This window comes from Bacillus sp. FJAT-53060, assembly GCF_037104745.1.
In the GTDB taxonomy this organism is placed as follows: Bacteria; Bacillota; Bacilli; order Bacillales; family Bacillaceae; genus Bacillus; species Bacillus stratosphericus_B.
In genome coordinates this window covers 1-57,671 of sequence record NZ_JBAWSW010000005.1, presented here as the reverse complement: position 1 = coordinate 57,671, position 57,671 = coordinate 1, and the positions used below count along the sequence as shown (strand labels likewise).

The window sequence follows — 57,671 nt, the reverse complement described above, 5'->3', positions numbered from 1 at the left end:
AGTAGCGCGTATGCTTCGCGAGGGAAACACGTATCATAAAATTGAAACGGAAACAGGTGCGAGTACGGCAACTATCTCACGTGTCAAACGCTGCTTGAACTATGGAAATGATGCCTATACGATGGCACTTGACCGCGTAGCAGAGCAACAAGCAAATGACGAAACAAATTAAAGGAGTCTTCCTGTAAACAATCCTTTTTGCGAAACGGATTTGTTTACAGCTTTTCTCAGATGAACACTTTGAGCCATTTCAGTTGTAATGGCTCTGTTTTATTTTATTCAGCTCGCCAATAACTCCATCTTTTTCTGTGATGATTTCCTTAACACCTAATGTTCGACCACAACACGAATGTTTCTCCGTCATTTGGCTTTAAATCAATGACATGTTCACCTGAATGCATACTCATTTGATCTTTTTCGGTGTTTTGTTGGAACGAATGAAATTCTAAGCAACTGGAAGAGGCAGAAGCCAGTAGTAAATATGAAAATCTGCCGGAAACTTGCCTCGATTTCTTTTATTATCTATCATCTGATAAGAATTCCGTTTCATTCCCCGAACCTTTTCTCAAGAAATACTTTTCTCCTCATTCCATTCACTTCTCTATGTTCTTTAAACGTGATTGATCAAGAATGTCAGCTAAAAAAAGTGAAACTTTTAGCTGAAGGAGGTTACCCGTTTTTTGCGGTCACTGATTTTGTTATAATATTTAAATGGAATGAAACGAAATGGAGGAACGTTTTTCATGTATGATGTTACCGAGTGGAAGCACGTCTTTAAACTCGATCCAAATAAAGAGATTTCCGATGAACAGCTAGAGGCCATTTGCGAATCTGGTACGGATGCCATATTGATTGGCGGAAGTGACAATGTGACAGAGGACAACGTGCTCCAATTGATGTCAAAGGTCCGCAGATTTCTTGTCCCATGTGTGCTTGAAATTTCGACACATGAGATGATTGTACCGGGCTTCGATCTGTATTTCATCCCCACCGTGTTAAACAGCACCAATCAAGATTGGATTGTTGGGCTTCACAAAGATGCGATGAAGGAGTACGGTGATTTGATGTCAATGGAAGAGATTGTGCCGGAAGGATATGTGATCTTAAACGAAGATTGTAAAGTGGCCAAGCTCACAGAGGCAAATACGGCGTTGGATATAGATGACGTAAGAGCATATGCAAGAGTGGCAGAGCATTTGATGAAACTGCCCATTTTTTATCTAGAATACAGCGGGACGCTTGGAGACATAGATCTTGTCAAAGAAACAAAAGCAGTGCTTCATGAAACGGTTCTTTTTTATGGTGGCGGCATTGAGAACGCAGAGCAGGCAAAGGACTTTGCCCAGCATGCAGACGTGGTTGTTGTAGGAAACGTCATTTATGATCATTTCAAAGAAGCGTTAAAGACAGTCGACGCAGTCAAAAAATCATCATAGTCAAACAAGACGAAATGGATTAAAGGGAACAAAAGTTCGAATTGGCGGTGAATGTAATGAATGAAATATCGAATCATCTATTAGAAGGGCTGAATGATGCGCAGAAAGAAGCGGTCAAAGCAACAGACGGTCCGCTATTACTGATGGCAGGAGCAGGAAGTGGTAAAACACGAGTGCTCACACATCGAATTGCGTACTTAATGGCAGAAAAGCATGTAGCTCCGTGGAACATTTTAGCGATTACGTTTACGAATAAAGCTGCACGTGAAATGCGTGAACGTGTACAAGCTATTTTAGGACCAGGTGCAGATGACATTTGGATCTCTACTTTTCACAGCATGTGTGTCCGAATTTTAAGACGGGATATTGACCGGATTGGTGTGAATCGCAACTTCTCTATATTAGACACATCTGATCAGCTTTCAGTGATTAAGAACATTTTAAAAGAACGAAATATTGATCCTAAAAAGTTCGACCCACGCAGTATTTTAGGATCGATCAGCAGTGCAAAAAACGAACTCATAGACGCAGAAGAATATGCAAAAACAAATGCTGACTTCTACGATCAAGTGGTCAGCGACGTGTATACAGATTATCAAAAACGATTGCTCAAAAACCAATCACTTGATTTTGATGATTTGATTATGATGACGATTCGTCTGTTTGAACGCATCCCTGAAGTATTAGAGCATTACCAGCGGAAATTCCAATACATTCATGTTGATGAGTATCAGGATACAAACAGAGCGCAGTACATGCTTGTGAAACTACTGGCTCAGCGTTTTCAAAACATTTGTGTCGTCGGTGACTCAGATCAGTCCATTTATCGCTGGCGTGGAGCGGATATTACAAACATTCTCTCCTTTGAAAAAGATTACCCGTCCAGTGAAGTGATTCTTCTTGAACAAAATTACAGATCCACTAAACGAATTTTGCATGCCGCGAATATGGTCATACAAAACAATGCAAACCGTAAACCAAAAAAACTTTGGACAGAAAATGATGAAGGTGCGAAGGTTGCCTATTACCGAGCAGATAATGAATTCGATGAAGGTCAATTTGTTGCTGGGAAGATTCGTCAGTTTCATCAAAGCGAAAAGCGCAAATTATCCGATTTCGCAATCCTCTATCGAACCAATGCTCAGTCTCGTGTCATAGAGGAAACATTAATGAAGGCGAACATTCAATACAACATTGTCGGCGGCACGAAGTTCTATGACAGAAAAGAGATCAAAGACATTTTGGCATACTTACGACTTGTGGCAAACCCAGACGACGATATTAGTTTCACGCGAATTGTCAACGTACCAAAGCGTGGTATCGGGGCCACATCTGTTGAGAAAATTGCTGCGTATGCAGAGATGAATGACCTGTCGAGGTCTGAAGCACTTGGTCAGGTGGATTTCATTGGACTAAATGCAAGGGCGGCCAATGCTCTTGATGAATTCAAACAGCTCATTGATCAGATGACGAATATGCAGGATTATTTATCTGTCACCGAATTAACGGAAGAAATACTAGAGAAAACAGGCTATCGTGAAGCGCTTAAGGTCGAAAAGACGATTGAAGCACAAAGTCGTTTAGAAAATATAGACGAGTTTCTATCCGTCACAAAGAACTTTGAAGAACAAAATGAAGATAAATCGCTTGTGACCTTCCTGACTGATCTCGCTTTAGTTGCAGACATTGATAAGCTGGATGAAAATGAGGAGGAAGATCAGGATGCTGTCATCTTGATGACCATTCACGCAGCCAAAGGTCTAGAATTCCCGGTTGTTTTCTTAATGGGGATGGAGGAAGGTGTCTTCCCGCACAGCCGTTCATTAATGGAAGATGCAGAGATGGAAGAAGAACGCCGCCTTGCTTACGTAGGCATCACACGGGCTGAAGAAGAGATTTATTTATCGAGTGCCAAGATGAGAACATTATTTGGCCGAACGAACATGAACCTTGAATCAAGATTCATTAGAGAAATACCAGCCGATTTATTGGACAACCTAATTGAGAAAAATGAATCGAAAAAACCGTTTGGCCAAACAAGAGAGAGACCGCAAAGACGGGGGCCTGTCTCACGTCCGCAAACACAAACCATTCAAAACACAGATGCCGGTAGTATTGGCTGGGCTGTGGGTGATAAAGCTGCCCATAAAAAATGGGGAGTTGGAACGGTTGTAAGTGTGAAAGGCAGCGGAGATAGCACAGAGCTTGATATTGCGTTCCCAATCCCTACAGGCATTAAGCGACTACTCGCAGCATTTGCGCCAATCGAGAAGCAATAAAACGATAGGACTTACAAAACGGAAGAATTGAAAGGAAGAAGCAGATGGATAAAGAAGCAGCGAAACGCCGGATCGGGGAACTGCACGAGATTTTGAATCAATACAACTACGAATATCATACACTTGATCGTCCAAGTGTTCCTGATGCTGAATATGATGCGCGGATGCGTGAGCTGATTTCTCTTGAAGAAGAACACCCTGATTTGAAATCAGCGGATTCTCCCTCACAAAGAGTAGGAGGTGCTGTTTTAGTTGCCTTCCAAAAAGTACGTCACGGCACACCGATGCTCAGCCTCGGGAATGCGTTTAATGAACAGGATCTTCTTGATTTTGACCGCCGGGTTCGTCAAGCAGTGGGTGACGATGTCGCATACAATGTCGAGCTGAAAATCGACGGACTTGCTGTTTCTCTCCGTTATGAAAACGGGGTGTTTGTCGGAGGTGCCACGCGAGGTGACGGGACAACGGGTGAGGATATTACGGAAAACCTAAAAACCATCCGTTCCATCCCTCTTAAAATCAACCGTCCTCTATCGATTGAAGTGAGAGGCGAGGCATTTATGCCAAAGCCTTCTTTTGAAGCATTAAACGAAAAAAGATTACAAAACGAAGAAGACCCGTTTGCAAACCCGCGTAATGCGGCTGCGGGCTCACTTCGTCAGCTCGATACGAAAATTGCAGCGAAACGAAACCTTGATATATTCGTCTACAGTATAGCGGATCTTTATGAAATCGGTGTAGAAACGCAAAGTGAAGGGCTTGATCTTCTAGAAGATCTAGGCTTTAAAACCAACAAAGAAAGACGAATGTGCCAAACGATTGAGGAAGTGATCGACCTCATCGAAACAATGAAAACAAAGCGTTCCGATTATTCATATGAAATCGATGGAATTGTCATCAAAGTGGATTCATTGGCTCAGCAGGAAGAGCTGGGCTTTACAGCAAAAAGTCCCCGCTGGGCTGTTGCGTACAAATTCCCCGCCGAAGAAGTCGTGACGAAGCTGCTCGATATTGAACTAAGTGTGGGGCGTACAGGCGTCATCACACCAACAGCGATACTAGAGCCTGTAAAGGTAGCAGGAACGACGGTACAGCGTGCTTCTCTTCATAATGAAGATTTGATCAAAGAAAAGGATATTCGGCTATACGATCAAGTGATTGTGAAGAAAGCGGGCGATATTATTCCAGAGGTTGCCGGCGTGCTTGTCGATCAGCGAACAGGTGAAGAAAAGCCGTTTCACATGCCGAGTGAATGTCCAGAGTGTCAAAGTGAGCTGGTAAGAATCGAAGGTGAAGTGGCCTTAAGGTGTATCAATCCAGAATGTCCCGCACAAATACGTGAAGGACTCATTCACTTTGTTTCTCGTAATGCGATGAACATTGATGGTCTTGGCGAGCGGGTCATTACACAACTTTTTAAAGAAAAACTTGTGTCTCGTGTGTCTGATCTTTATCGATTAACGAAAGAACAGCTGATTCAGCTTGAACGAATGGGCGAAAAATCTGTCGATAATTTACTGCGTTCCATTGAACAATCGAAGGAAAATTCCCTTGAACGTTTACTATTTGGTCTTGGCATTCGATTTATTGGCTCTAAAGCGGCAGAAACCTTGGCCATGCATTTCGAAGACATCGATCAATTAAAGCAAGCGACGAAAGAACAATTGCTCGAAGTAGATGAAATTGGTGAAAAAATGGCCGATGAGGTTGTCACTTACTTTGAGAAAGAAGAAATACTGGATCTGCTAAATGAACTAAAAGAGCTTGGGGTTAATATGACCTACACAGGGCGAAAGCCGTTAAAAGCAGAAGAAAGTGATTCCTACTTTGCAGGAAAAACCATTGTGCTCACAGGGAAATTAGAAGAAATGTCTCGAAACGATGCAAAGGCAGCGATCGAAGCATTAGGTGGTAAATTAGCAGGTAGTGTGAGTAAAAAAACAAACTTAGTCATTGCCGGAGAAGCAGCTGGAAGTAAACTGACAAAGGCAGAAGAACTCAATATTGACATTTGGGACGAAGCTAAAATGCTCGAGGAGCTAAAGAAATAAGAGGAGTGTTTTCTATTGAAAAAGTTGTTATTGCTGCTGACAATGCTCACACTGGTATTGTCAGCGTGCGCACCTTTTGGGGGAAAGGATGAGAAAGAAGTCACAAAAAAAACGGATGAAACGAAGGAAACAGCGATCATCCCGATGTACAATATCTCTGACTCCTATTACAAAATGGTGCTGCCGTTTAAACAAGGTGCTGCAAGGGGATTAACAGCAGAGCGTCTTAATACACGCTTGGATATTGATGAATTTGAAACAGGTCTCATGCGCCTGGCAACAGAGTCATTTAATACAAACGACTATCTTTTTCAAGAAGGACAGCATTTAGATGAGGATACCGTTCTAAGCTGGCTGGCGCGCAAAAAAACAGGAAGTGATTTGAAAAAAGCAGAAAAAGAAGATGAAAACTTTAAGAACCTAGGCTTAAACCCTCCTCTTCCAAATTCAGGATCAACAAAGTCTAAAAACGAAAATAGTCCAATCTACTTAGCTTCGATGCTAGAGCATAATTACTTAATTCGAAAAGACAAAAACAGCTTACAGCTTGGCGGAGTCGTTATTGGTCTTGCGCTGAATTCCGTTTATTATTATCGAGAAAATATTGGCGATCCTCAGCAAGAGGTGACCATTGATTCATCGAAAAATTCAAAAAAACTCTTAGAAGAGGGCGAAAAAATTGCAGAACAAGTGATTAAACGAATACGCCAAATGGACGGTTTGGAAAAAGTGCCTGTGATGATTGCCCTTTATAAGCAAGCGCCAAAATCGTCCATCGTGCCAGGAAACTTTATCGCCAAAACCGATGTGAAAGCAGGATCATCTGATATCGGCAATTGGGACACGATCAAAGAGGAGAATGTATTCTTCCCTTCAGATAATGCCAAAAGCAACTACAAGAATGATTCAGAAAAATTTGATCGCTTCAAGACAAAGGTAGAAGACTACTTCCCAAATTACACCGGAGTGGTAGGAAAAGGCTTCTATAAAAATGGAAACATGCAAAAAATGAAAGTTGAAATTCCAATGCAATTCTATGGGAAAACAGAAGTAGTGGCTTTCACACAATATTTAACAGGTGAAGTAATGGATTACTATAAGAGCACAAATATAGAAATCTACATTACTTCTTCTGATCAACAAGAAGCCCTTATTACGAAAAATGCTGAAGATAAAGAACCAACAGTCCATATATATGACTAATTTAAAAAACCGCCTTTTGGCGGTTTTTTAAATTAGTAAAAAAGTATCAAATTAAGAAAATGTTGTTATAAAAAGTAGAAGTGTAGAAAATAATGTATTATTATGTATGGTAATGAAGAGAAAATAGAGATTACCATTTTACTTTTTATTAGGGGGGGCAAACCCTTGCTAAATTTTGGGGATTCACTATATGTTCTCGTTCTAACCTTCCTGACGTATCAATTTACAAGTTCTACGCTGATTGCTTCAATGGTGGCCGTCTCGCAGTTTGTCGGACAAGTACTTGGAGCGGTACTCATCCCTTTCTTTATGTATCATTTTAAGCTAAAAAGAAACTCATTTTCTATTTGTAAATATGTCAAATTATTTTCTTCCGTTGCTTGATTATATTCTACAACTAGCATCATTTTCTATTTCTATCTTTTTTATCATAGTATTTCTACTTTCTTTAATAGATGGGGGAACCATTCCAGTTAGAAATTCGATGATCCCGCTTTTAGTAGAAAAGCCCTTTTTATTAAAAAGCCAATAGTTAGATTTTCACTTCTGGTCTATGGTTAGGACTGAATGAATCAGCTAGGTTCAGTTTGTTATTTGTATTTTTATTAGGCCCAGCCTTTCAGCTTCGTAGTATTTCTATTCACACAATACGTAAAAGATACACTGAGTCAAATTTGAATTGCCTAAAATACTATAAGCTCAACATACACTATCCACTTTTATATATGGATTGCCCATCCTCGTTATGAGCACCATGACCGATCTCTTTGGGACAAGAATCGTCTTTTTTTCAACGTTGCCCTCTTTACTGTGTCGTCTTTCCTAGCGTCTACATTAAAAAATGAACATTTTTAGACATTTAAGCTCAATTATTTACAAAAATACCATTATATGATTTAATATGTTCGTAGAAATGTTAACTATACGAAAAGTAGAGGTGGCGTAATTGACTAGTAGTTTAGTATATTGGCCATTAACACATCCACAAAAGCGCGTTATAAACATGGAAACATTTTATCCAGAGACACCGATCAATCATATTGGTGGTATTATTTTCGTCAATGGGCCATTGCAGCTGGACAGACTTAAGCAGGCCATTGTATGTTGTATCAGGACGACAGAATCTCTTCGTCTCAAGCTAGTAGAGAAAGACGGAGTGACTCTTCAATACGTTGATCCAAACGCCGACAACCATATACCTGTATATGAGTTTTCAACCCATGAACTCATGTTAGAATGGGCCGAAAAAGCCTTCAAAACACCGTTTCAATTACTAGAAACCTCTCTTGTCGAATTCGCTGTATTAAAAGTCGGTGAACAACAGTCTGGTTATTTCATCAAATGCCATCATACTGTAGCAGATGGCTGGTCGATGAAAGTAATCATCGATAAGATTAGTCAACTTTACACTGCTCTTACACAAAACTCCTCAATCGAACAAGATACAGACGATCATTCTGTTTTTATTGATAAAGAATCGAAATATATGAACTCCCCAAGATTTAAAAAAGATCAGCAGTTTTGGAAAGAAACCTTATCTGATGTGTCTGATAGTTATTTGGTACAAGGAACTGACCAAATTAAAGGCCATCGACAAAGCCATTACCTTAATCGACAACTTTCAGAACGAATCTATGATTTTATAGATACCCATCATTGTTCAATCAACTCATTATTTACTTTAGGCCTCTTCGTTTACTTGCATAAAAGATACCAGCAAAAAGATTTTATTATTGGGACTCCAGTTCTCAATCGTTCCGGCCAGAAGGAAAAAGCTACATCCGGTATGACTGTCAGCACAATGTCTTATCGAATGAAGATCGATCCTCACCTATCTTTGTTAGAAAGTTTAACAGACGTACAAAAAAGCTATAAGGCTTACTTCCTTCACCAGCGCTATCCATATGACGCACTCGTCAAAGATTTAGAGCTGGCAAAGGCAGGATATGATCAGCTTTTTCAAATCTTTATCAACTCTTACAGCACAAATATGGTGCAGGAGATGGAAGGATACGCAGTTGAATATATAGAGCTTTACAATGGATTCCAGCCATATGGCTTACAAGTTGCTGTGAAAGAATGGGATGAAAAAGGGCAAATTGAGCTGCAATATGACTACAAAATCTCAGATTATGCCAAGGAAGACATCGACTTCCTTCATGAGAGAATGCTTCTATTTGTTGAGAACATACTCACCCATCCCGAACAGTGCTTGAAGGATGTCCTTTTGATGACAGAAGAGGAGAAGCATCGAGAGCTTTACCAATGGAATGACACAACCATTTTGTTTCCTCAGGAGAAAAAAATCCATGAATTGATCACAGACATGTCAAAGGCCTCTCCTAGTCGAATAGCGCTTCAGGATGGATCTCACGTGATGACATACGATGAGCTTGAGAGAAAAACCAATCAAATGGCGCATTTCCTTCAAACTCATGGGTTGCAGCGGCATGATTTTGTTGCTGTATGTATGAATCATTCACCAGAACTCATTGTGTTGCTACTAGGGATTTTAAAGGGGGGCGGTGCATATGTACCGATTGATCCTGAGTATCCGCAGGAGCGCATTCAGTTTATTTTGGATGATAGTCAGGCGAAGCTGTTTTTAACAGATCAAGCATCGTCATTCCCTTTTGAAGGGGATACGTACAATATGTACAACGTGTGGGATGAGTTGGTTCAGTATGATTCCGATCATCCATTCATTGGAGATGCGGAAGACGTTGCATATATGATCTATACTTCTGGCTCTACAGGACAGCCAAAAGGGGTCATGATTGAGCATCGAAGCTTAGTGAATTATATCATGTCTGCCAAATTAAACTATACAGATTCAGCCGATGATCACTTTGCATTGTATTCATCCATTGCATTTGATTTAACAGTGACATCCATCTATACACCATTGGTGATTGGAAGTAAGGTGGTGATCTATCGTCAAGAGGATCAGCCAGGCTTTTTATTAGAACATATCTTGCTTGATCAAAAAGCAAAAGTTATTAAGCTGACACCAGCACATATGGCGCTGCTAACAGATGTTGCGCTCACGCAATCAGTTGTGAAGCGGATGATTGTTGGCGGGGAGCAATTATCGACAGCTCTGGCCAAAAGAATCATCGAGGCAAGTGATGGGCGAATTTCTATCTTTAATGAATACGGACCCACAGAAGCAACGGTTGGCTGCATGATTCATCCATTTCATCAAGACGATGGCGGGACATCGGTGTCAATTGGTGTGCCGATGCCAAATACGGAGATTTACCTTTTAGATGAGAATCAGCAAGTGGTGTTACCAGGAACAGTGGGAGAAATGTATATCTCAGGCGCGGGCGTTGGCAGAGGATATTGGCAGAGACCTGACTTGCAGGAATCACGCTTTCTTCCTAATCCATTTGTGAGTCATCGTCGTATGTACCGAACAGGTGACATTGCTAAACGAGCAACCGATGGAAAGCTTGAGTATATTGGCCGGATTGATCATCAAATCAAGCTGCGAGGTTACCGGATTGAACTGGGGGAAATTGAACTTGCGCTTATGGCACTCGAAGAAGTAGATAAAGCGGTTGTCATTGATCTCACCGATGAAGCTGGAGAAAAACAGCTCGCTGCTTATATTGAATTAAAAGAGAAACAACTAACAACCTTTTTGCTGAGAAAAAAATTATCAGATCAGCTCCCAGCCTATATGATACCAGCGTATTTTGTTGTATTAGATGAGCTCCCGCTAACTCAAAATGGGAAAATTAATCGATCAGCACTGCCTGATCCATTGCTGTCTCAATTGGAAACCCCGGTTGAATGGTCAAGGGAAACAGCGGCCATCGAAGAGATCATGTTAGATACAGCAAAAGATATATTAGGGCATGAGAACATCGAACCGGCTGATCATTTTTATCAGCTTGGCGGTGACTCCATTAAGGCGATCCAGTTTATCGCGAAGTTAAAAGAAAAGGGGCTCTATTTAAAAACAAAAGATATGTTTACTTATCCAATCTTTAGAGAAATGGCACAAATTGTTCAGCAGGAACCTGTATTACATATCTCACAAGAGCAGGTGATGGGCGATGTGAAATCGATTCCAGTTGTCGAATGGTTCTGGTCTAAGCAGTTGGAAAATGAACATTTCTGGCATCAATCTGTCATTGTTCATTCAAAGCAGAAGATGGATGAGAGAATCGTACAGGATGCCTTAAAAGAGCTGATCACTCATCATGACGGATTAAGGTTAAAAGTACATGAGGCGACAAACATACTCTTTTATGATGAAGGCATTCAGCATATTCCTCTGGTGATACGCGATTTCACAGAGCAGGAAGAAGAGAATGTGCAAGAAGCGTTAAAAGAAGTGGGTTTTCAGTTAAAGCAAAGCACCCATCTTTATCAGGGACCGTTAATTCAAGTAGCACTTTGTCAGACATCTTCTCAATCGCATCTCATTTTTGCTGCGCACCATCTTTTAGCTGACGGCATGTCTTGGCAAATTCTTGTGGAGGACTTGATCAAATTATTGCATGCAGAAAAGGTGACAGCAGAGGTACTTCCGCTCAAAACCCATTCATATCAGATTTTTGCAGAGCGGATAAACCAATATGCAGCATCAGATGATGTAAAAGAAGAATTCAGCTATTGGGAGAAAGAGATTCAGGATATTCAGCCTTTGTATCAATTGGCAACAAGTGAGGGATATGTCAAAGATGAAATCAAACTGACCAAGTCATTATCAGTGGAACTGACGAATCAATTGATCAATCAAGCGAATAAAGCGTATCAAACGCAGCCTCATGAACTGTTAATTTCAGCTTTAACTCAAGCCTGTTATCAGCAAACGAATCAAAAACGGATTTCTATAGAATTAGAAGGTCATGGCAGAGATGCTGTGCAGGAAGATATCGATGTTTCTCGAACGTTCGGATGGTTTACAACCATGTATCCAGTGAATGTCAACGTTTATGAGTCTCTATCAGATCATATTCGAGCAGTAAAAGAAACGATACGTGAAGTACCAAATAAAGGTGCAGGCTACGGTTTGTTGTCACTCATCAATAGACAGCTTCCGGACCATTCAGCGCCACAATTACGCTTTAACTATTTAGGTGAGATCGATCAGGTACTTAAACAATCGGCTGATTATGAGATGTCCTATTTCACCTCAGGTACTGATTCGTCATTGGATAATCAGCTAACCACCGTCATCGATATGGTCGCAACGATCAAGGGCGGTCAGCTTATTTTTCATCTTTCTTTTAGCAGAAAACAGCTTTGTGAAATAGACATGACGCAGCTTTTACATGAGATAGAACGGCAAATTGAACGCATGGTTCAGCATTGTCTAGAGAAAGAAGAGGTCGAATTTACACCGTCTGATTTTGAAACAGTGGATATGTCTCTTGAAGAAATGGATTCGTTATTTACATGAGGGAAATTCAGCACGTTGTCTACATTTCATTTGTACTGGCATTGTTATGGATTAATAGTTTTGCCGGTCAAGCAAATGCACAAGCAGCCATTTCACCTAAAGCCATTGATCAAGTCATTGAAGAACAGATGGAGCTGGGACGCATTCCAGGCATGTCCGTTGTGGTTGTGAAAAAGGATCAAGTGGTGTACCAAAAAGGCTTTGGTTATGGAGACCGAAATAAGAAGAAACCTGTTACAGACAGCACTTTTTTTGAAATCGGTTCTACATCAAAGGCATTTACTGCTCTTGCTATTGTTGAACTAGAGAAGCAAGGGAAAATTGATCTGAAGGAGCCGGTGAGCAGCTATATTCCAGGTTTTTTTCCAACGTTTCATGGCAAGCCTCAGCCGATCACGGTGGATCAATTGATGCATCATACAAGCGGAATTCCTTTTCAATCCATTGCGCTTATCCAGCCGGAAGATTCAAAGGATGCGTTGAAAAAAACAGTCCATCAGCTGAAATCAATCGAGCTCAATCGCAAGCCAGGGAACTCCTTTGAATATGCCACCATCAACTATGATGTTCTTGGCCTTATCATTGAAAACGTAACAGGCGAGCCGTATGAGGCATATATGAAAAGACTGTTTAAAAGACATCACCTTGATCAAACGGAGGCAGGCCAAGACCGAATAAAGCACGGTGTTGTCTCGGAAGGGTTTAAACTGCAATTCCTTGCTCCGCAGGTCTATCACGCACCGGAATATCGAGGGAACACCCCTGCAGGCTATATTGTGATGAATAGCCAGGAGGTTGGTACTTGGCTGCAATATCAATTGACCGATTCAACATGGTCTCGCTTTGTAAAAAACCCGGATCACTTGACTGTGAATGTCCCAGACGAAGGGAAGCATGTCTATTACAATGCCGGCTGGTATATAGAAAAAAAGCATGAGCATGTGGAATCGTTATTTCATGCAGGCTCCAACCCAAATTATTCATCGTTTTTTCTTATTCAACCAAAAGAAGGCGTTGCTATCGGAGTTTTAGCGAATATGAATAGCATCTACACCGAGCAAACAGCCCGTCTCGTTGCCAATACGATCGTGGGAACAAAAGAACAAGTAGAAGCACCGGCTGATCCATTTCAGCTCATTGACAAATTAAGCCTTGCAGCTACAGGCCTGTTTATTTTGCTGCAAATTGTGTCTATCCTCCGATTTGTCAAGTGGAGAAGGAGGATCAAAAGGGGCATTGTGGTTCAGCGGAAGATGACACTTGCCGTTTTGCTGAAAAGTTCCTACTGGGTGTTGTTGTTGATTGGTGTGTTGATCCTGCCAATGATCCTTTCACAAGTGGCCTTTAACGGGCTACCTTGGAAGATGATTTTTGTATGGGGACCTTCCTCTCTTATTGAACTTGCTATCTCTTATTATTTGTTTTTCATTTGGTTTTGTACGATTGGTTTCATCAAAGGGTTCACGATGACATCTACTGCTGGAAAGAGAGGACAAGAATATGGCCGTCAAACAGATTTCAGGCATTCAACCTTATAATGAATTGTTTTATCGTAGCTGTTTCTTCAATTGCTTTTTTCCGATTGTGAAGCTGTATGATCAAGAAGTCGTTCCATACCTATTAAATGATCAATTCGCATATGGCCTTACAGACGACGGTTTTTTGCAGATTGACTGCATGTCAACGCATGATCCAGAAAGGATTATGAATTTTCAAGGCATTCAAGTCGAAAAAATCAAATATTGTGCCAATCTTATTGAGAAAGTCAAACAAGATGTGACGCTGGATCGCCCGGTCATTGTGTGGGTAGATCCTTACGTTCAGCGAGGAAGAAAAGAGTATTTGACGACGCATAGCCGCCATTCGATTTTAATCACGGGCTTTTCTGAAAAGCAGCAAACCTTCGATGTGTTAGAAAATCGGCATTTAGATAATTTGTCATATGAGCATCAAGTGTTGTCATATGGAGACGTGCAGAAAGGGTATGACAGCTTTCATGATTATTATCAGCCGAATGATCAATTTCACTCCTATGCGGCTTTCCGCTTTGATCCGGAAAAGGTCTCGACTGAATTATTTGATCAAAAAACGGCATATTTCCTGAGAAATATGCATGGTCAGCTTGAAACAATAGAAAAAGGAATCACAGCTCTTGAAACATATTATGAGCAGTTTCCACAATTGGATGACATCGAGAAGCTCGTGACATCTTTCAATCAGGTGATCAATATCAAGAAAGTGGAGCTGTATCGGCAGAATCTGATGAAAGAGGACATACCTGAAATGGTGCGGTGGACGGAATGTATTTTAGCAGAATGGGAGAAAGCGAGGCATCAGGCAGCAAAACTCCTTTTTTCAGGTGACATGTCCAGTAGGTACCAAGCAAACATCAAAGCTTCCTTAGAAAAAATAATCCATGATGAAAAAAACTGGCTTGAAGTGTTGGAAAACAAATGCAAAAGGGAGTGTGGCGTGTCGTGAAGTTATTTTGCCTACCGTATGCAGGTGGAGCAAGCACCATATTCAGTACGTGGAAACCATATATAGACCAGTCGATAGAAATTCATGCGCTTGAACTCCCTGGACATGGGACAAGAATGACAGAGCCTGTGCTGACTGATTTACATCAGGTCGCAGACGATCTTTACTTACAGGCATCCTCTTCCTTAAAAGAAGAAGAGCCCTACGCCATTTTTGGTCATAGCATGGGAGCCGTCCTTGCATACGAACTACAAAAAAGAATGAAAACAAGATTAAACAAAGAGCCTGTCCATGTCTTTTATTCTGGACGCTTTCCGCCACATATTCCAGAAAAGAAAGTCTATCATCAGCTGTCAGATGTCAAATTAAAAGAGGCGATTATTGAGATGGGAGGCGTTCCAGAGGAACTTGCTGATAACCATGCAGTGCTTGATTTCTTTCTGCCGATTTTAAGAGCAGACTTCCAGATTCTGGAGACCTATCAGTGTGATGAAGTCGTTCCAGCCGCTTGTCCAATTTCTATTTTCTATGGTACGGAAGATTTGCCTTCTGTGCTGTTTGATTTAGAAGATTGGGACCAGTATACAAGAGAAGATTGTGCGTTCTTTGAATTCGATGGAGATCACTTTTTTATTCATCCATTAACAAATGAAGTAGTAGAGAAAATCAATGTCATTTTAAAGCGAATTGGAGTGTTGGAAAAATGAACACGAAGCACGTAGGCATTATTGGAGCAGGTGTGATGGGGGCTGATATGGCATTAGACCTTTCAGCAAATGGCTATCAAGTCACATTAGTCGATCTCACAGAAGAAAAATTAAACGAAGCGTTAGAAAAAATCAAGAAGACATACCAATTGGTTCAATTTGTTAGAAAAAAGAAGATCTCCTTGTCCTTAGAAGAAGTATTGTCCCACATCCAGTTATCGACTTCATTTGAAGGCTTACATGATGCATATATCGTCATTGAAAATGTGACAGAAGATTGGGAGATTAAAAAGCCAATTTATGAAGAAATGCGAGATATTTGTGCTAAAGAAACCATTTATTTTGTAAACACAAGCTGTATTTCCATCACAAAGGTAGGATCCCTTATGCATCACCCTGAAAAGGTCATCGGGGCGCATTTTATGAATCCTGTTCCTCTAAAAGCGTTAGTTGAAGTCATTAGAGGAAAAGCGACTTCTGATGAAACAGTAGAAACGGCAAAAGATTTCTTGAAATCCTTTGATAAAACACCTGTCGTCGTGCATGATCTACCAGGATTTGTTTCCAACCGTGTGCTGATGCTGACAATCAACGAAGCCATCTGGGCTGTGCAAGATCAAGTCGCCACACCAGCTGATGTCGATAAAATTTTCCGCGGGGGCTTTGGTCATAAAATGGGTCCGCTTGCGACAGGGGACTTGATTGGACTCGATACGATTTTGAATTCATTGCTTGTTTTATATGAGAGCTACAAAGATCCTAAGTTCCGTCCGTGTCCTTTACTTGTCAAAATGGTCGACGCAGGCGAGTACGGGAAAAAATCAGGTAAGGGATTTTTCCAATATGACATGTGAGAGGAGAAAAAAGAATGGCTAAGCAAATCAAGTGTGTTGTCTGGGATTTAGATCATACATTATGGGACGGAATTTTACTTGAATCAGATGAAGTGACGTTAAAGCCTTCTATCAAAGAGGTGCTGACTGAATTAGATGAGCGAGGCATCCTTCTTTCGATCGCAAGCCGAAATGATGAAGCAGCCGTAAAGGAAAAGCTCTCTGCCTTCGGGATCGATCATTTTTTCCTCTATCCAGAGATTCATTGGAATGCCAAATCTAGTTCGTTAGAGAGAATCAGCGAGCGCTTGAATATTCATAAAGACACCATCCTTTTTATTGATGATCAGCCATTTGAACGAGAAGAAGTGAAGGCTGTTCATCCAGAGATTACGTGCTGGGATGCGGTGGATTATATGACATTGCTGACAGACGACCGGCTGCGTCCAGTCTTTATCACAGAGGATGCTAAACGCCGCAGAGAAATGTATATGGAAGCCGATAAAAGGCAGCAGGAAGAAGAGAAGTATGAAGGGCCGCCTGAGAAATTTTTGGCGTCTTTAGATATGAAATTCATTATATCTGAAGCAGGAGAACAAGACCTTCAGCGAGCCGAAGAATTAACAGTCCGTACCAATCAATTAAATGCAAGCGGGAAAACCTATGATTATGCAGAGCTTGATTACTTTCGTCAATCAGATGCTCACTTGCTTCTGGTCTGTGAACTTGAAGATAAATTCGGCTCCTACGGGAAAATCGGACTCTCTTTAATAGAAGAAATAGGTGACACCTGGCATGTCAAACTACTGCTCATGTCTTGCCGTGTCATGTCTAGAGGTGTCGGGACTATTTTACTCACAACGATCTTGCAAGAAGCGAAAAAGCGAGGAAAGCGTCTTTTGGCTGACTTTAAACAAACAGACCGTAACCGCATGATGTATATCACTTATAAGTTTGCAAATTTCAAAGAAATTGAGAATGGAGAGAACGGCTATATTTTGTTTGAAAACGATTTAAGTTTGATTCAGCCTTTCCCAGAATACGTAGATGTCAAAATTGAAATTGACCAGAAAGACCCAGCCAAACAATAAAAAAGCGAAAAGCGAGGAGATTGAATCATGAACCTACACGAACAAGTAAGAGCATATATCGAGCAAAACCTAGTGGTATTTGATGAGGAAATAGAATTGGGAAATGATGATCACATTTTTGAGCAAGGCTTTGTCAATTCTCTATTTGCGATGAAACTAGTGAACTACATTGAACATGATTTTCACTTCCAGTTAGATAACGAAGATCTCGACATTGCCAATTTTAGTACGGTCAATCGCATTGTCTCCTTAATTGAGAAAAAACAACAGGGGGCGGCTCTTCATGAAAACAGCTGAACAAACAATCGATGGCATTGAGGAAATACGTCAGTATTGCGATCAACATATTCGCCCGTTTGCCAATGAATTCGATGAGACAGAACATCTGCCAGAGTCGCTGATTCGGGACATGGCGAAAAGAGGCTATTTGGCAGCAGGCATCCCATCTTCCTATCAAGGACTGGGGCTTGATCCGATTGCATATGGGCAGTTCACAGAGCAAGTGGGGAAAGCTTGCTGTAATGTACGGACCTTATTGACAGTGAATTCCCTCGTAGGAGAAGCCATCCTTCGTTATGGCACAAAAGATCAGAAACAAGGCTGGCTCGTTGAATTAGCCAAAGGGGAAAAAATCGGTGCCTTTGCATTGTCAGAGCCAAATATTGGTTCAGATGCCAATCATGTCGAAACAAGCTACCAAAAGAATGGACAGACTTATGTGTTGAACGGGAAGAAAAAGTGGATCTCCTTTGGAGCGATTGCGGACTTCTTTATTGTGATAGCAAGAGACGGCGAACAAGTTACCGCATTCCTTGTCGATCGAGGTCAGCCGGGCGTTGAGATTGAGAGAATTACAGGAATGATGGCAAACCGGGCGTCTTATTTAGCAGAAATCACCCTTGATGATGTACAAGTGCATGAAGATTGTGTCTTAGGACCAGTTGGGGGAGGATTTAACCATGTGGTCTCACTTGCTTTAGATCATGGAAGGTACAGTGTCGCTTGGGCAGGGCTCGCCATTGCACAAGAAGCCGTTGATTCTCTCGTAACGTATTCACGTAAAAGAACGCAATTTAATGAAAAGCTGTACAAGCATCAAATGATCAAAGGCATGATTGGAGATGCAGTTACCCAGCTCCATGCAGCCAGAGCATTATGCCTAAAGGCTGGAGAAATGAGACAGGCGAAGCACCCTGATGCCATCACAGAGACATCAATCGCAAAGTATTTCACATCCAAAATTGCCGTTGACATTACAAATACAAATGTCCAAATTCATGGTGGAAGCGGATTTAGCCGTGAGAATTCAGCTTCAAGACTTTATCGAGAAGCAAAGGTGCTCGAAATTATTGAAGGTACTTCTCAAATTCAGCAGCAAGTCATTGCTAACTACGGTTTACGCCATTATTTCGTGAAGCATTCTTAAGAGAAAGGAGATGATCCCATGGCTTTACAGCCGCAGAAGCTGGATAAAAAGAACATTGAAAATATGTTAGGTATCACTACGATCCAAGAAGGAATGCTGTTCCATCATTTAATGGAACCGCACGGAACGGCTTATTTTGAACAACTGCTGATCCAAATAGATGGACAGCTTGATCGAGAAACTTTTGAACAATCTTGGACGAATGTCACCAATCTGCATGACATGCTCAGAACATTGTTTAGGTGGCAGGAGCTCGCAAGGCCTGTACAAATTGTGCTGAAGCAGCATCAGCCTGATATTCGATATCGTGATTTGACTCAATCTGGGCAGCCTCTTCATCTGTTGAAAGAAGAGGTGGTGACACAGGACCGAGAAGAACGTTTTGATCTACAGCAAGTCCCATTTCGCTTGACTTTATGTGAGGTCAATGATGAAGTCAGTTGGATTCTGATTAGCTTCCACCACATTTTATTGGACGGATGGAGCCTTGGGATTGTATTAAGTGATTGGATGAGTGCATATGAGCGGTTGTCTAATGGGGACACCCCCCTTCTTGAACAAAGACCGTCCTATCAATCATTTGTCAAATGGCAGCAGAAAAACCTTCAACAGACAGAAGCACAAGCCTCCTATTGGAAAAATGTCTTGGATGGCTGGAGTTATTCAGAACTGCTTCCAAAGTCAGGTAGCGCGTATGAAGCCACAGGGGCTTTCTCAAAATATGAGCATCAGGTGGAAGCCTCCATTGCTGAGAGTTTGAACGATTTCACGAATAAACATGACGTGACATTGGCATCTGTGATGTATACGCTGTGGGGTGTTTTGCTATCCAGATATGCCAACCAAGATGATATTGTGTTTGGAACAACAGTATCAGGAAGAAATGCGGATGTGCCTCATATAGAAAGGATGACAGGCCTGTTCATTAACACATTACCGCTGCGGGTCTCATTCGAACAGGAGCAGACTATTCTCGAATATATGCAGCAAGTCAATCGTGACGTAGCCATTAGGAATGAATATGAACATACGCCACTATCTGATTTAAAGAAGTATGCAGGTATGACGGCAGAGCAATCGTTATTTGATTCAATCGTCGTAATTGAAAACTATCCACTTGATCAAATGCTAACGAAGAACGATCATCCTGTTCGTATTCGTGGGTTTGAGATGACAGAGCAGACGGAATTCGATCTGACGCTTAGTGTTCAGGCGTTTGATGATCAACTACATTTCTCATTGGTGTATAACCCAGTCAGTTTTTCAGCTGAACAAATCGAAAAATGGTGTCAGCATTTTCTGCATCTCTTGTCTGATGCCTGTGAACATCCGCACAAATCTGCGGATCAATTACAGCTACTATCAGAAGAAGAGAAAGAAAAGCAGCTAGCGGTCTTTCGTCAATATGACGGAGCATCTTCTTGTAATGAACCGACGGTGATTGATCTATTTGAAGAGCAAGTGGAACGAACGCCAGCTGCAACGGCAGTTGAGTTTGGCGATACGACCGTGACATATGAACAACTCAACAAGAGAGTGAATCAGCTCGCACATTATTTACAAAAGAAAGGGGTTAAACAGGAGCAGCGTGTCGGTATTTTAGCAGAGCATTCCATTGAAATGGTTGTGGCATGCTTGGCGATTTTAAAAGCTGGCGGTGCTTACGTGCCAATTGATCCTGAATACCCGCAGGAACGTATAGAGTATTTATTAGAAGACAGCGGGGTTGAATGGCTCCTGACTCATCCGATTAACGGGCTTACTTACGATTATAACGGAGAAAAAATTGATATCACACAGCCGGATTTATACACTGGATCATCAGATAACCTTACAACAGCCATCACCTCAGACCAAACAGCCTACTGCATTTATACATCAGGAACGACAGGAAGACCTAAAGGTGTACTCATTCACCATCTTGGCCTAGCCAACTATATTGACTGGGCAAAACAAGTCTATGTTCGAGGAGAAACAAGGCATTTTGCTTTGTATACTTCACTGTCATTTGACCTGACGGTTACTTCTATTTTTACACCACTGATTTCAGGAAATACCATCATGATTTATCACCATGAAAACCGGCAGCTGCTTGTCGAAGAAATTATAAAGGATAATCGTGCACATGTAATGAAGCTCACGCCGTCTCATTTGCAGTTTATTAAGCATCTGTCTTTTCCAGACAGCCAAATGAAATGCTTCATCTTAGGCGGAGAACAGTTGGAAACATCTTTAGCAAAATCCATTCAGCAATCATTCCCGCAGTCAATTGATATTGTGAATGAATATGGCCCTACTGAAACAGTTGTTGGCTGCATGATTCATCGATATGATCAAGACCGTGATCAAGACGTGTATGTACCGATCGGAAAGCCCGCACAGCATACGGATATCCTTCTTTTTGACAAACATATGAATCTCATGCCGGAAGGGACCATCGGAGAATTATATATTGGTGGGAAGGGTGTCGCAAAAGGCTATTTGAATCGCCCAGAACTTACCGAAGAGCGGTTTGTAGACCATCCTTTCCAGCCAGGTGAAAAAATTTATAAAACTGGTGATGTAGCGCGTATTCTGCCTAATGGCCTCATTCAGTTTTTAGGACGAAATGATGATCAAGTGAAATTGAGAGGCTATCGTATCGAAACAGGTGAAATTGAATTCTGGCTAAATGAACAGCCAGGGGTCAAAGCAGCGGCTGTCGTTGTAAAACCAGATGCTTCTGGTTCACCCTGTTTGGCAGCTTACCTTATCACGACAGCCATACTAGATGAATCCGCAATGAAACAAGCATTGGCTGATCAGCTGCCAGATTATATGATCCCATCTCACTTTGTTCAATTGGATGATATGCCGCTGACTGCTAATGGCAAGCTAGATAAACGGGCACTGCCTGCATTAAAACAGCCGCAGCAAACGAAAAAGCTGATGGGATCAGACAACCTTTCTGACACAGAGAAGGTCATTCATGACATTTGGAAAAAAGTCCTTGGTTTAGATGAGATAAGTGTTCATGACAAATTCTTTGACATCGGCGGGCATTCTCTCAATCTGATTCATGTCAACCAACAGCTTGCTAAGCGATTAAATCAAAGCATTCCAATGGTAGAAATGTTCCGCCGTCCGACAATCAGAGAGCTTGCATCATATTTAAGCGGAGCATCAGAGCCGGTAACAGTCGACACACAATCCGCGAACCAAAAGAGAAGAAAAGAAAACGAGCCAATTGCGATTATTGGAATAGCTGGAAAATTCCCTGGTGCGAAAAATGTTGAGGCATTTTGGCGAAATCTGAAGAAAGGAGAAGAATCGATTTCGTTCTTTTCCGATGAAGAACTGCTTGAAGCTGGCATTGACCGTCAAACCTTTGAACGTCCAGATTATGTGAGAGCAAAAGGTGTGATCGATGGATTTGATTTGTTTGATGCATCCTTCTTCGGTTATTCACCAGGTCAAGCAGAAATGATGGATCCTCAAATTCGCCTGTTACATGAGTACGCTTATAAGGCCCTGGAAGATGCGGGATATGTACAGGAAGATTATACAGGTAAGGTCGGTTTATTTACTGGATCCACATCGAACTTTCAATGGATTCAACAATTTGCATCGTCCCTTGATAGCAGTATGTCAGAACTATTTGAAGTGGGTTCACTTAATGATACGTATACCGTTAGTACAAGAATTGCCCATAAATTGAATTTGAAAGGGCCGGCATTAACGCTTCAAACTGCTTGTTCGACCTCTTTGGTTGCTCTACATTTGGCCTGTCAATCCATTGCAAATGGTGATTCAGATGTAGCGCTTGCGGGTGGTGTGTCGATTTTACACCCAGTAAAATCAGGCTACATTTATCAGCAGAACATGGTGAAATCAAGCGATGGTCATTGCCGCGCTTTTGACGATCAAGCAGATGGAACAGTTGGCGGAGATGGCGTTGGTCTTGTTGCTTTAAAAGCACTCAGTGAAGCCATAGAGGATGGTGACCATATTTATGCAGTCATTAAGGGCTCTGCCATCAACAACGATGGCGATCAAAAGGTTGGCTTCAATGCACCAAGCGTTGAAGGGCAGACACGTGTCATTCAGGATGCTTTACGTCAGGCAGATGTTTCACCGGAAACGATTGAATATGTAGAAACACACGGAACAGGAACGTCTCTTGGTGATCCAATTGAAATAGAGGCGCTGACAAAAGCCTTCCAAACAGAGAAAAAACAATTTTGCCGCATTGGGTCTGTGAAAACAAATATTGGACATTTGGATGCAGCGGCAGGAGCGGCTGGCTTGATCAAAGCAGTGCTTTCGCTTCAGCATCAAACATTTGTGCCAAGTCTTCACTTCAAAAAAGCCAATGAAAACATTGCATTTGAGCATAGCCCATTCGTTGTGAACACCGAACTGACCGACTGGAAGCAGCCGTCTTCACATTTGCGCCGAGCTGGAGTGAGCTCATTTGGAATGGGTGGAACAAATGCGCATGTCATATTAGAAGAAGCACCGCAAAGAGATCGTAAGCAAATGCCGCGTTCTGCCGAGCTGCTTGTCCTATCAGCGAAGAGCAAAACGAGCATTGAAAGAATAAAAGAAAAACTCATGACCCAAATCGAAAACACGCCTTCTATCAATTTGGCGGACGTAGCGTATACCCTGCAAACAGGCAGACAATTTTTTGGTTTCCGTCAGGCATTTGTTGCGGGAAGCAGAGAAGATGCCTTGCGTGTGTTAAAAGAAAAGCAAGGAAAGGGCATTGGCAAGCTCATGCATTCGCATGTTGAAAAACAAAAGATTGTTTTTATGTTTTCAGGGCAAGGCAATCAATATCTCAATATGGGATTAGATTTGTATCGAGAAGAGCCTTATTTCAAGGAGCAAATGGATGCCTGTTTTCAAGCATATGAAGAAGCAACAGGGACAAGCCTTGCCCGTATTCTGTATCCATTAGCCGTTGAAACAGATAAGGCGCACGAAAAATTGGCAAGCACTCAATATGCACAGCCAGCCATTTTTGCTATTGAATATGCACTCTCAATGCTCTTCATTGATTGGGGCATTCGCCCTGATGTGATGATCGGCTATAGCTTTGGCGAATTAACAGCAGCAGCTATATCTGGAGTATTCAGCTTAAAGGATGCGATGTCTATGGTTGCTTACCGGGCTAATGCCATGCAGGCGTCTCCATCTGGCGTCATGATGAGTGTTCCTTTACCTGAAGAAGAATTAAAACCGATGCTTCCAAAGGATGTTTCTCTTGCGGTCGTCAATGATTCTTCATGTATCGTGTCAGGGCTTGAAGAGGCGATCAATGAATTTGAAAATGAGTTGAAGAACAAAAGATTGATGTGTATGCGATTAGGCGGCACAATTGCGGCCCACTCACATGTCATGGAGGAAGCAGCGGAGCAATTCGGAGAAAAATTGCAACATATCAAAGCCAATAAGCTCCGAATTCCATTCATTTCGAATTTATCAGGAGATTGGATGACAGACAAGAGCGCTGGAGATGTGTCTTATTGGAAACGGCATATGACCGATACGGTTCGCTTTGCTGAAGGCATCAGGAATATCTTACAAGAGGAGAATATTCAATTAATTGAGATTGGACCTGGACAGGATTTAAGTGTCATGGTCAACCGATCTCTCAACGGCCTGAATCAGCAGGTATGCCATGTGCTAAGGCATGCAAAACAAGATGTGACGGATAGTGAGTTTTTACTCGCACAGATTGGTCGTTTATGGTCACACGGGCTGTCGATTGATTGGAATCGATTCCAGATGAACCGTCAAGCATTGAAAACACCATTACCAACGTATGCGTTTGATCGTACCTCCTATTGGTATGATCCATCAGATCTTGTAAAGCACGACAATTCAAAGCGGTTTGGAAAAAAGAGGCCAATGGAAGAATGGTTCTATACCCCTCATTGGGAAGCGGATCTTTTACCTTGCTCGCCATCCGATGATTCCTCTGCTGGAGCCATGCTTTTATTTGCAGAGCCATCTGCTTTCGGAGAGAAGGTAGCAGCTGAGCTTTTGACGAAACGGAAAGAGTACGTTGTGGTTCAAAAAGGAGATCAGTTTACGAAGCATAATCAAAAAAGCTATACCATTCGTTCTCATGTGCCATCTGATTATGAAAAGCTCATCTCGAATCTGGTAGATGATCATATCAACGTGACAAATGTTTGCCATCTATGGGGACTTTCAGATCGACTTTCATCCCAAACGGAGGAAGAGTGGGTCGTGCAAACGCAGCGAGATTCTTATTACTCCTTACTTTATATCGGACAGGCATTGAAGAAATATGTCTTTGACCAAAAGGTATTGATAACAGTTCTTTCTTCGCTGACGTATGCCATTGGCGGAGAGCCTGTGCTTTATCCTGAGAAAGCTGTCCATCTTGGACCTGCCATGGTGATTTCACAAGAAACACCGAACTTACATTATCGTATTCTTGATGTGGATCGTCCAGTAGAAAATGGTGTTCAGGAAAACAGTTTGTTGAAACAAATCAGCGATGAACTAGATCGAACGTATGGACAGCTTCTCACTGTCTATCGACGGAATAAACGATATGTGAAAAAGTATGCGAAAGGTTCAGTTCCTGAAACAGGACACGTTCATTTGGCTAAAAAAGATGGTGTGTACATTTTAATTGGCGGACTTGGTTTTATAGGATTGAACATCGCCCAGACTTTGGCCGAGCAAACGCAGGGAAAATTGGTCCTAACGAGTAGGTCTGGACTGCCTGATAGAAGCGAGTGGCCCGAGTGGCTAGCGACGCATGATGAACATGATCCAACAAAGAAGAAAATTCAAAAGGTCATGGCACTGGAAGAGACTGGCGCAGAAGTGCTGATAAAGAAAGTAGACGTTCGTCACCGAGAGGATATCCAGCAATTAATAAGCGCAGTGGATGCGTCCTATGGACAAATTGACGGTGTAATCTATGCAGCAGGTGTAACTGGTGACCAATCATTCCGGGTGATGGAGCAAACGGATGACACATTCTCAGAGCCGCATTTTGAGGCCAAGATGAACGGTGTACTTCATCTGAATGCTGCCCTCGGTGATCGACCACTTGATTTCTGCTTTGTGCTATCATCCTTGTCACCAATATTGGGTGGACTTGGTTTTACAGCCTATACAGCTGTGAATCATTTCATCGATGCGTACGTATATGAACGCAATCTACGTTCGCAAACGCAGTGGTCTGTGATTAGCTTTGACGGCTGGGAATTTGAGGATGGCAAGCAGTTGGATCTTCCAATCGGGGATGATGTCACCGAAACGTTGATTACAGAAAAAGAAGGAAGAGCGATCTTTGAGCGACTGCTTTCACTTCTTCAAGTTGAACATATTGTCATTTCGACAACAGATTTACACGATCGCATCCACCGATATGTAGATCGTCTATCTCGCGAAGAAGAGAGTGACGGTGAGCATGTACAAGATGGGACGATGTATTCCCGACCAGCGCTGTCGACGAATTATGTCGCACCTGAAACAGAGCTGGAGAAGGAACTAAGTCAACATTGGCAAGCGTTCTTTAAGATTGATGAAATTGGCATAGATGATCATTTCTTTGAAATGGGAGGAGATTCCCTAAAGGCGATCACCTTTATTGGCATCATTCATCGTGCATTTAGTGTAGAACTGACGCTGCCTCAATTTTTCCAAATGCCAACGATTCGTTTAATGGCAGAATATATCGATCAAGCAGATACAGCGACATATCAGGTGATTGAAAAAGCCGAAGTGAAGGAACGTTATCCTCTGTCGTCTGCCCAAAAACGTTTGTACCTTATGCAGCAAATGGATTTGAGCAGTACAGGATACAACGAATTTAAAGCGGGACGGATTAAAGGTAAGCTCGATATCAGCAGATTGGAATGGGCATTTCAACAGCTAATCAAGCGTCACGAAAGTTTGCGGACAGCGTTTGTACTAAAGAATGGCATCCCTTATCAAAAGATCGAAGAAGAGGTGCCGTTTTCTGTCACACTGTTTGATGTCACGAAAGGATCAAGTCAAGCATCTGAGGAAGATCAAAAACAAGTGATTGAACAATTTCTGACTCCCTTTACGTTAAGTGAGGCCCCATTGATGAGGGTAGGTGTGATGAAGGTCGCAGAAGAGGAGTTTGTGCTCATGCTGGACATGCATCACATTATCTCAGATGGTCTTTCTCAAGATATTTTGGTCAACGATTTTATGCAGTTATATGATGGAAGGACGCTTGCACCTTTAGCTCTTCAATATAAAGATTTTTCAGAATGGCAAAATGACATGCTTGCTTCTGATGCACTCAAAGAATCAAGTGATTATTGGAAAAATCGGCTGGAAGGTGCACCTGCACTAGATTTACCAACAGATTTCAACCGGCCAGAGGTGAGACAATTCCGAGGCGGACATTATACGTTCCGTATAGAAGAAGCAGAGCTGAACGCGTTTAAACAGGTCATTTCAAAAGAAGATGCAACTCTGTTTATGGGGCTGTTAAGTCTTTATCAGATTTTACTTCATAAATTAAGCGGGCAATCAGATATCACGGTTGGGGTTCCAGTATCAGGAAGAAAACAAGAGGAGCTGCAGCAAGTCATCGGTATCTTTGTCAATATGCTGCCACTTCGTTTATATCCTAAAGGAGAAATGACGTACCGTGAGTTCCTTAGCGATGTAAAGGCATATGTGATTGATGATTTCGGACATCAAGATTTTCAATATGAACAAATGGTCCAAGACCTGCAGCTGAGCCGAAATGTCAGCCGGAATCTATTGTTTGACGCTGTGTTCGCTTTGCAAAATATGAATCAGCCAGAACTGAAGGTAGGAGGTTTAACCTTTAGTGATTATCAGTATGAGACAGGAACGTCGCGGTTTGATTTATTGTGGATTGCGTATGAGCAGGGAGACGGGCTTTCTTCAACCCTTGAATATAATACAGAACTTTTCACAGAGGAAACCATTCAGCGCATTGCCGGCTTGCTGAAAGACATCATGCGAGCTGTCACAGTAGATGCAGTGAGATTAGAGGATATCGAACTGACTTCTTCATTCAAGCAACTAGACGACGTATCTCTTTTCGAATTAGATGACTTAAAAATATAAGTAAAGAGGTGAATGGAAGAGTGATTGAACAGGATGATTTTCAACTAAAAGCAGTGGCGAAGGAAAAGGTGAAGGAAAGAGCCTACTGGACATCTATTTTATCAGATGCTCAGTTGGATGGACGCATTCCCAATACGGTTTTACAAGCCAAGCCTGCTGCACTTAATCGATCGCTTTATTCGTCCTTCCCTACGGCTGTGAACCATTCGTTAAAGCAATTATGTGGAGATTCTGATTTGCGAATGTTTATTGTGCTGACCACAGCCGCATTTGGCTTGTTGCAACGTTATAGCGGAAAAACTGAATTGATGGTGACTGTTCCTACAATGGAACAGTCCGGCAATCAAAGCGCCATTAATCATATGCTGCCACTCAAGGCAGAGATTGATGTTCATATGAGCTTTAGCGCAGGATTAGACGCAGTAAAACAATCGTTTCAGGAGGCAGTGCGTCATCAAAACTACCCTGTTCACATTTTAATGGATGAAATTTGGCACTCAATAGGAGATAGCAATCAGCGTGTCAATCTGGCTTGTGCGTTTGAGACATTGCATGGACATGCTGATCGAGAGCAATTAAATGCGGATGTACTCATTGTATGGAAGAAAGAACAAGATCACCTTCATGCCGAAGTCCACTGGGATGCTTCAGTTTATGAAGATCAAATGATGGAGCAGTTTTCCAATCATTTCATGATACTCTTAGAGCAATTTCTCAAAGCACCTGAACAAGCCATGAGCACACACTCATTTCTGTCTGAAAAGGAAAAAAGTCAATTATTTGATGCATTTCAAGGGGAGTCGCTCCCTTATCCAGTTGATCGTGATATTGTGTCTTTATTTCAACAGCAAGTCCAGTTACATCCAGACCGAACGGCCGTTGTGTTTGACACCACCTCCTATACATATGAAGAGGTAGACCGTTTATCAGATCGCATAGCGCTTAGACTTTCTCAAAGTCAGATGACAAGGGAGACCCCAGTTGGTCTTAAAATGTATCGATCTGCTGAACTTGTGATTGCTATTCTTGGCATACTAAAGGCTGGCTATGCTTATTTACCGATTGATGTGAATCTGCCGATCGAAAGAATTCGGTATATGCTCAACAACAGTGGTGCTAAGGCCATTGTATCGGATTCAGCCGGAGATGATGGATTGGATGTCGAGGTTCACGTTATGCAAGACATGCTTCATGAATCGGAAGCAAAAGAGAAGCTGATTTCATCCATTTTGCCTTCGGATATGGCTTATGTGCTGTATACATCAGGCACGACAGGACATCCGAAGGGGGTTGTCATTGAACATCGTCAGGTCATTAATCTGGTTTACGGAATGAAAACACGCTTTTTTGATCTACTCTCAGATGATTTGCAAGTAGGAATGCTGGCTTCACATATTTTTGATGCGTCTGTTCAAACGTTGTTTCCAACATTGTTGCTCGGACATACGCTGCATATTGCAAAAGATGAAGTCCGAATGGATGGTCATGCGTTATGGGATTTTTATCAAAACAATCATATTCAGCTGTCAGATGTGACACCCTCTCATTTAAAGCTGATGAACAAAGCAGCAGGGCAATCGAAACAGGACCTGCCTGCACTGGACATGCTGCTTGTGGGCGGAGAAATATTCACAAAAGAGCTGAGGGATCAATTTTTACAGCATTTATCAAGTGAAGGACCCATCATGTTTAATATATATGGCCCTACTGAATGTACTGTTCAGTCATCATCTTTTTTGATTCCACATGATTGGGATGAACAAGTCATTCCTATTGGGCAGCCAATGCCAAATGAGCGTATCTTCATATGTGACGCGCAAGGGGAGCCAGTTCCGATTGGCGTATTTGGTGAACTGTATATCGCAGGTGATGGTGTAGCACGTGGGTACATCAATCACCCTGATCTGAACAAGGAGAAATTTATCAAAAAACCAGAGTTGGGCTGCGGGATGATATACACGACGGGAGACCTTGCAAGATGGCGTTTTGATGGGTTATTGGAATTTGCCAAAAGGATCGACAACCAAGTGAAAATCAGAGGATATCGGATTGAGCTAGAAGAAGTTCGTAGAGCTATTCTAGATGATCCACATTATCAGGGATTCATTCAAGATGTCATTGTGATCCCTAAGGAAACGACAGAGCAGGACCAATACATTTGTGCTTATTTGATGGCAAAACAAGTCATAGATCAGCGTGCACTTCGCCAGTCCTTAAGTGAAAGATTACCAGGTTATATGGTCCCAAGTCATTTGATTCAGGTCGATCAATTTCCTTTAAATCTATCAGGGAAATTAGATATTCAAGCACTGCCGAATCCAGAAGATCAGCAGCCGAGCGAGCAAGAGACAGTGACCATTCAGGCACATAATGAAACAGAGCAGAAGCTTGTTCGTATTTTCGCTTCTATTTTACAAGTCCCTGCTTCTCAGATTCGATTAGATGATCCATTTTTCGATTTGGGCGGGAACTCTTTTAATATCGTTGAGCTGTCAAATAAATTGAAAGAGGAATTTCAGCAGGAGCTGACCGTGATGGAGCTGTTCCAATATACAACCGTTTTACAAATAGCAGACCAATTAAGAAACAAAGCAGCAGGACAAGATAAACCAATAGAAGATGACGGTGAAAATGAAGCGGATGACTTAGAAAGTGCCGCACAACTGTTAGGCGGGATGATAGATGAGTAAGTTAACAGGATTAGAGGTTGCAGTGGTTGGTATGGCTTGCCGCTTTCCTGGAGCGAAGGATATTCATAGCTTTTGGGACAACCTTGCAAATGGAAGAGAGTCCATTACGTTTTTTTCTAAGGAAGAGCTACTTGAGGCAGGGGTTGAGCAAGAAGCATTGGATCATGAGCAATATGTACGTGCCAAAGGAGCTGTAGATCAGCATGATCACTTTGATGCGGATTTCTTTGGTTATTCACAGCGTGAGGCAGAAGTAATGGACCCGCAAATCCGCATGTTTCATGAGGTGGCGTGGGAATCCCTTGAAGACGCTGGCTATAACCCCGAAACCTATCAGGAGCCGATCGGTTTATTTGGCGCTGCTTCTGCAAATTTATATTGGCAAGCAGCTTCCATGCTAATGAGAACGAATAACTCATCTGAGCAATTTGCGGCTGTTCAGTTAACAGATAAAGATTTTATGAACACAAAGGTGTCCTATAAGTTGAATTTGAAGGGGCCGAGTGTAGCTGTTGATACGGCTTGTTCTTCCTCGTTGGTGGCAGTCCATTTGGCGTCACGCGCCCTGCTAACAGGAGAATGTAAAATGGCACTTGCTGGCGGTGTCACCATCACTACTCCTCACAAAAAAGGATACATGTATCAAGAGGGTATGATCATGTCTCCTGATGGACACTGCCGAGCCTTTGATGAACAGGCAAAAGGAACAGTTGGCGGCGAGGGCTGTGGAGTCGTTGTGCTCAAATCATTAAAGCAGGCGCTAAAGGATAAGGATCATATCTATGGTGTGATAAAAGGATCGGCGTATAACAATGATGGCGGGAGAAAGGTCGGTTATACAGCCCCAAGTATAGAAGGACAAAGTGAAATTATTAAAAAGGCGCTCAACATCAGTCGTGTAGAAGCCGAGAGCATTTCATATATCGAAGCACATGGCACCGGCACGACCCTCGGAGATCCGGTTGAAATTGAGTCACTCAATAAAGCCTTTCAAACCGATAAAAAACAGTTTTGTGCCATTGGGTCTGTAAAAACAAATATCGGTCATCTTGATTCAGCGGCAGGTATTGCTGGCTTTATTAAAACGACACTGAGTCTTTATCATCAAACATTGCCGCCGAGCCTTCATTATAAGAAGCCGAATCCAAAAATTGATTTTGAATCAAGTCCGTTTTATGTGAATACAAAACCCGTACCATGGACGAAAGTGGGTCATCCATTGCGTGCTGGGGTCAGTTCATTTGGTGTCGGCGGAACGAATGTACATCTCATCCTGGAAGAGGCACCCATAGCCGAAAAACTGTCAGCAGAAAAGGATCACGAACTTCTGGTAGTTTCGGCAAGATCGAAACAGGCGGTTCAAAAGTCTGCTGAGCAAGTCACATCTTATTTAAAAGAACAAAAGGATGTGCCGCTGTCACATGCTGCATTTACGCTGCAAGAAGGACGAAAGCATTTTCCTTATCGCCAAGCCTTGCTTGCCAGCCCAGATCGCACATTCCAGTCATCAGGACAGCCTCAAATGGCCTTTCAACAACCTGCAGTTGTCTGGATGTTTTCTGGTCAAGGTGCTCAGTATGTCAATATGGGCAAGGATTTATATGAGAATGACCCGGCATTTAAACAAGCGCTTCAGAAATGTTTTGCCATTGTTTTATCATTGGCTGGCATTGAGATCGAGAGAGTGCTATATCCTTCAACCGAAGAGGAAGGCACCCAGGCAGAACATCTTATGCAACAAACTTCTTATACACAAATCATCTTGTTTAGTTTTGAGTATGCCCTCGCATCGAAGCTCATGGGACTAGGCATACGTCCGCATTATTTTATCGGTCATAGTATTGGAGAAATCACGGCTGCCTGTGTGGCAGGTATCATCCAGCTTGAAGATGCGATTCGGATCGTTTTAAATAGAGGCAATTTGATGCAAAAGATGCCTCCAGGAGATATGGCTGGTGTGGCGCTTTCAGCCGAAGAGATTGAGCATAAACTTCCAGATGGTGTCGAGCTTTCAGCGGTAAATAGCTCACAGTTATCTGTTGTATCTGGTCCTTCTGATCGTTTGCAGGCTTATATTGAACAGGTTGAAAAAAGAGGAGCGTCTGTTCAAAAGTTGAAAACCTCTCACGCCTTTCATACGAGTATGATGGCTGATGCAGCTAAGCAGTTTAAGGAGGTTCTCTCTGAAATGACCTACCAGCAAGGTCATATACCAATCATTTCCAATGTGACCGGTAGCTGGTTAACCCATGAGCAAGCAGCATCACCTGATTACTGGGCATCTCATATTAGGCAGCCTGTTTTATTTAGTCAAGGGATAGAGAGGTTACTTGCATTTGGAGAAGTGGTCTTCATTGAACTCGGTCCAGGTCATACATTGACTCAATTCGTGAGACGGCATGATCGCTATGATGTGGACAAAGCAGCTGCTGTTTCATTGGTAAGACATCCAAAAGAGCAAGCAGCTGATGATGAATATATGCAAAAGGCAATAGGAAAGTTATGGAGTTACGGAGTGGAGCCGAACTGGAGGGCTGTCAGAAAAGGAGAGGCCCCATATCGAGTCTCTCTACCAACCTATCCATTTGAGCATCAAAAGTTCCCCTCACCGCAGTTCCAAGCTGATCAGCTGATGAGTGCATTATCTCCAACAGCACAGAAGAATCACTTAGCTGACTTTCAAGACTGGTTCTACATTCCAGTGTGGGAGCGATCTTCACCAGTACTGAAAGAACAGAATCATCAAGGGAAGCGTGTGTTGGTTTTTGAGAAAAATGGTCATATCGGCGCCTATTTGAAAGAGCGAAATGCGCAGGTCGTCAGCGTATGTCAAAGTGATCATACAATAAAAGAAAATGACCAGATGATGAAGGCAGACGTTCATATGCTGACACATATAGAGTGGGTCATGGCTGAATTACAGCAATCTGGATTTATACCTGAAGACATCATCTGGATGCATGATGAGCTCACTTCGGAGACGGAAGACAAGCCAAATTATTTATCTGTACTCGATCTCGTCAGGCTGATCGGAAAACACCATAACACACACATGAGACTTCATCTCGTGACGAGCCAAGCGCATGATGTCATCGGGACGGAGAAGATTCAGCCTCTTCAAGCAACAATGACAGGACTTGCGCTGACCATTCCGCAAGAATATCAGCACATAGCGTGTCATCACATTGATTTATGTCAGGATAAGATGGCAAATTGGCCGCTATTTCTCTCATATGAGGTAGCGATGCACGATCAAGAAGCGATCGTTGCATATCGTGGCAGCAGCCGGTGGATTCGAAAAGCTTCAAGCACATCGTTAAGCCGAGAGGAATCGTCTAAGCAGCCTTTCAGATCTAGCGGCGTTTATTTCATTACTGGTGGTATGGGCGGCATTGGCTTCACATTAGCTAAGCATTTAGCAGAAACGTATCAAGGGAAACTTGTGATCATGACCCGATCACATATACGTGAACGATCTGAATGGCACGAGCTGCGTGATGAAGATGGGAAAGAAGCTGAGGCTGTTAAAAAGCTGCTGGCTCTTGAAGAATTAGGTGCTAGTGTACAAGTTGTACAAGGTGATGTGTCGGATGAATATGCTGTACAGCAAGCGATTCAGCTAGCCCATACGGTATTTGGTGGTTTACATGGCGTCATTCATGCGGCAGGAGAGGCAGACGGGAAGATCATCCAAGCAAGAACAGTAGAAGATGAGATTCGCATGTGTCAGGCAAAAATCAACGGAACCTATGTGTTGGGGGAAGCACTCAAGGGTGAAACGCTCGATTTCTTTTTGCTTTGTTCATCCCTCGTTTCCTTTCTTGGAGCGGCTGGACAGGTTGCTTATGCGGCTTCTAATGCCTTTATGGATAGCTTTGCTCATGAGAAAAGGAAGGAAGGGAAGCCAGTTATTTCTTTGAACTGGGATCGCTGGGAGAAAGTCGGTATGGCACATGATTCGGCATTGGCGGCGAAAGTCAATGACATGCTGGCACTTGAGGAGCAGGCAGGAATTTCTCCAGAACAAGGAATGAAAGTGCTCCAAGAAGTGCTGCGACTAGATTATCCGCAAATTCTTGTGTCAGTTCGAGATATGGGAGAGAGAATCAAACATCGCTTAACATCTGTGCAACAAGAGGAGACGCCGCTTCAAGAAATATCACAGGGAATAGATGATCGTCTAGAATCATCTTTGAGTGATGTGCTCAGCTCCTTTTTTAAACATGAGCCGGATGTAAATGAGAATTTCTTTGAAATGGGTGCGACATCCCTTGATTTGTTGCAGATGAGTGGACATATCAAATCGGTATACGGCATTGAGGTTCCGGTGGTCATGATGTATAGCCATCCAACCATCGCGTCATTGGCTGCCGAATTGAAGAGAATACATGGTGTAAAGGAAGAAAAGCCAGCTGTTGCCGAATCATCTAAACTACGCAAACAAGCGATGGCTGAAGGGAAAAATCGCCGTAAACAGAGATTAAAACGAAAATAGATGGGAGAAATGTAGCGTATGTCTGATCAAGAGCAATGGACTGAATCTGGACTTGAAATTGCAGTAGTAGGATTAGCAGGTACGTTTCCCGGAGCTCCGGATGTCCAAACGTTTTGGGAAAATGTATCGCAAGGGAAGGAATCCGTTACGTTTTTCACTGATGAGGAATTAAAGGCAGCGGGTGTGGGTGAGACGCTGCTAAAGCGTCCTGATTATGTGAAGGCAAAGCCATATTTACAAGATGCTGCATCATTTGATGCGGACTTCTTTGGCTATTCTCCGCGCGAGGCTTCAATGATGGATCCGCAAATTCGATTGATGCACGAATGTACATGGCATGCACTAGAAGATGCCGGCTATGAACCTGAACAATACGATGGGTTAATTGGTCTTTATGCTGGGGCATCTAGCAATCTATCATGGATGGGTCAGCATATGTCGTCACTTGGAAAGAACGAAGATGTGTTTCAAATCATGCATCTCAATGATCCGTCCTTTGCTTCTCGGGTTGCCTATAAATTAAATCTAAAGGGTCCAAGTGTATCAGTGCAAACGGCTTGCTCTACGTCACTTGTCGCCATCCATATGGCATGCCAAGGATTGATTGGAGGAGAATGTGATCTTGCGTTAGCTGGCGGTGTCACGCTTCATCAACCTCAGATCACGGGATATCAATACCAAGAAGGAATGATTTATTCTCCTGATGGTCATTGCCGTCCATTTGATGAGAAAGCAAAAGGGACGATTTTTGGAGAAGGTGCAGGGGTTGTTGCGCTAAAACGATTAAAGGATGCGATAGAAGACGGAGATTTTATTTATGCCGTCGTGAAAGGGTCTGCAACGAACAATGATGGGAGCAGTAAAGTCGGCTATACAGCTCCAAGTGTCAGTGGTCAGGCAAGTGTTATTGAATCTGCTTTAGAAATGGCCGAGACAGAACCAGAGACGATTTCTTATATTGAATCACATGGAACGGGTACGCCAGTAGGGGATCCGATAGAAATTGAAGCACTCACTCGCGCTTTTCAAACAGATCAACAAGGCTTTTGCCGGATTGGATCAGTCAAAGCCAATATCGGTCATTTAGATGCAGCAAGCGGCGTGGCTGGTTTTATCAAAACAGTCATGATGTTGCATCACCGTCAATTTACCCCGATGCCGCACTTTGACAAGCCGAATCACCGTATTCCATTTGATCAAAGCCCATTTTATGTTGGGACGGACAAAGAAGAGTGGAAGGCGTCTCATTTGCCAAGGAGAGCTGGAGTCAGCGCCTTTGGTATCGGTGGTGCAAATGCCCATGTCATCTTAGAAGAGGCGAAGCCAAGAAAAGCGCACAGCACGACACCTTCCAAGGAATTAATCGTGCTGTCAGCCAGATCAAAGCATGACTTGAAAAACATGACAAAGAACTTGAAGGAATATGTTTCCTCACATCATGAACTCTCAATTGGTCAAGCTGCTTACACCTTACAAAGGGGAAGAAGAGCGTTCCAATATCGTAAAACGTTTGTCTGTTCCACGCGTGATGAATTATTAGAACAACTGCATGATCTAAACGAGGAAACATTAGGTAGAGAAAGTGTTCTTTTCAAACGGATACGCATGAGGTCGTCTGGCTATGATGAGGCTGGTCTACAAAAATATATCAAGCTGTATGAGAAAGATTCTTCTTTCAAAAGAGAAGTGGATCGGTCAATAAGTCTCATCCAATCAGTGTTACCTATAGCCAAAGACCAGTTATTTCATACAAAACAACATATATCGGAAGGACAAGCAGAAGTAGCTATGCTGATCATGACATCGGCGTTTTCAAATCAACTGAAGGCATTCGGAATTGAGCCAGACGTATGGATTGGAGAAGGAAGTGGGGTTTGGACAGCATTATGTGTAGCAGGCGGTCTTGAGCTAACAGAAGCTGCATCCATTCTTTATCATCTCAATGAAACTCAAACGATGGATCAATGGCTGTCTACATTGCCTCAAAAAACGCTGCATCAGCCTGTTTACATTCAACAGACCGGAGAGGAACTGACCACTTTCCATCCATCGTCTGCAAGGCGTTATCTCGATATGGACAACACTGTAAACCTGTCTGCGATTGATCAGGAATCAGCTGCCTTGATCATCGACCTTTCAATGAAACAAGACATTATGGTTAAAAAGGGAGCAGAAAAAATAACCGAAACTCTTGATGGGGACATCCTTCAAATTGCAGGTGCTCTTTGGGAAATGGGGGTCGATCTAGCTTTTCCTTTAACAGAGGAGAAAAATAGGCAGCGTATTCCGCTCCCAGGGTATCCATTTCATAAAAAAGACTTCTCTGCACAAACAAAGCCTATGGCATCTATTGAACCGCAAAAGTCGCAGGAGGAAAAGCGTCTATTTTCATCGCTTGCTTCTTTACAAAAAGACATTCACGACATTGTTCAAACTCATTTTGGATTCGATCAAATGGACGATGAATCGCCATTTTTTGAATTTGGTGCGACATCTCTCGATATATCCCAGCTTGCAGCGAAAATATCTGAGCGAATCGATCAACAAATCGACACTGTTCAATTATACCGTTTTGCCACGGTAGCAAGCCTCTCTGAATACTTGTTTGAAGAGCAGACAGAACGTGAAGAAACACCTGCTTTACTCCCAGCAAAAATGACAACACAAGAACATGCAGATATTGCCATTGTCGGAATGGCAGGAAGGTTCCCAGGGGCTTCGTCGCTAGAAGACTTTTGGCAGCGTCTTGTGAATGGCGAGGAAATGATTCATTTTTTCACAGAAGAAGAGCTCAAGAAAGCGGGGCTGGATGCGGCTGTTTTTCAGCATCCAAATTTTATCGGAGCAAAAGGTCGTTTACAAGACATCGAAGGCTTTGATGCAGACTTCTTCAACTACTCTGCTAGAGAGGCAGAGCTGATGGATCCGCAGTTCAGACTCTTGCATGAATGTGCTTGGGAAGCGCTCGAGGATGCAGGCTGTGACCCTGACAGAATGGCTGGGAAAATTGGGGTTTATACAGGAACAAGTCCAAATCATGAGTGGCTGACGCGTTTTGCACACCAGATGGATGAAACAGAGCAATTCAGCGCCATGCTGTTAAATGATCGTGAGTTCTTTAGTACGCAGCTTTCTTATAAATTGAATTTACACGGGCCGAGTGTGACGATGCAGACAGCTTGTTCGACCTCACTCGTCAATATTGGCATGGGATGTCAGGCGTTATTGAATCAAGAATGTGATGCAGCGCTGGCAGGCGGTGTGACGGTCAGCTCGCCAGAAAATATCGGCTACATCTATCAAGATGGAATGATTCAATCAAAAGATGGCCATTGCCGTCCCTTTGACCAACAGGCGAGCGGAACCATTTTCGGAGATGGCGCGGGGATTGTTCTGTTAAAACGTTACGAAGATGCAATAAGAGACGGCAACCCGATTCATGCTGTTATCAAAGGGATTGGCGTGAACAATGATGGCAACCGAAAAGCTGGTTTTACCGCACCGAGTGTGGAAGGACAGGCAGAGGTTTTAAAAGAAACCTATGAAAAGTCAGGCATAGACCCCGCTTCCATTGGTTATTTAGAAGCGCATGGTACGGGGACAAAAATGGGAGATCCAATCGAGGTATCTGCCCTCAGTCAAGTGTTCAAAGGAATAGAGCCGCTGAGCATTCCAATCGGCTCTGTCAAAAGCAATGTCGGACACTTAAATAGTGCAGCAGGGATCGCAGGTCTGTTTAAAGTCATTTTGTCCATGCAACATAAAACGATTCCACCGACCATTCATTATGAGTCGCCAAATGAAGATATTCCTTTCAAAGATACACCGTTTTATGTGAATCAAAAGGCACTGTATTGGAAGGAAACAGATAAGCCGAGAAGAGCGGGCATCAGTTCTTTCGGTATCGGCGGGACGAATGCTCATATGATCATAGAAGAAGGAATAAAGGCTAAGAAAAAACCAGCTTCTCATCAAAAGCAACTGCTCGTCTTATCTGCAAAAACCGATACCGCTTTAGCGGCAATGACAGATCAATTAAAGCAGTATATGTTGGAACATCCTCAAGTTCCGCTCGAAGATATCGCTTATACATTGCGCTATGGCAGAAAGCAATTTTCGTACCGCAAAGCAATCGTGCTCTCGTCTGCTGATGATTGGAGGCAACAAAAACAAATAGAAACCAGTGTGTTCCGAAGCAAAAAATGGCGTAAAGCTACATTTATGTTTTCTGGTCAAGGTGCTCAATATGCTGGCATGATGCGTGGTTTATACGAAGCAGAACCAGTATTCAAATGGGAAGTAGATAGATGTTTTAAATATGTACTGGAAACAGAGCAAGTTGATTTAAAGGCAGTTGTTTTTGCAGAGGATCATGAAACAAACCAGGACATCACAAAAACGTCAAATGCTCAGCCGCTTCTCTTTATTTTTGAATATGCATTAGCAAAAATGCTACAGCATAGTGGTGTTGAGCCGGAATCTATGATTGGACACAGTATTGGTGAATACGTTGCAGCTTGTTTGTCAGGTGTCTTCTCGTTGGAATCTGCTTTAACACTCGTTATGGCAAGAGGCAGATTGATGCAAGGGATGGAAAAAGGCGCAATGCTTAGTGTGCAGCTATCGGAAACAGAGCTTACTTTGATGATGGATAAATCGCTTTCTATTGCTGCTATCAATGCGAAAGACCTTTGTGTCGTGTCTGGTAAGGAAGAGCATGTGACCGCTTTTGAAAAGAAGTTACAAGACAAAGGGATTGTCACGAGGCAGCTGCATACTTCCCATGCCTTTCATTCATATATGATGGAGCCGATGCTTGAGGAGTTTCATCAATTCGTAGAGCAAGTGGAATTTCATGAGCCGTCGATTCCGTTCATCTCAAATGTGACAGGCACATGGGCGAAAAGCGAAGAGGTGACGACAGCGTCTTATTGGACGAATCACCTTCGCGGAACTGTTCGGTTTCACGATGGCTTATCTCAGCTATTAACCGATGAAGTACTAGCACTCATTGAGGTAGGACCTGGGAACAGCTTGACGGCATTAGCGAAGCGTCATGAAAACAAAGAACATCATCATGATGTGCTGAATATGGTGAGGCATGCACAAGAACAAGCAGATGATCATGCGTATTTCTTAAAGCGAATAGGAGAGTTATGGGCAGGCGGCTACGAGGTCAAGGCGCAGCAATATCCAACACAAGAGGATCATCAGCTTGTATCGTTACCAACCTATCCATTCCAACGCAAACGATATTGGACTGAAGCAGGAAAGCCAGCTTCTCCGCAGCTATCAGTCCCTAAGGAAACAAAGAAGAAAGAGATGGGGGAATGGTTCTATCTTCCTTCGTGGGAGCAGCAGCCGCTAAAACCAGTTTTCGAAAAAGAAACAGAAGAACAAACATGGCTCATTTTTCGGGAAAAGGATGCCTTTCATGAACTGTTTACACAATCATTCATCCAACACGATATTAAGGTCATTTCTGTCACAAAGGGTGAAGCTTATCAAGAGCTAGATCAGTCGTTTACGATCAATCCGGCAGAAGGCCAGCACTACCGTAACATGCTAGATTCATTGTCTAATAGAGGTGTCAATATCCATCGGATTCTGCATTTATGGGAAGCTGCGAAAGAAGATGACAACTCGAATCGACAAGCCGCTTTTCAGGCGCACATTGAAAAAGGCTATTACAGTTTAATTTTCTTATCTCAAGCGATTGCTGCCCAAAAAAATATTCGAGAATGTCGTCTGTTTACTGTCACTAGCGGAATTCAGCCAGTCACAGGACATGAGACGATTTGTGCAGAGAAAAGTGCAATGCTTGGACCGTGTAAAGTCATTTCACAGGAATACCACCATATCAAATGCTGGAATATTGATGTGGAGGACGTGCCAGACGTGATGTCTTGGAAGGAACAAGCACTTGTCGATCTGATTGTTCAGGAAATCATGCAGCCTGGAAAGGACCAGCTTGTGGCGTATCGCAATCGTCAACGCTGGGTACAGAGCTACAAACATTTGCCGCTGCAAAAAGAGGATGGGCTTCCAAACATGATCAGGCCAAATGGTGTGTATCTGATTACAGGCGGTTTAGGAGGCATCGGTTTTGTCCTATCAAAGATGCTGGCGAAAGAAGGAAACGTCCATCTTTATTTAACAGGAAGAACAGCATTACCGCCAAGAGACGAATGGGCGTCCTATACTCATCAAGAGAATGCGGATGAAGGGATGCGTACGAGAATTGAGAAAGTACTTGAGCTCGAACGATTAGGTGCAACAGTTGAGGCGATGCAGGCGAATGCAGGAGATCTTGATGATATGAAGCATGTGTTTAGTGCCATTCGTAATAAGCACGGCGGCGTTCATGGTGTGTTCCATGCGGCAGGGTTGCCTGGCAGTACATCCTTCCGGGCGATCAAAGATATACCTTCTACACTCGCACAGGGAGAGGATCAATTTCAATCAAAGGTGAGAGGGCTTGATGTGTTAGAGCAGCTATTAGATCAAGAGCAAGCGGATTTTTGTCTGCTCTTTTCATCCATTAGTGCATTACTTGGTGGCTTAGGATTCTCTGCTTACTCAGCGGCTAACTTATATATGGATGCATTTGCAGCTAGACTCAATCAAAATAGTCAAACCCCATGGGTGTGTGTGAACTGGGATGCGTGGAATTTCTGGGGTGAGTTGGAATCGACAATTGGTGAATCAATTAATGAGCTTGCTATTTTACCAGAAGAGGGTGCCGAGCTGTTTCAATATGTTCTTTCTAATCGACAAAATCGACACATGCTCGTGTCAACAGGAAGTCTTAATGAACGGATAGATCAATGGCTGTCACTAGAGTCGAAGGCTGCAACGAGTGAGGATTCATATGAGGTGTCTAAGCACGAAAGGCCAGAGTTGAGCAATCCGTATGTGGCCCCTAGAAATGAAACTGAAAAAGCGATCTGTCAAGTATGGCAAGACTTTATGGGCATGGAACAAGTGGGGATTCACGACAACTTCTTTGATCTCGGCGCAAGCTCGCTTGATATTGTTCAAGTCACCAACCGGTTAAATCAAGCACTTCAAACGAATGAAGCGGTTGTTACGTTGTTTACGTACCCTTCTGTCGCAGAGCTAGCGAAATATATCCAACCTTCTGATGAATCGAAGGAAGAATCGATGGAAGAAGAACTAGCCGTCGTCACATCAGGTGATCGAAGAGCTCGTTTTAAACAGCAACGAAATAAAAGATTGAGAGGCGGAATCGAGAATGAATGATACAACAAATCACTATCATGGCGCAGAAATTGCTGTTATCGGTCTTGCAGGTCGTTTTCCAGGTGCCAAAAACGTAGATGAATACTGGGAGAATCTGAAAAAAGGGAAGGAAACGATCTCCTTTTTTACAGAGGAGGAATTACGGGGTGAAGGTACAGATGAAGCCTTATTAAAAAACCCTCGCTTTGTCAAAGCAAAAGGGATGCTTGATGATGTCGATTTGTTTGATGCAGATTTCTTTGACTATACACCAAAAGAAGCAGCCATGATGGACCCGCAGTTCAGACTGTTTCATGAATGTGTTTGGACGGCGCTTGAGGATGCTGGGTACGACCCATTTGAATACAAAGGTCAAATTGGTCTTTATACAGGTGCAGGAATCAATACAGAATGGGTCATGAGAGCACTTCAAGGTGCTGTGCAGGGCGAGGACTCGAAAACACTAGAAACCGCTGTTCTGAATATGCGTGACTATTTGGCCACGATGATCTCATATAAACTAAATCTGAAGGGGCCGAGTATGGTGGTGCAGACCGCCTGCTCGACCTCTATGGTATCGATTCACTTGGCAGTTCAGGCTTTACTAAGCGGAGACTGTCATATGGCTGTTGCAGGCGGCGTTTCCATTCGTCTGCCACAAAAATCGGGTTATCTCTATCAAGAAGGCATGATCCATTCATCTGATGGACATTGCCGCGTATTTGATAACAAAGCTGATGGAACCGTCTTTGGTGATGGTGCAGGAGCTGTCATTTTAAAAAACTTAGAGGATGCCATTAAAGACGGCGACCATATTTATGCTGTAATTAAAGGATCCTCCATTAATAATGACGGAAATAGAAAAGTAGGGTATACGGCTCCAAGTACCAAAGGCCAAGTATCAGCTATTAAAACGGCTCTTAGAATGGCCGAGGTGGATCCTGAAACCATTTCTTACATTGAAGCACATGGGACCGGTACAACACTTGGAGACCCCATTGAAATTGAAGCACTAAAGCAAGCGTTTGATACGGATAAAAAAGGGTTTTGCCGCATTGGCTCAGTGAAATCAAATGTCGGTCATTTGAATGATGCTTCAGGTGTTGCCGGCTTTATTAAAACAGTCTTAAGCTTAAAGCATCAAGTGATTCCTCCGACGATTCATTTTGAAACACCGAATGAAAAAATTGAATTTGCAAATTCACCTTTCGTTGTCAACACAGACTTGACGCCATGGGGTGAGCAAGCAACTCCTCGCCGAGCGGGTGTAAGCTCATTTGGGATTGGTGGAACAAACGCGCATGTCATTTTAGAAGAAGCACCGAATACACGTGTAGCAGCAGATGATACAGGTGATAGTGAACTTCTTTTATTATCTGCAAAAACACCAGAAGCACTTGAGAAAATGACGGATCATCTTGCAGACTATTTACTTGAGCATCAGCAGCATGTCCGTTTAGCAGATGTCGCTTATACGCTTCAAACAGGACGCCATCATTTTCCGCATAAACGTGTCATTCTCGGAAGTGACACAGCTGACATGTTACAGGCGCTGAATCAAAGGTCAAAAGAGGTGGTCAAGACAGCCAGTTCTCAAACATCGAGCCGGCCTGTCGTCTTTCTTTTCCCAGGCCAAGGATCTCAGTATGTGGACATGGGGCGTCAGCTTTATGACAAGTACCCAGTCTTTAAGGAAGCGTTGGATCAATGTTTTGACCAATTCAATCAGCATGTCTCAATTGACCCATTCAGCATTTTATTTTCAACAGAAGCAAGTCATGACCGTCAGCTAATCAACCAAACAGAATATACGCAGCCTCTGCTGTTTAGCGTTGAATATGCTTTAGCTAAATTATTGATTCATTTTGGGATTAAACCGCAGGCGATGATCGGTCATAGTATCGGAGAATACACAGCAGCTGCCGTGTCAGGTTTACTATCTGTAGAAGATGCCATAGATCTTGTGTCTTATCGTGGACAACTCATTAGTCAGCTTCCGAAAGGCTCTATGCTAAGTGTTCCTTTGAGTGAACAGAAAGTGTTGCCATATTTAACAGAAGAACTTTCACTCGCAGCAGTAAATGGTCCTGAGTTATGTGTCGTTTCAGGTGAGACGCCAGCTATTGACGCACTAGCTGAAAAGCTAGAGGCTGCTGGACATGGGTGTAGAAAGCTTCACACCTCTCATGCCTTTCATTCCAAAATGATGGATGACATACTTCCATCATTCAAAGAGAAATTAGCTGAGTATCAATTGAATTCACCGTCTATCCCATACATTTCTAACGTCACAGGTACGTGGGTCGAAAAGGAAGCGGTGAAAGACCCGGCATACTGGGCTGATCACTTGCGGCAAGCGGTTCGTTTCCGTGATGGAGCAGAGACATTACTAACTGAGCTTGATCCGATTTTGATTGAAGTAGGACCAGGAAATACGTTAAGTGCCTTTATTCGTCAAGCCGCTAAGGAACACACTCAGCAGCCAATTCCATTGATGCGTCATCCGAAAGAAGAGGCAGCAGACGATCGCTATCTTTTGAGCAGACTGGGTGACATTTGGCTACAAGGAGTACCGATTGACTGGACAAAGTTAAGACAACACAAATCAAACCAAAAAGTATCCCTGCCAACCTATCCGTTTGAACGACAAAGATATTGGATCGACAAGGTAGATACATCAGCACTATCCCCGTCCTCAGGTGTTCAAATGGTTGTGCCGAAAGAAAACAAGGGAGAAGAAATAGAAGAAAGCAATCAAGGACAAACCATTGCCACAAGCGACATTGAAGCAACACTAAAGCGTATGTGGAAAGACATTTTAGGATTAGAAAAGGTGGAAAGGGACGATCATTTCTTTGAACTTGGTGGACATTCGTTAAATGCGACCAGTCTCATTTCTCAAATTCACAAGGAATTTGGTGTGGAGCTAACGCTCACAGACATGTTCAACAATCCGACGATTGAAAAGCTTCAAGTATTCATTGAAAGGGCAGAGAAGCATCAGTATTTCAAAATCGAACCGGTGAAGCGGAAAGACACGTACCCATTATCTGCAGCTCAAAGACGAACGTTTCTTATTCATCAGCGTATTGGTCAAGTCACCTCATACAACATGCCAATGGCGCTTAGATGTAAAGGAGACATCGATGTTGAGCGCTTTGAACAGACCTTCAGGCAATTAATTGATCGCCATGAAACTTTGCGGACGACATTTGAATTAAAAGATGGGGAACCTGTTCAGCGGGTGCACGATGATTTCCAGTTTGCCGTTGAAATGACAGAGGCTAAGGAAGAGGAATTAGAAGCACAAATCGATGAATTCATTCGACCATTTGACTTAAAGGCTGCACCATTGATCCGTGTGCGGTTTGTCAAGATCGGAACAGTTGATCATCTTTTATTAGTCGATATGCACAATATTGTCGCTGATGGTGCGAGCATGAACATTTTTATTAAAGAATTTACTGAGCTTTATCGCGGAGAAACCTTGCCAGAACTTACTGTTCAATATAAGGATTATGCAGAATGGCAGGAAAAGTATTTCCGCAGCGAGATGTTTCAAAAGCAGCAGGATTATTGGAAGGAGCAAATTGGTTCAAACGTTCCGACCTTGACGATGCCATATGATTTTGAACGGAAGGAACAATCCTTCTTAGGAAGAGCGATTAAGTTTAACATTGAGCCGCACATCGTGGAAAAAATTGAACAGCTAGCTGAACGATATCAGCTGACGAACAACGTCATCTTATTCCAGTTATATGGTCTGCTGCTCTCACGCTATGCCAATCAGGAGGAACTGATTGTCGGTTCACTTGTTGCTGGCAGACGTCACGCAGATATTGAACATACAATTGGTATGTTTACGAACTTCCTGCCAATTAAACTAGAAATGGAACAAGATGCATCCTTTACAGAGCAATTGGCTCAAACAAAACAAGTACTGCTTGATGCATATGATCATCAAGAATACCCATTTGACCAAATGGTCGAACACCTGAATCCAAAAACAAGACCGCACCGCAACCCATTCTTTGATACGATGCTCATTTATCATAATGAGTACGATCCGAATATTAAAATTGAAGCCGATGGACTGACCTTTGAAACGCATGAGTTTGCAAAGGGAATTTCCAAGCTTGATATGAAAATGGATGTTGTCAGAGAGGTAACAGGCGAGTTAAAGTGCGTTCTTCAATACAATCTTGCTTTGTTTGAACATGAGACGATGCAGGCTTTCGTGACGCATTTCCAGCGCTTGGTCGAACAGGCTGTTCAAGCCCCAGATCAATTGCTCAAGGATTTCGACGTGCTTTCAGAGGAAGAAGAAAGAGTAGCGCAAGAGAAAAGAGAACGGGCAGAGAAAAAAGCACCACTTGTGCTGGCAGTCAGCTCAACGTTTACAGCAGATCCGGTCGCTCCATACATTCAGTATTGGGCGAAACAGTTTGATGTGCAGCTCGATGTTCAGTTTGCACCGTATGGACAGGTTTATCAAGAATTATTAAATGAAAAGAGCCTCATCTCTCAGAAGAAAAATGGAGCCAATCTTCTACTCGTTCGTTTGGAGGATATTACTGGTCCAGCTCATGTATCACTTGAAGAAAAGAAAAAGCTCGCCTCAGAACATGCTGAAGAACTCGCAAACGTTCTCAAATTAAAAACGAACCATAACCTATATTTTGTTGGCATTTTGCCATTGAGTCCTGCTTTTAAAGACACCCTTCAAGACGTGGAACAAGAGTGGATCGCCCAGCTATCTGATATTGACAATGTTCAGCTAATCGATTGCCGTCTTCTTGGACAGCAATATCAGATTGAAGAGATTTTTGATGAAAAAGGAGAGCAAGCCGCTCATCTCCCATTCACGGAGGCCTTTTGTGGAGCAATTGGCACAAAAGTAGCGAGAGAGATTGTCGCATGGCGAGGTGTACCATTTAAAGTGGCTGCTATTGACTGCGATCATACACTTTGGAAAGGCGTCGTTTCAGAAGACGGTGTGGAAGGCATCGACATTACGCCAGAACACCAAACGCTCCAACGCTTCTTAAAACAAAAGCAACAAGAAGGATTGCTGCTTGTCTTAAGCAGCAGGAACAATGAAGAAGATGTGTGGCGTGTATTTGAAAACCATCCTGATATGATCTTGCAAAAAGAAGATATTGTCGACTGGCGGATCAATTGGGAAAGTAAACCTATCCAACTAAAAGAAATGGCAGATTCACTGAATCTTTCGTTATCTCAGTTTATTTTCTTAGATGATGACCCGGCCCAGTGCCTGCGTATGAATGAAGAGTTACCTGAAGTGATGACGCTGCTGTTACCTGCCAATGAAAAAGCGATTCCGTTATTTGTCGAGCATGCTTGGGCATTTGACCGTTATGAAGTCACCGATGAAGATAGAGGGCGAACAACGAGCTACAAGGCTGAAAAAGCTCGTCAAAAAGAGCAAGCAGAGTCGCCATCAATGGAGCAATTTTTGCAAAATTTGAATTTGAATATGAGCGTAACAGAATGGAAAGAGCAGCACCTTGCCCGCGTGGCCCAAATGAGCAGTCGCATTAACCAGTTCCGTTTAAACGATCAGCGTTTTGATGAACAGCATCTGAGAGAGCAGATGGAGAACGAGCATGTTCAGGGCTGGATCATTGAGGCAGCGGATCGCTTCAGTCACGAAGGAGTTGTAGGAGCCATCTTGGCGCATCGAACAAATGAAATCTTGAAAATTGATGCATGGATGCTGAGCTGCCGTGCGCTAGGGAAAGGGATTGAGCAAAAATGTCTGACATGGCTCGCTGAATATAGCCGTCAGCACCAACTTTCCACCATTGAATTTTCGTTTGTACCTACTGGACGTAATCAGCTGTTCAAGACATTTATGGAAGAACATCAGATGCAGAAGATGGAGTGGCAGCAAACATATCGAATACAAGTGAAGGATATCGATTCATATAGTGATCACATTCAGATCGTCACTCATTTGTCACCCCTTCAGCACTCAACTGGAGAAATAGATGATCACAAGACGGAGGCAGCAAGTGATCTTGTTTCTCAGACTTATACATGGGAAACTATTCAAACAGATCAAACGAAGCACAGATGCTATGTGCAAGCTCTTAAGGTGCATGATGAAGAAGGTCTTCGGTCATTATTAAAAATGGATCACACGCAATATGATGGACTTTACGCGCAGCCAACCAATGAACGTGAGGCATTACTCATGAACATTTGGTGTGACATTCTTCATGTGAAAAAAGTAGGAATTGACAACGACTTTTTCGATTTAGGAGGAAATTCTTTACTTGCTGTCAAAATGGAAGTAGAGATTGAAAAGAAGGGTTGGTATGTTGATGATTTGAATTTTGCTGAAAAACACACCATTCGCGAATTGGCAAAATATATAAAGAGGGAGAATCAGCATGCATAAAGATGTAAAAGCCATATATGAAGAATCAAACATTTTAGATGAGGCGACTCATTTATATGGAGTCCAGCGAAGTGACATCCATTTTATCGCAGATGCAGAAAACTATGTGTATGAAATGAAAAAAGGCGAAGAGTCTTTCATTTTAAAAATTACCCATACCATCCGCAGATCACCTGATTATATTTTAGGTGAAATGGAATGGCTGCATCACTTAGCGAAGGGTGGTCTTTCAGTTGCGAAACCCATTGCTTCATTAAATGGTCGAGATATCGAGCAAGTAGACGATGGTCGAGGCGGTGCATTTTTACTTCGAGTATATGAAAAAGCACCAGGCCGAAAAGTCGAAGAGGCAGACTGGAACGATGAATTATTTTATGCTCTTGGACAATATACAGGGCTCATGCACAAACTGACAAAAAGCTACCAGTTGTCAGACGCACGTTATAAAAGACAAGAGTGGGATGAAGAGGAGCAGCTTAAGCTACGAAAATATGTACCCGCAGATCAGACACTTGTGTTCGAGCAAGCGGATCGGTTAATGGAAAAGCTAGCAAAGCTTCCGAAAAATAAAGATACGTATGGATTGGTTCATGCGGACCTGCATCACGGAAATTTTCACTGGGATCAAGGGGAAATCACGACCTTTGATTTCGATGATATTGGGTACAACTGGTTTATCAACGACATCAGCATTTTGCTATACAATGTCTTGTGGTACCCAGTGATTCCGTACGAGGACAAAGCTGCTTTTGCAGGGAACTTTATGAAGCATTTCCTTAAAGGCTATCGGAAAGAGAATGAGCTGTTGGATGAATGGCTCGCATACATTCCTGATTTCCTTCGCTTGCGCCACATGCTCATTTATGGGTTGCTGCATCAAGCATTTGATTTGGCCACAATCGGAGTAGAAGAGAAGGCCATGCTCGCTGGCATCCGTTCTGATATTGAGCAAGCGACTCCTATTACGACGTTTGACTTTACAAAGCTAAGTCAATCTTAAAACAAAAATCCCCGCCTAATTGATGAGGCGGGGATACTTATTTATGGGCGATAAGTGGAGGATGATTCAATAATTTGAAACAAGTTTTTTCCTTGCTTGGTATTATCAATCCAGCCTTGAAATGCTGCTTTTCCTGGACCATATGCATAGACAGGGACATCCTCTCCTGTATGGGCAAATGTTGTCCAACCTGAGAAAGAACGCTGATCAAAGATACGTTGAATACTTAACTGGATCGTACTTGCATGCCCTGATTGTGCTGCTTTTTCTACCTGTGAAATTTCTTCTGTTGTCAGTGAGAAATCAATATTGGTGTGAAGTACTTCATTGACAGATTGGCCATCTGCAATTTTCTTTGCCATATACACAGGCGTTTTCTTTGCAGCTAGGATGGGTGCTGGATCCCATTTATAGCCGGTTTCACTTGTCATCCCGTCTGCGCCAAAGGAAAACCCGCCAGTCGAATGGTCTGCTGTGATGACCACGAGGGTTTCTTGGTCTTTTTTAGCGAATTGAAGAGCTGCTTGGACTGCTTTCTCAAAATCCTCCATCTCACTCATTGCACCGACAACATCATTTTCATGCCCAGCCGAATCAATCGTGCTGCCTTCGAGTAGCATAAAGAAGCCATGCTGGTTGTCTTGATTCAATTGAGTTAGTGCTGCCTGCGTCATGTCTTTTAAAGTAGGGACATGCTTTGGGCGGTCAATGGCTCGATCTAGCTCATCTTCTTGAAATAAGCCGAGCATTTGCTTTGATGATTGAGACTTAAAATCGTCTTTTGATCGAAGAATGGAATACCCGCTCTTCTTAAATTCTTGAACGAGATTACGGTCTTTGCGGTCAAAATATTGCATTCCGCCACCAAGAAGGATATCAACTTTGTGCTCTCCATTGATTTTCTCATCAAAAAAGTGGTCTGCAATTTGTTCTTTGTTTTTTCGGGAAACGTTATGTGTGCCAAAAGCAGCTGGTGTTGCATCGGTGATATCAGATGAGACAACAAAGGCAGTTTTCATTCGTGCTTCCTTTGCCGCTTCAACGACACTTCTAAGAGGTTCTTTTTCATGATTGACGGCGATGGCGTTATTGTATGTTTTTTTTCCAGTTGCCATGGCTGTGGCTGCGGCAGCAGAATCAGTAATATTATCTCGAGGGTCATCTGGGTGCGTCGTCTGCATCCCGACTAAATAAGGATCCCAGACGGTTTGTCCTTTTGCAGAAGAATGCTTTTCCTGTTTGAATGTACGGTAGGCTTTGATCATGGGCATCCCCATTCCATCGCCAACGATAAAGATAATGTTTTTTGGTGTCTTCGTTTGTTTTTTGTCTGCTGCATTCGTTGATGTGGGAGAGACATAATGTGAGGTGAGCATAACAGCTAGCATGAGAGCTGTCAGAATAATAGTAAAGAGAAGAATACGATTTTTACGATTCAAATAACCCATTAGAAATCCCCTTTTATTATTTTTTCATATTTTGTATTTTATTTGAATATAAGCCGTTGTTCAACCCCTAATCCCATAAAAAATGGTAATGAGACTTTTGTCTCATCACCATTTACACCGTATCACACTTCACGCCAACAACGCCTTCTAAATCTTTAATATCAAAATATACATCGGTTGTATAGCGATCTTTATGCACACGAACGCGTACTTCCATGATCGGATAGTCCTTTTCCTTTAAATCATCAATTCGAACAGAATGAATGCGGATATTAAGTGCTTTCATTTCTTTTAAAATGTTCGTCATCCGGTTTCGATCAGATAGAGACATTCTGATACGAATTTCTTTTTCCTGTAAGCGAATCGGCCCGATTCGTTGGAAGATCCATGGTAAAAATTCGACGCTGACAAGAATAAAGAAAAGACTGATGAAGGCTTCTTTATAAAAACCTGCACCTGTTGCAACCCCAAGTCCTGCTGCCCCCCAGATCATGGCGGAAGTCGTTAGACCTGAGATGACATCATTGCTTTTTCGAAGAATCACGCCTGCTCCAATAAAACCAACACCAGATATAATTTGCGCCGGTAACCTGAGTGGGTCCATTTGAAGCTTAGAGACTCGAGGGAAATTGTAGGCTGCATCAATGCTAATGATGGTTAATACGCAGGAGCTGACAGCAATGACAATACACGTTTTTAAGCCGAGGGGCTTTTTTTTAAGCTCGCGTTCAAGACCGATGATCAAACCAATTAAGGTTGCCACGGCTAATTTTAAGACAGTATCCCATTCAATTGTCCAAGACATGCGTATCGCTCCTTTCATTTCATTTACGTTTCACATCATGTATATGACCTTCTCACAGCCATATGGCTGCACAACTTCTATTTTATTCAGAAATGGGAGAAAGAAAAGCATTTTATTTAAAAATAAAGAGAGTCATCCGCTAAAGGGCAGATGACTCTTCACTTTTGTTATTTTGTTTCTTCTTCAAGGTGATCTTCCATTTTGGTAAATAGCTTCTTAGAAGCTTTAGACGGTTTATTGGTCAAGAGGCTGACAATGATCGCAGTCAAACCACTCAAAATAAATCCGGGAACCATTTCGTACAAGCCAGTTGTATTATTCAAGCCGGTTGAGATCCATGTTAAGACAACCACTGCTCCTACAACCATTCCTGCTAGTGCACCGTGATGGTTCATTCGCTTCCAGTATAGACATAGCAAGATGACTGGACCAAATGAAGATCCAAAACCTGCCCAAGCATAACCAACAAGATCAAGAATAGTATCACTTGGATTAAGAGAAAGACAAAGCGCGATAATGGCCACAACTAATACAGACATACGTCCGATCATCACCAGTTCTTTGTCTGACGCTTTTTTTCTAAAGAAAGTACGGTATAAATCCTCTGTCATCGCACTTGCTGTCACAAGCAGCTGTGAGGAAATTGAACTCATAATCGCAGCTAAAATGGCAGAGAGTAAAAATCCAGTAATATACGGATGGAATAACACTTTAGAAAGTACAATAAAGATGGTTTCAGGATCTGCCAAAGTAGTACTTGTTTGATGTACATAAGCGACTCCGACTAATCCGACAGAAAGTGAACCAATGACTGATACAATCATCCAGCTCATTCCGATACGACGCGCTGGTTTTAAATCTTTTACAGTCGTAATGGCCATAAATCGAACAATGATGTGCGGCTGTCCAAAGTAACCAAGCCCCCATGCTAAGAAAGAAATAATGCCAATGACGCTCGTTCCTCTGAATATATCAAGCAATTTTGGATCAATTTGTTGTATATCTTGGTACGTGGCAATTGGGCCACCTAACTGAGTAAAGGCAACGATAGGCACGAGCACTAAAGCTAAAAACATAATGACTCCTTGAACAAAATCAGTTAAACTAACTGCCAAAAAGCCGCCTAATAATGTGTATAAGATCACGATACTAGAAGTTAAAATCAAACCAAACATATAATCAGCGCCAAACGCTGATTCAAATAAACGCCCCCCTGATACCATACCTGATGAGGTATAGAGTGTAAAGAAAATCATAATAATGATAGCTGATACAGCTTTCAATAGAGTAGATGAATCTTTAAACCGTTTATCAAAAAAGTCTGGAATGGTGATCGCATCATCAGCAACCTCTGTATACGATCGCAAGCGAGGAGCTAAGAATAAATAATTTAAGTAAGCTCCACTAATCAAGCCAACAGCAAGCCATCCAGATGAAAGCCCCGTTGTATACATAGCGCCTGGAAGTCCCATAAGCATCCAGCCACTCATATCTGATGCGCCAGCAGATAGAGCTGTCACATAAGGACCTAGCCCGCGTCCGCCTAACATATAATCATTTAAGTTATTTGTTTTTCTAAATGAATACCAGCCAATAGAAAGCATTCCAATAAAATAAATAGATAAAGAAATTCCAATTTCAATACTCATGTTTCCATATCACCTTTTTCGTATTAATTTGACATCACCTCAATTAAAATTTACACAGAACATCAAAATGGTCTGTGCTTACTGCTATGGTTATTTAACCTACCAGAGAATACCCAGGTGATCAACCTTCTTAAACCCCGCCACCCGCAAAAAAATACGTGTATTGGCTATAAGAATCTATATGTAAGCGTTTACAAAATATATAAAAGAAAAAATTTTCTGAAGAATAAGAATAACATATATAAATATTTTGGGCAATTGCTTATTTGAACGGTGAATGGATAATATCCCTTTTCTCAAGCCTTGGTAAAGTTGCTTTAGAACAGTAAAATTTGATATGATAAAGTGTATATGACTTATGATCATGACCATCAACACGCATTATTTTTGGAGGTGAACCTGCATGTCAAGAATTAAAATAGAAGAAGTAAAGCACGTTGCGCATCTAGCAAGGCTTGCGATTACAGAAGAAGAAGCTGAGATGTTTACAGAACAGCTTGATAGCATCATTTCATTTGCAGAGCAGTTAAACGAGGTAGATACGGAAAACGTTGAACCAACCACACACGTATTAAAAATGAAAAACGTCATGAGAGAAGATGTTCCGAATAAAGGTCTTTCCATTGAGGCAGTCATCAAAAACGCGCCTGATCATAAAGACGGCTATATTCGTGTGCCATCAATTTTGGACTAAAGGAGGCCCGAGACATGTCACTGTTTGATCACAAAATTTCTGAATTAAAAGAGCTTTTACATAAAAAGGAACTGTCTGTTACTGATTTAGTGGACGAGTCTTATAAACGAATCAATGAAGTAGATGGGAAAGTTCAAGCATTCCTTGCATTAGACGAAGAGAAAGCACGTGCGTATGCAAAGGAATTGGACGAGGCAGTTGGTGAAAAGGGCGAGCTTGGCCTATTGTTCGGTATGCCGATTGGTGTCAAAGACAACATCGTGACGAAGGATTTACGTACAACAGCATCAAGTAAGATTTTACAAAGCTTTGATCCAATTTATGATGCAACTGTTGTGAACCGTCTAAGAGAGGCGGAAGCTGTCACAGTCGGAAAATTAAACATGGACGAATTTGCAATGGGATCATCTACGGAGAATTCTGGCTACAAAGCGACGAAAAATCCATGGAATTTGGACACAGTTCCAGGTGGATCAAGTGGTGGATCAGCAGCAGCAGTTGCAGCAGGTGAAGTACCATTTTCCCTTGGATCAGATACAGGCGGTTCCATTCGTCAGCCGGCATCTTTCTGTGGTGTTGTTGGTCTTAAACCGACATATGGCCGTGTATCCAGATACGGTTTAATTGCATTTGCTTCATCATTAGATCAAATTGGGCCTATTACGCGTAGTGTAGAGGATAATGCATATATTCTTCAAGCGATTTCTGGCGTCGATCAAATGGACGCAACAAGTGCAAATGTGGATGTACCAAATTTTCTTTCTTCATTAACTGGCGATATCAAAGGTCTTAAAATTGCAGTGCCAAAAGAATATCTTGGCGAAGGTGTGGGCGTTGAAGCGAGAGAGTCTGTTCTTCAAGCGTTAAAAGTATTAGAAGGACTCGGTGCTACATGGGAAGAAGTGTCTCTTCCGCATTCTAAATATGCACTTGCGACATACTATTTGCTGTCTTCTTCAGAAGCATCTGCGAACCTTGCGCGCTTTGACGGCATCCGCTATGGCTACCGTACAGATCATGCAGACGATCTCATTGATTTATACAAAAATACACGTTCTGAAGGTTTTGGGAACGAAGTGAAGCGCCGCATCATGCTTGGCACATTCGCTCTAAGCTCAGGATATTACGATGCGTATTATAAAAAAGCACAAAAAGTCCGTACATTGATCAAAAAAGACTTTGAAGATGTTTTCGAAAAGTATGATGTCATTGTAGGACCAACAACACCAACTCCTGCATTTCACATTGGTGAAAAGACAAGCGATCCTCTTACCATGTATGCAAACGACATTTTAACGATCCCTGTGAACCTTGCAGGTGTTCCAGGAATCAGTGTGCCTTGTGGATTTGCAAGCGGCCTTCCGCTAGGACTGCAAATCATCGGCAAGCACTTTGACGAAGGAATAGTTTACCGCGTGGCTCACGCTTTCGAGCAAGCAACAGATCATCATAAACCAAAACCTGAACTGTAAGGGGTGAATCAGAATGAACTTTGAAACGGTAATAGGACTTGAAGTCCACGTAGAGCTAAAAACACAGTCAAAAATTTTCTCAAGTTCGCCGACACCTTTTGGTGCAGATCCCAATACGCAAACAAGTGTCATCGATCTTGGTTATCCTGGCGTACTACCGGTTCTGAACAAAGAGGCGGTGAACTTTGCAATGAAAGCAGCTATGGCGCTGAACTGTGAGATCGCAACAGACACAAAATTTGACCGTAAAAACTATTTCTATCCTGATAACCCAAAGGCTTATCAAATTTCGCAATTTGATAAACCGATCGGGGAAAATGGTTGGATTGAAATTGAAGTAGACGGAAAAACAAAACGAATCGGTATCACACGTCTCCACCTGGAAGAGGATGCAGGAAAGCTGGCGCACACCGATGACGGATACTCACTCGTTGATTTCAACCGCCAGGGCACACCGCTTGTTGAAATCGTATCTGAGCCAGACATTCGCACACCAGAAGAAGCGTACGCATACTTAGAAAAGCTAAAATCCATTATTCAATATACAGGCGTCTCCGACTGTAAAATGGAAGAAGGCTCACTTCGCTGTGATGCCAATATTTCTCTTCGTCCAATTGGTCAAGAGAAGTTTGGAACAAAAACAGAGCTCAAGAACTTGAACTCGTTCGCTTTTGTTCAAAAAGGACTTGAATTCGAAGAAAAACGCCAAGAGCAAGTACTGCTTTCTGGCGGTCTGATAGAGCAGGAAACACGCCGTTATGACGAAGCGTCTAAAAAGACGATTCTCATGCGTGTCAAAGAAGGCTCAGATGATTACCGCTACTTCCCAGAACCAGATTTGGTGGAGCTGTACATTGATGACGCATGGAAAAAACGTATAAGGGCGTCGATCCCAGAGCTTCCAGATGAGCGCCGCAAACGCTACATCGAAGAGCTTGGACTGCCTGCATATGATGCAATGGTTCTGACGCTGACAAAAGAAATGTCTGATTTCTTTGAAGCGACCATTTCAGAAGGTGCGGAAGCGAAGCAAGCATCGAACTGGCTGATGGGTGAAGTATCTGCATACCTAAACTCCGCTCAAAAAGAGCTGGAAGGAACAAAACTAACGCCGCAAGGACTTGCCGGCATGATCAAACTCATTGAAAAAGGAACGATATCCTCTAAAATTGCCAAAAAGGTATTTAAAGAGCTGATCGAAAATGGGGGAAATGCAGAAACAATCGTCAAAGAAAAAGGACTTGTCCAAATATCTGATGAAGGTGCGCTGCTCAAACTTGTCACAGAAGCACTTGATAACAACCCACAATCCATTGAAGACTTCAAAAATGGAAAAGACCGTGCGATTGGTTTCTTAATAGGTCAAATCATGAAAGCATCGAAGGGACAAGCAAACCCGCCGATGGTCAACAAGATTCTCCTAGAAGAAATCAAAAAACGCTAAATAAAAAAAACCGCCTCATCTGGGGACTGACCCCCGTTTTTGAGACAGGGATCAAAACACCTTTATGAAACAGCCAGTTGTCGAAACTCTTTCGGTGACTGGTTGTTTCATTTTAATTGAATTCGGATATTATTATTATAATTAATATATTCCCTGACCGTTTTTTCTACAATGGCTGTTGTAGTGTTTGTCAGGTGGTGGAGATAGAATCCTTCTGATTTTAAACTGGAGTGGAAGGATTCGATGGGGGCATTATCAGCGGGCATTCCCTTACGGG

Annotated in this window: 27 protein-coding genes (1 of these 27 running past the window's edge); 23 read left to right on the top strand and 4 right to left on the bottom strand. The window is 42.5% G+C overall.

Translation table 11 applies throughout. The annotated features are described in order from the left end of the window. From WAX46_RS03610 to WAX46_RS03515, 20 genes are all read left to right on the top strand, one after another. Positions 1-172, top strand: partial view of a YerC/YecD family TrpR-related protein gene (locus tag WAX46_RS03610; RefSeq protein WP_226567489.1) — the 3' portion only. 143 nt of this gene lie to the left of the window's left edge; the window shows 172 of its 315 coding nt (coding positions 144-315); its start codon lies off the left edge, out of view; it ends in the stop codon at positions 170-172. Between the two features lie 571 nt (positions 173-743). After that, on the top strand, positions 744-1,436 hold the full coding sequence (locus WAX46_RS03605) for a heptaprenylglyceryl phosphate synthase (protein ID WP_336493371.1): 693 nt from the start codon (positions 744-746) through the stop codon (positions 1,434-1,436). Between the two features lie 56 nt (positions 1,437-1,492). Beyond that, positions 1,493-3,715 carry a DNA helicase PcrA gene (gene pcrA / locus WAX46_RS03600; RefSeq protein WP_336493370.1) on the top strand — a complete coding sequence of 741 codons (2,223 nt, stop codon included), beginning with the start codon at positions 1,493-1,495 and terminating at the stop codon, positions 3,713-3,715. Positions 3,716-3,759: 44 nt separating this feature from the next. Beyond that, complete coding sequence (gene ligA, locus WAX46_RS03595) at positions 3,760-5,766, top strand: NAD-dependent DNA ligase LigA (protein WP_336493369.1); 2,007 nt, start codon at positions 3,760-3,762, stop codon at positions 5,764-5,766. Positions 5,767-5,781: 15 nt separating this feature from the next. Next, on the top strand, positions 5,782-6,969 hold the full coding sequence (locus WAX46_RS03590) for a CamS family sex pheromone protein (protein WP_376776420.1): 1,188 nt from the start codon (positions 5,782-5,784) through the stop codon (positions 6,967-6,969). A 165-nt stretch (positions 6,970-7,134) separates the two neighbouring features. Continuing rightward, the gene (locus WAX46_RS03585; protein WP_226567485.1) at positions 7,135-7,353 is read left to right on the top strand and encodes a hypothetical protein; all 219 of its coding nucleotides are present in this window, start codon (positions 7,135-7,137) and stop codon (positions 7,351-7,353) included. A 562-nt stretch (positions 7,354-7,915) separates the two neighbouring features. Then, entirely contained in the window at positions 7,916-12,385 is a 4,470-nt protein-coding gene (locus tag WAX46_RS03580; protein WP_336493368.1) for an amino acid adenylation domain-containing protein, read from the top strand. After that, entirely contained in the window at positions 12,382-13,923 is a 1,542-nt protein-coding gene (locus WAX46_RS03575; RefSeq protein WP_226567483.1) for a serine hydrolase domain-containing protein, read from the top strand. The genes WAX46_RS03580 and WAX46_RS03575 overlap by 4 nt, the downstream gene beginning before the upstream one ends. Continuing rightward, complete coding sequence (locus WAX46_RS03570) at positions 13,886-14,866, top strand: C39 family peptidase (protein WP_336493367.1); 981 nt, start codon at positions 13,886-13,888, stop codon at positions 14,864-14,866. The genes WAX46_RS03575 and WAX46_RS03570 overlap by 38 nt, the downstream gene beginning before the upstream one ends. Beyond that, a complete protein-coding gene (locus WAX46_RS03565; RefSeq protein WP_336493366.1) occupies positions 14,863-15,573 on the top strand; it encodes a thioesterase II family protein in 711 nt (236 codons plus the stop codon). Before WAX46_RS03570 ends, WAX46_RS03565 begins: the two co-directional genes overlap by 4 nt. Then, positions 15,570-16,427, top strand: a complete 858-nt coding sequence (locus tag WAX46_RS03560; protein ID WP_226567479.1) for a 3-hydroxyacyl-CoA dehydrogenase family protein — start codon at positions 15,570-15,572, stop codon at positions 16,425-16,427. The genes WAX46_RS03565 and WAX46_RS03560 overlap by 4 nt, the downstream gene beginning before the upstream one ends. A 14-nt stretch (positions 16,428-16,441) precedes the next feature. Then, positions 16,442-17,497: an HAD-IIIC family phosphatase gene (locus WAX46_RS03555; RefSeq protein ID WP_226567478.1), complete on the top strand. Its 1,056-nt coding sequence runs from the start codon at positions 16,442-16,444 to the stop codon at positions 17,495-17,497. A 27-nt stretch (positions 17,498-17,524) separates the two neighbouring features. Continuing rightward, complete coding sequence (locus WAX46_RS03550; RefSeq protein ID WP_034320179.1) at positions 17,525-17,794, top strand: acyl carrier protein; 270 nt, start codon at positions 17,525-17,527, stop codon at positions 17,792-17,794. Further along, the gene (locus tag WAX46_RS03545; RefSeq protein ID WP_226567477.1) at positions 17,781-18,923 is read left to right on the top strand and encodes an acyl-CoA dehydrogenase family protein; all 1,143 of its coding nucleotides are present in this window, start codon (positions 17,781-17,783) and stop codon (positions 18,921-18,923) included. The genes WAX46_RS03550 and WAX46_RS03545 overlap by 14 nt, the downstream gene beginning before the upstream one ends. 18 nt (positions 18,924-18,941) lie before the next feature. Beyond that, positions 18,942-28,031: a non-ribosomal peptide synthetase/type I polyketide synthase gene (locus tag WAX46_RS03540; protein WP_336493365.1), complete on the top strand. Its 9,090-nt coding sequence runs from the start codon at positions 18,942-18,944 to the stop codon at positions 28,029-28,031. Positions 28,032-28,051: 20 nt separating this feature from the next. After that, complete coding sequence (locus tag WAX46_RS03535; protein WP_336493364.1) at positions 28,052-30,721, top strand: non-ribosomal peptide synthetase; 2,670 nt, start codon at positions 28,052-28,054, stop codon at positions 30,719-30,721. Further along, positions 30,714-35,216, top strand: a complete 4,503-nt coding sequence (locus WAX46_RS03530) for a type I polyketide synthase (protein ID WP_226567474.1) — start codon at positions 30,714-30,716, stop codon at positions 35,214-35,216. Before WAX46_RS03535 ends, WAX46_RS03530 begins: the two co-directional genes overlap by 8 nt. Before the next feature lie 18 nt (positions 35,217-35,234). Next, on the top strand, positions 35,235-42,479 hold the full coding sequence (locus WAX46_RS03525) for a type I polyketide synthase (protein WP_226567473.1): 7,245 nt from the start codon (positions 35,235-35,237) through the stop codon (positions 42,477-42,479). Then, on the top strand, positions 42,472-48,882 hold the full coding sequence (locus WAX46_RS03520; RefSeq protein ID WP_336493363.1) for an HAD-IIIC family phosphatase: 6,411 nt from the start codon (positions 42,472-42,474) through the stop codon (positions 48,880-48,882). Before WAX46_RS03525 ends, WAX46_RS03520 begins: the two co-directional genes overlap by 8 nt. Then, a complete protein-coding gene (locus WAX46_RS03515) occupies positions 48,875-49,882 on the top strand; it encodes a phosphotransferase enzyme family protein (protein WP_226567471.1) in 1,008 nt (335 codons plus the stop codon). The genes WAX46_RS03520 and WAX46_RS03515 overlap by 8 nt, the downstream gene beginning before the upstream one ends. A gap of 41 nt (positions 49,883-49,923) precedes the next feature. Here WAX46_RS03515 and WAX46_RS03510 read toward each other — a convergent pair whose 3' ends face one another. The 3 genes from WAX46_RS03510 to putP form a co-directional block, all read right to left on the bottom strand. Next, positions 49,924-51,330, bottom strand: coding sequence for an alkaline phosphatase (locus tag WAX46_RS03510; protein WP_226567470.1), 1,407 nt, complete (start codon positions 51,328-51,330; stop codon positions 49,924-49,926). Positions 51,331-51,442: 112 nt separating this feature from the next. Further along, positions 51,443-52,141: an MgtC/SapB family protein gene (locus tag WAX46_RS03505; protein ID WP_226567519.1), complete on the bottom strand. Its 699-nt coding sequence runs from the start codon at positions 52,139-52,141 to the stop codon at positions 51,443-51,445. A gap of 161 nt (positions 52,142-52,302) precedes the next feature. After that, positions 52,303-53,784 (bottom strand): sodium/proline symporter PutP, encoded by a 1,482-nt coding sequence (gene putP, locus WAX46_RS03500; RefSeq protein ID WP_226567468.1) that lies wholly within the window; start codon positions 53,782-53,784, stop codon positions 52,303-52,305. A 403-nt stretch (positions 53,785-54,187) separates the two neighbouring features. Between putP and gatC the strand changes: the two genes are divergently transcribed. Genes gatC through gatB form a run of 3 tightly spaced genes read left to right on the top strand, consistent with a single transcriptional unit; the run spans position 54,188 to position 57,394 of the window. Further along, on the top strand, positions 54,188-54,478 hold the full coding sequence (gatC, locus tag WAX46_RS03495; RefSeq protein WP_226567467.1) for an Asp-tRNA(Asn)/Glu-tRNA(Gln) amidotransferase subunit GatC: 291 nt from the start codon (positions 54,188-54,190) through the stop codon (positions 54,476-54,478). Positions 54,479-54,492: 14 nt separating this feature from the next. Further along, positions 54,493-55,950: an Asp-tRNA(Asn)/Glu-tRNA(Gln) amidotransferase subunit GatA gene (gatA, locus tag WAX46_RS03490; protein WP_336493362.1), complete on the top strand. Its 1,458-nt coding sequence runs from the start codon at positions 54,493-54,495 to the stop codon at positions 55,948-55,950. A 13-nt stretch (positions 55,951-55,963) separates the two neighbouring features. Further along, positions 55,964-57,394: an Asp-tRNA(Asn)/Glu-tRNA(Gln) amidotransferase subunit GatB gene (gatB, locus tag WAX46_RS03485; protein ID WP_336493361.1), complete on the top strand. Its 1,431-nt coding sequence runs from the start codon at positions 55,964-55,966 to the stop codon at positions 57,392-57,394. Between the two features lie 107 nt (positions 57,395-57,501). Here gatB and WAX46_RS03480 read toward each other — a convergent pair. Further along, positions 57,502-57,671: IS3 family transposase (locus tag WAX46_RS03480; RefSeq protein ID WP_336493385.1), on the bottom strand; the 170-nt coding region annotated here is incomplete at its 5' end.

Bases quoted from the DNA above. Each gene is read 5' to 3' on its own strand.
- ligA (WP_336493369.1), top strand. From the start codon at position 3,760: ATGGATAAAGAAGCAGCGAAACGCCGGATCGGGGAACTGCACGAGATT.
- WAX46_RS03530 (WP_226567474.1), top strand. From the start codon at position 30,714: ATGAGTAAGTTAACAGGATTAGAGGTTGCAGTGGTTGGTATGGCTTGC.
- WAX46_RS03510 (WP_226567470.1), bottom strand. From the start codon at position 51,330: ATGGGTTATTTGAATCGTAAAAATCGTATTCTTCTCTTTACTATTATT.
- WAX46_RS03605 (WP_336493371.1), top strand. From the start codon at position 744: ATGTATGATGTTACCGAGTGGAAGCACGTCTTTAAACTCGATCCAAAT.
- WAX46_RS03540 (WP_336493365.1), top strand. From the start codon at position 18,942: ATGGCTTTACAGCCGCAGAAGCTGGATAAAAAGAACATTGAAAATATG.
- gatB (WP_336493361.1), top strand. From the start codon at position 55,964: ATGAACTTTGAAACGGTAATAGGACTTGAAGTCCACGTAGAGCTAAAA.
- putP (WP_226567468.1), bottom strand. From the start codon at position 53,784: ATGAGTATTGAAATTGGAATTTCTTTATCTATTTATTTTATTGGAATG.
- WAX46_RS03545 (WP_226567477.1), top strand. From the start codon at position 17,781: ATGAAAACAGCTGAACAAACAATCGATGGCATTGAGGAAATACGTCAG.
- WAX46_RS03515 (WP_226567471.1), top strand. From the start codon at position 48,875: ATGCATAAAGATGTAAAAGCCATATATGAAGAATCAAACATTTTAGAT.
- WAX46_RS03560 (WP_226567479.1), top strand. From the start codon at position 15,570: ATGAACACGAAGCACGTAGGCATTATTGGAGCAGGTGTGATGGGGGCT.
- pcrA (WP_336493370.1), top strand. From the start codon at position 1,493: ATGAATGAAATATCGAATCATCTATTAGAAGGGCTGAATGATGCGCAG.
- gatA (WP_336493362.1), top strand. From the start codon at position 54,493: ATGTCACTGTTTGATCACAAAATTTCTGAATTAAAAGAGCTTTTACAT.
- WAX46_RS03555 (WP_226567478.1), top strand. From the start codon at position 16,442: ATGGCTAAGCAAATCAAGTGTGTTGTCTGGGATTTAGATCATACATTA.
- WAX46_RS03575 (WP_226567483.1), top strand. From the start codon at position 12,382: ATGAGGGAAATTCAGCACGTTGTCTACATTTCATTTGTACTGGCATTG.
- gatC (WP_226567467.1), top strand. From the start codon at position 54,188: ATGTCAAGAATTAAAATAGAAGAAGTAAAGCACGTTGCGCATCTAGCA.
- WAX46_RS03570 (WP_336493367.1), top strand. From the start codon at position 13,886: ATGGCCGTCAAACAGATTTCAGGCATTCAACCTTATAATGAATTGTTT.
- WAX46_RS03520 (WP_336493363.1), top strand. From the start codon at position 42,472: ATGAATGATACAACAAATCACTATCATGGCGCAGAAATTGCTGTTATC.
- WAX46_RS03550 (WP_034320179.1), top strand. From the start codon at position 17,525: ATGAACCTACACGAACAAGTAAGAGCATATATCGAGCAAAACCTAGTG.
- WAX46_RS03525 (WP_226567473.1), top strand. From the start codon at position 35,235: ATGTCTGATCAAGAGCAATGGACTGAATCTGGACTTGAAATTGCAGTA.